Raw genomic sequence first — 57,671 nt, forward strand, 5'->3', positions numbered from 1 at the left:
CCCGCTACGACAAACGAGCCCGCCACTACAAAGCCCTGGTCACCATCGCCTGCCTGCGACTATGGCTCCCCAACTGACATTGCGGACACGCCCTAGGACGCTCCCGCCGCCCGGAGCCCGTACACGGATCGCCCTGCGAGGTGAGGGGACGCGGCGTGCGGGGTCGCCTCGCGAGGCTCTGGCTCGGTCGAACACCCCCGGTCCCACCGGCGGCGGCTCGGCCTCGGTCGAACACCCCCGGCCCCACCCGCGCAGCACACGGACCGCGACGGCCCGCCGCGCGGTGCGGGCCGGGGTCCGCTGTCGCGACCCGCACCGGGTCGGACAGCCCTCACCCACGCCGTGGCCGATCCGGCGTGAACCGTCCGCTCGGCGCGCCGGACCGGCCCCGGTGCGCCGCGCGGCGCCCCTTCCGGCAGTCAACCCATGCTCCAACGAAACGGAACCGAACCAGTGATCTCGCAGAGAGTCCGTGCCGCGCTCGCCGTCGGCGCCGGCGTCACCGCGCTCGTCGTAAGCACCGTCACCGCCCACGCCGCCCAGGCGGACACCGCGGATCCGCCGACACCGGCGCAGCGGGTCGTCCCCGACACCCCGGCCGCCAAGGCCGCGGCGGCCGCCAGGGCCGCCGCGAACGCTCAAACGGTCGCCGCGCGGTCCCTGCGTACCGCCGGAGCACCCGAGTACGTCCGCTTCGCCGCCGAGCACAGTGGCAAGTGCCTGACCGTCGCCAACGGCAGTCTGGCCAACGGTGCAAGGGCCGTGCAGTCGACGTGCGCTCCGGGCGCCGACAACCAGGTCTTCAAGCTGCTGCCGGTCGGCGACTCCACCTTCGTCCTCCAGGGCAGACAGAGCGGGCGGTGCCTCACCTCCAGCGCGGCCGCGGACTGGAAGACGGGCCAGCAGTGGTGCACCGACGACAAGTCCCAGCAGTGGAAGCTCGTGAGCACCCGGCCCGCGGAGGGCAGCCCACGCTTCGAACTGCGCCTCGTGGAGCAGCTCGAATTCTGCGCCACCGTGGCGAGCGTGAGCCCGAACGAAGGCGCCCCGACCTACATCGGTGCCTGCGGTGGTGTGGCCGCGGCCCGCTGGTCCATGGAGACGGTCACGTCCTGAGGCGCCCTCCGCGCCTCCCCCTTTTCGCGCCCCGCGCGCTCCCTGCTGCCGCGCCCCGCGCGCCCCACGCCGAGAGGAACCCGATCCCCGATGCACCGCACCACCCAAGCCGCCCCCGGCACCCCTGACGCCGGCCGGTTCGTCACACCCCCGGTCCACGCACAACGGCGGCGGACCGTCCAGGCCGGGCCGGTGACGGCGTGAGGCTTCATGGCTGGGCCGCCCACACGGTGGTCGCCGCCGCTCTGGCGGGCGGACTCCTCGCGGGCGCGGCCCCCGCCCGGGCCGACGGCGGCGCCCCGGAAGCGGCGCTCGGGACTCCCGCGGCGCCACCGGCCGACCACGCGTCCGACATTGCGTCCGACATCGCGGCCGAGGCCGCGGCCGAGGCGAGGGCGCGCGTGGAACGACTGGCGAAGTCCGCGCTGCCCGCGGAGATCCGCACATCGGCGTGGAACGCCCTGCGCAGCACACGTGGTGACGCGGCCGTCGCCGAATGGCTGGCCCCGGGCGGCGGCTACGACGCCGCCAAGCAGCGCATCCGCGATACGCGCTCACGCAACAGGGCGTTCTGTGAGCGGGTCGTACGGACCCATCCGGTGAGTTTCTCCCCCGAGGTACGAGCGGCCGCCGAGCGCGCGCTCAAGGGCAGCGACGCCGACCGTGCCGCCTTCGTGAAGACCGGCTACGCGGCGGCCGAGCTGCGCGACCGGTCCGTGCGCGAGGCCGATGCGCAGCACCGCCTCGAAATCGCCGCCAAGGACCGGGCGTTCGTCCTGGCCCTCGCCACCGAGGCCCCGGGCGAGCACGTGCGGACGGCCGCCCAGTGGGCGCTGCGCCCCGGGTCCGCGGACGCCGACGTCACGGAGTTCTTCGGGTACGGCTGGGCCAACGCCGCGATGCTCGACATGGAGGCGTACCGGCTGAACACGGCGGACGCGGAGGTGCGACGCCACCATGTGCTGTCCAGTCTCGTGGACCGGGCCGCCGCCGTCGAGCGGACCGTGGAGACCGCGGCCGACAAGGAGAAGGCGCGGGCCGATGCCTTGCTGGCGTGGCAGGCCGTGGCCGGGCACGCGGACGCGGCGCGCCTGGCCTGGCTGGCGCAGCAGGAGTCCGCCCGTGTGCAGGCGGAGAACTGGCGGGGCGTCACGGCGTTGGCCGAGGGCAGCGGTGGGGAGCTGTGGAAGCACATCGTCGCCCCGGCTCGGGCCCGCGCGGCGGAGTGGGAACAGGAGCAGGCGCAGGCCGGCGAGGCGGCCCTGTTCTGGCAGGGCATGGCCGACCGGGCCCGCGCGAGCGCGGCCCGTCTCGAGGGCTGATGTCCGGGGACCGGCTGAGGGACAGATGCCGCTGGCCGGCTGAAGGGGCCGATGTCCGGGGCTGGGCCGAAGGGCCGATGTTCGCGGCCCGGTTCAAGGGCTGACCTCCGCGGACCCCCGCAAGGAGCGATGCTCGGGGACCGCATCGATGGCCGGCCTCCTCGGCCCGCCCGATGGGCTGATGTCGGCGGGGTCGGCGTGCCGTCCCCGCCGGTCCCCGGCATGTTCCGGCCGGTTCCCCGTACGTCCCCGCAGGCGCGACGCCGGCTTCGCGTACCACCGGTTCGACCGGCCGCCGGCTTCCGCGTATCCGCGGTGCGACCGACAGTCGGCCTCCGCGTACCCCCGGTTCGACCGGCGGCCGGCTTCCGCGTACCCGCGGTTCGACCCCCTGCCCGTAAAGCGTGGGCGGGGGGCTTTTTCCGATCACCGAGAGGGAAATCCAGTGATAGGTAGGTTCCGGCCCAGGGCCGGACAGCGCAGAGCGCGGGGCCGTGTGTCCGGTGCTCTCGGCAAGGTGGTGTCGGCGACGCTCGCCGCGGCGCTGCTGGGTGGGATGACGACGCAGGCGGCCGCCGAGGAGAGGCAGCCGCAGAAAACGGACCTGGCGCGGCTGCTGTCCGCCCTGGGTGAGGCCCCGCCGTCCGAGGCCCCTCGCCGGGCGCCGACGCGTCTTGAGGCGATGAGCGCGGCTTCGGACCGGCAACTCGTCGAGGACTTCGCGGAGTTCGACGAGGAGGAAGAGGTCCGCGCGGCCGCTCGGGCCGCGCTGGAGAGCACGGACCCGAATGCGATCCGTGAATTCCTGGAGCGCGGCGAGGCCGAGGCCCGCCAGCGCGCCAAGGACAGGCAGGGCGCCACGGACGTGGCGAACCGGCAGAAGATCGAGCCGCTGCGCGGCACGGGTGGGCCGTTCTTCAACGCAGAGGTCGAACGGGTTCTGAAGGGCACCGCCCGTGACCGCGCGGACTTCCTGGCGTTCGGCGCGGAGATCGCCCGCCAGCGGGATGCCGCGACGGAGCAGAACGAGAAGGAGCGCGCGGCGGAGAACCGCAAGCGCGTGGAGATGCTCGCCGCGGTCGGCGGCCCGGCCGTGAAGGCCGCCGCGCGGCAGGCGCTCGCCGCGGGCGACGACAAGGCCGTCGCGGAGTTCCTCGCCCAGGGCTACCTCGTCGCGGCGCGGAAGGACTCCGCGGATCAGGCCGCGCACGAGAAGGCACAGCAGGAGGCACTGGCCGAGGCGGCGCGGCTGCGGAAGCTCGCCGAGAACACGGCGCGCGCCGCTGTGGCCCGCACCAAGCTGATCACCGCGCACGGGTCCGCCGTCAAGGGCTTGAAGGAGGCGTCGAACGCGATGAGCGCGGCTGCCTCGCAGTCGCGTCTCGCCGACCGGATGCTGGCCGCCGACAAGGCGGGCAAGCGGGTCTCGGACTACGGCCCGGTCAAGGCGGAGATCGCCCGGCAGGTCGACAACGCCAAGGGCGCCGCGAAAGCCGCGCAGGTCGCGGCGGGCCTCGCCAAGGTCCAGGCGGATGTCCTGGTCGAGACCGGGCTCACCCACGGCGTGCAGTGGTCGGACATCGCCACCGGCATCGCGGGCGCCGCGGACGCCGCGGTGAAGGCCGCGGAGACGGCGCAGCACGCGGTGGACGCCACGGCGGCCGACGCGGCGGGCCTCAACGCGCAGAACCAGGCGGAGCTGCATGCGCAGCAGGCCACCAAGTGGCGTGCGAACGCCCAGCAGCACGCCGCCGCGGCGGCGCGTCTCGCGGCGGCCGCCGCGCAGCAGGCCAGGATCGCGACGGACGCGGCGGCGAAGTCGCGCCAGGCGCGCGTCGAGGCCGAGCAGGCGGAGAAGCAGGCGTGGGCGCACGCCCAGAAGACCCGTGACGCGCGGATCGAAGCGCAGCGGCAGGCGAGGATCGCGGCCGAGCAGCGGGCGATCGCCGAGAAGGAACGGGAGCTGGCGGCCGCCGCACGGGTTCGGGCGGAGCAGGAGCGTGACCGGGCCGCCGCGGCGCGGGCCCGTGCGGAGGCCGAGCAGCGCGAGGCGTCCGCACGGCGTGCCGATGCGCAGGCCGCGGCGGCGATCGCCGCCGAGAAGCGTGCCACCGCGCAGACCCGGGAAGGGATCGCGTCCCGGGCCGACGAGGACGCGCGCGGTGAGGAGAGCAAGGCGCGTACCGCGCGCGACAAGGCCGCGGAGGCGGAACGGCTGCACCGTGCGGAGGACTCGCGGGCGCGTGCCACCGAGGCCCACGCGGCCAAGGTGAAGGGTACGGAGTACGCGGAGGAGGCACGGACCGCGGCCACCGAGGCACGAGGCGCCGCCAACGAGGCCAGGAGCGCGGCGGGCCAGGCCCGTAGCGCCGCCGACGCGGCGTCCGGTGCCGCGACCCGTTCGCGCCAGGCGGCCATCGAAGCCGCCGGCGCGGCCTCCCGCGCACGCGCCGCGGCGTCCGAGGCCACCGCGCACGCGGCGCGCGCCAACGCGGCCGCGAACAAGGCGGAAGCAGCCGCCTACGCGGCGAACGCGGCCGCGAACAAGGCCGAGTCCGAGGCTGCCCTGACCCGGGCCGCCGCCAACCGGGCGAACGCCCAGGCGTCCGAGGCCACCGCCCAGGAGGCGCGGGCCGGCATCGCCGCGCACGAGGCGTCACGGCTGGCCGGTCTGGCCGCGACGGAGGCCAACCAGTCCCTCCAGGCCGCCAACCGCACCCGGGAGGAAGCCGACGGCGCCGTACGCGAGGCCGCCATGGCCCGTGTGCAGTCGGGGATCGCCGTCCAGGCCGCCACCTCTGCCCGCGGCACCGCGGCCGGTATCGCCGACCCGGCGAACACCGCGCTCCTCATCACCGCGCCGTTCGTCGGTACGGAGGTGAGCGCGGACTTCGCGGCCGAGGTCGCCAAGGCCGCGGTGGAACTCGGCCAGTCCGAGGTCACCAAGGCCGAGGCACGGGCCGCGGAGGCGGTCAAGGCCGCCGAAGCCGCCGAAGCCGCGGCGAAGAAGGCCAACGCGCAGGTCGGCCCCGCCTTCACGGCCGCCGCAGCGGCGGCGCGCTCCTCCGCGGACGCGGCCCGCTCCTCGGCCTCCGCGATGAAGTCGGCGGCGGCAGCCGCCGAGGACGGCGCCAAGGCACGCGCGGCTGCCGCGCGCGCCAACCAGGCGGACGTACAGGCCCAGGCCGACGCGAAGGTCGCCGGCCAGGCCGCCAACGAGGCATTCGCCGACGCCGCCGCCGCGCGCAACGCCGCCACCCGGGCCGAAGGGGAGGCCGAACGCGCCCGCGGCGCCGCCACGGAGGCGGAGAACCACGCCGCCGCCGCCAACAGCGCCGCCGCCCTCGCCGAGAAGGAGGCGGGCATCGCCCGGGGCGCGGCCACCCAGGCGGAGAAGGACGCGTCCGACGCCGCCGAGCTCGCCAACTCCGCCGAGGACCACGCCAAGTCCGCCGAGGAGGCCGCGAAGAACGCCGGCACCTACGCCAAGGAGGCCGACGAGGCCGCCAAGCGCGCCGAGGAGTACCAGCGCGAACAGGAGCGCAAGGAACGCGCCGAGGCCGCGAAGAACAAGGAGAAGAGCGAGGGCGGTCCGCTCGACCCGGAGGACGGCGAACGTCTGGCCCTCGAAGCGGCGGGCATCACGCCCGAGCAGTACGAGGCGGCCCGTCAACTCGCCGAGATGGGCATCCTCGACTACCTGATGGAGAACGGCGCCGAGATCCTCGTGGAGCTCGCCGCCGAGGACATCATGGAGTGCATCGACGACCCGGACCTCGTCACGTGCATCTGGGCGATCGTGCAGAACTTCCCGGTGCTCAAGGCCGTGAAGATCGCGAGCAAGCTGCCCAGGATCGGCAAGGCCATCTGGGGCATCAAGGAGTTCCTCGACAAGTCGGCCAAGGCGAAGAAGGTGATCGACAAGGCCGACGAGATCATCGACTCCACGTACAAGAAGCTCCCGGCGTGCACGAAGAAGAAGCCGAAGAGCGCTCCGGTGGCACGTGGTGCGTCCTTCGCCGCGTTCTCCGGCACGGGCGCCCACCGGGCCTTCGCGGCGGCGGCGGGTGGCGGCCACGACTCGGGCGGCATCGGCCTCAAGCGGGAGGAGTTCATCGCCAAGCTGGTCGGCGGAACGGTCGCCAAGGACGACAAGGGCCAGGACATCAAGATCGTCATGCCCAACGTCGGTTCGAGCGGACTGGACGTCATCGGTCCGAACGGCGAGTACATCTACGTCGGCGGTGGCGCCAAGGCGAAGGACCCGTCCAAGTTCGGCAAGGCTCTGAAGATCAACAAATACGCCGCCGACGAAGCGGGGGTCAAGGCCATCTACTATCTGGCCGACAACACCCCGGAATCGGCGATCAAGCAGGCCAAGAAGGCCTTTGGAGACGAGAATGTGCACATCTTCACACTGCCGAGCTGTGACTGATGAGTGACGGCTACATCCGCTGGTACCGGGAGTCGGCGGCCACCTCGGTCTTCGAGGAGCAGGCACAGCTCTTCGCGGAGTACGGGATGCACCTCCCGCACCCGGCGCTGGGCGAGGCGGTCGTCGTCGACGTGGAGGGCGAGGACGTGCCGATCGGGCGGGACGAGCTGAGGATCCTCCTCGGCCGCCGCATCGCGTCGGTCACGATGAACTGGTGGTTCTCGGCCGACACCAACGTCCTGGACGCCTTCGTGTACGAGCCGCTGGGCTGCGAGATCCAGACTCTGTGGCTGGACGGTCTGTCGGCGGACGAGGCACATCGCGTCGAGTCGGCGGTCGTCGCGGCGACCACGCGCCTGCCGGTGCCGACGCGCGCGGTGATCGTGGACCGGCACGGGGTGACGGACCCGGAGGACTGGGACTCGTCGGTGCTGTACGACGGTGAGGAGGTCCCCCGCTTCCCGGACACGGTCGTGGTCCGGGGCCACCTCGCGGACATGCTCCTGGCCCGGACTCCGGACCTGGTCCGCGAGCCGGCGGGCCCGCGTCTGCACCGTGTGACGCGGGGCCCGGGCACCGGCTGAGCGGTGCCCGTTCCGCGGCGGTCACGGCCGCCGCGGCACGGGCACTCCGCTCGTGGCCGGCCGGTGTGGGCCATCGGCCGCCCCCGAGCGGGACCCGGTCGCCTCGGCGCCGGCTCCGGGCTTCGTCCCGGTCTGTTCACGGGCGGTTCGTACGACCATCGGAGCCCCGGCTTCCCACGGGCCCCTTCCGTGCGCCGGGTGCAGCGGCGGGCCCGGTTCCCCTCTTCCCCGGGGAACCGGGCGTGGCCAGAATCTGTCCCTGTGAGGGGAATGCCGGCCACGGCGTCGAGGGGGACAGAGATGGGCGCATGGGTGGTGCCGGGGTACGCCGAAGTTCGGGAGCTCGGTGCCGGCGGCAGCGGACGCGTGGTGCTCGCCACGCACCAGGAGACCGGAATGCCGGTCGCCGTGAAGTACCTGAGCGAGCGGTTCACTTCGGACGAGGCGTTCGTGCGGGGCTTCCGGTCCGAGGCCCGGCTGCTCGGGACCCTGGACAGTCCGCACGTCGTCGGGTTCTACGAGTACGTCGAGGCGCCGCGAGGCGCGGCCATCGTGATGGAACTCGTCGACGGCGTCGCGTTGCGCGCCCTCATCGCGCGGGAGGGATCGACGGGCCCCGAGGCCGCCCTCGTCGTGCTCAAGGGATCGCTCCTGGGCCTCGCCGCCGCTCATCGTGCGGGCGTCGTGCACCGCGACTACAAGCCCGAGAACGTCCTGGTCGCCGCCGACGGATCGTCCAAGCTCGTCGACTTCGGCATCGCGGCCGGCCGGGGCGCCACACCGGGTGTCGCCGGCACGCCCGCCTACATGGCGCCCGAGCAGTGGAACGGTGCTCCCGCCACACCGGCGGCCGACGTCTACGCGGCGACCGCGACCTTCTTCGAGTGTCTGACCGGCCGAAAGCCGTTCTCCGGCGACAACTTCGCGGAGCTCGCCCTGCACCACCTGGGCACACCGGTCCCCGACGATCAGGCACCGGAGCCGCTGCGACCCCTGATCCGGCGAGGTCTCGCCAAGTCACCGCAGGAACGGCCGGAGAACGCGGCCGCGTTCGTGACCGAACTCGAAGCGGTCGCCACGGCCGCCTACGGGCCGGACTGGGAGGAGCGCGGCCGGGGACGCCTGGCGGCCCTGGCCGCACTCCTGCCCCTGCTCTTCCCCTCCTCCGGCGGAGGGGTGTCGGAGGGAACGACCGCGCTCGCCACCACCACGCTGCCGCCTCCGCCGCCGCGCCCCCGGCGGCGTCTCCCGCGCGGCCTGCCGGCTGGTGCGGCCGCGCTCGTCCTGGCACTGCTGCTCGCCCTCGCCGCCCGGGCCGGGGGAGAGGAGGCGGAGGACGACAAGGCCGCGCAGGCCTTCGCGACGACGAGCACCGGCCCTGGCACGTCGCCGCCCGGGCCCACCACGGCACCGCCGTCGCCGACGGTGTCGCCGTCGTCCCCGGGCCCCTCCCCGACGGCGACGACCCCGACACCCACCTCCACCCCGAGCACCCCCTCAGACGAACCCACCACCGACGACTCGACGACGGCGCCGACCGTGACCTCCTCCCCGACGGCCACGTCCGGCTCGCCGTCGCCCACCGCGCCCACGTCCCCGCCCACCCCGACCGTCACGTCCCCGACCACGACTTCCGCTCCGCCCCCCGTCGCCGTGACCGCGGTCTCCGTCACGAGCCTGCGCCAGACGGGGCCGACCTCCGCCGCGGGCACCGTCGAGGTCACGACGGACGGAACGGGGCCGGTGACGATCACCGTCGAGTGGTTCACCGGGGACGAGAAGGGAGCGCCGGGCGCGCCCGACGGCTCCGAGACCTACCGGCGCGAGGGAGCCACCCGGTACACCCTCACGCTCGCCCACGACGTCCGGGGCGCCGGATGCTACTGGGGGCTGCGCGCGACCACCCACCCCGCCGCCTCGAACGGCGGTTCCCTGCAGCAGATCTTCATCCGGCGGTGCACGATCTCATGAACGACGACGACTACAGCGCCACCGAGCTCGGCAGCCACTGGTTCGAGCACCCGACGCCGGAGGCGACACCCGACCGGGTGGAAGGCGAAGTGCTGCGGTTCGGGCCGGGCGTGACCGCGGCGGCCCTCCGGCGGGCCGAGAACGGCCCCACGATGGTCGAGATCTGGCACGGCACGCTCCCCGGCGTCCCCGCGCCACTGCCCGCCCGCTCCCGACGTCCGTGGCGCTACGCGTTCGCCGCGATCGTCCTGGTCGCCGTCCTGATCTTCCTCGCGTGGCGGCAGTACGGGCCCGGCGTCGCGGTGCGGGACGTCACCGTCAGCGCCCCGGGGCAGAGGCTGGGCTGTGACGGCACGGCGAACGTGGTGGGCCTGGTACGCACGGACGGGCGGCCGGGCACCCTCACGTACCGCTGGGAACGCAGCGACGGAACCCGTTCCGGGGTCCTCCACGAGAAGCTGGCCCGCGGACAGAAGGAAGCGAGTCTGCGTCTCCTGTGGACCTTCCACGGACCCGGAACACACCGGGCCGTGGCGCGACTCGTGATCACCTCACCCAGCCCCCACTCGTCGGCCGCGACCTTCACGTACGACTGCGGCTGACCCGGCCGTGGCTCGCTCCGTCGTACGCGAGAGCCCGTGTGCGGTGTCCGACGAGCCCCGGTTCCGCCGGGCGGCATGATGAGGGGCGACACGTACGCGGATGTGGTCGGAGGAGCGACGGTGGTGGGGGAGAGCGAAGCCGACTTCGGAGTCGCCGAACGGGACGAGTGGTCCTATGCGCCGACGGTCGGCGTGGGACCGCTCCGGTTCGGTATGACCGTCGACGAAGTGATCGAGGCGGCCGAGCTGCTCGGCCGCACGGAGGTCGGCGACTGCGCACGGGACCACGCGCTCTTCTCTCCGACGTGGAAGGTCGAGGTCCACCGTCGCGGGGTGGCCTCCGCTCGGCCCGCTGTCACGGCCTACGCCTGCCAGGCCGTGGGCCTCTTCTGCGTCGCCGCCGACGCCGAACAGGGCCCCCAGGTCGCGTTCGACGGCATCCCGCTGGTCGGGAGAGACCTTTCGGAGCTGGAAAGCGATGTGATCGCCCACGCCGAGGCGATGGACGTCCACTTTCGCTACACGCCCGAGGGCTACGCGGGACCGGATGACCCCGGCGTCCTCGTCCGAGGCCAACTGGTCGGACGGGTACTCCGCTCGCGCCCGCTGTTCATGGTGCCGCGTGACGGCGCGCACACCGAATGGGACTCGCTGCCCTCCGAGGAGCACCGGGTCAGGAACGGATCCACGGGCGCGTCCACGGCCTGACGGGCAGTGACGTCGGGGCTTCGGGAGCCTCTTCTCCGTTGTGTGACCTCCCCTCATGGCTCCGAGCTTCCGCCTACTCCCGATAGAGAGCCGCCAAGCGGGGCAGTCGGCGCGCCATTTCCTCGTGGTCGTCGAAACCGAAGTTCCAGGTGGGGTCCAGCTCCGGGTAGCGGATGGTGGGTGGATTCGCGGGGAGTTGATCACCGGTCGCCAGGACGTGCGCGTCCCAGGTGATGACCAGCATGTCCTCACCCTCCAGGTCGACGCCTCCGGCCGCGGAGGCCTGAACGACGGGCAGCGCTGCCAGGGCATCGGGGTCGGCGACGGCGTGCTCGAAGACGTCACGGCCCTGAGCGATCAGCCAACCGCGGAAGTAGTCGAAGCCGTCGTCGGAGCAACCGCCGTTGGCGATGTAGGCAGCGGCCCAGAGAGGATTGGTGTAGGAATCAACCATCAGGTCCCACAGTGCCTGATCAGCGGCGACGATCTCCTCGACCGGCCGGGAGGACAGCAGCAAGGTCGCCTCGCGGGCGACCGCCGAGCTGTCGTCCGGGTGAGACGCCTGATTGCGGGCCGCCTCGATGAGCTGCCAGAAGTCCTGTCTGTTCATGGGGACGGAGCCTGCCACCCGGAACTGACATCGGACCGGGCGCGGGAGCGCCGGACGGCTTCCCAGGCCGGCACAGCTGCTGGACTTCAGATTCCGCCGATGCCTCGCCTCCTCCCGCGTCGAAAGGCTTCTGCCGGCCGCCCCGCATCACTCGAACGGTCCTTTCCGGCTCGCTCGGGGCGCCCGCCCCGCGCGAGGCTCGGGGGCAGGGTCGCGTCGGGTCGCCCGCCAGTGGCACCTCGGAGAGGAAGAGGTGTGGCCCACGTACGCCGGGTCACCACCGGGAGCGGCGCGCGGGTCGAGCGGTCCGTCCGGGCGATGCGTCCGGAGGGGCGCTTCGATCGGCCGCGGTCCGGACCGGTACAGGTGTCGGCAGGCTTCGACGGGTGGAGGGACGGGTGGACGGACACCCCGAAGTGCCCCGCGAACCGGGGAGCCGCGACAGTCCTGGGCACCTCGGCCGAGCGGAAACGGTCGCCCCCGACGCGGAGTACGCCCGTCGGGAAGTGTGGGACGAGGCCATCCTCGAAGCCGTCTTCGCGCAGTCCGACGTGGGACTCCACGTCCTGGACACGGAGCTGCGCGTCGTCCGTGTGAACGCCGCCACCATCGGCCTGCTCAGCCTCCACGCGGAGCGCGTCGTCGGGATGCCGGCGGCGGAGGCGTACGCCCCGGCCGGGGTCCGTGTCGACGAGAACGTACTGCGCGAGGTCCTCGCCACGGGACGCCCGGTGATCGAACGACTCGTCACGAGCCTTCCTCCTGCCGACCCCCGCAGCAGGCGGGTCTTCTCGGTCTCCGCCCACCGCCTCCAGGATCACGCGGGGCAGGTACTCGGCGTGGTCGTCACGAGTACGGACGTGACCGAACGCGAACGCGCACAGGCCCGGCTTCGGCTGCTGCACAGCGCCCGCGAACGGATCGGCTCCAGCCTCGACGTGGAGCGCACGGCCCGGGAACTCGTCGACGTGACGGTGCCGAGCTTCGCGGACTGGGCCGTCGTCGCTCTCACCGACGCCGTTCTGCGGGGCAAGGAACCCGCCCTCCAGACACAGGCCACCGTTCCGCTCCTGCGCTGCGCGGCGGCCGGGAGCGCGGGCGGCTATCTGCCCGTTCCGGAGGCAGGGGCCATCCTGCTGCCCGGCCTGTTCGGAGACGACCTGTCGGCGAAGGCCTTCCTGCTCACCTCGGCCACCGAAGGCCGATTCGCCGGTACCGGGGTCGCGGCGCCGCTGGCCATTCGCGGCCAGGTCTTCGGCGCCGTCGCCTTCCACCGCGTGGCGGGGGCCGAGCCGTACGGGGCCGAAGACCTCGATCTCGTCGACGGCATGGCCGCCCGTACGGTGACCTGCCTGGAGAACGCCCTGAGGTTCACCCGGGAGCACATCGTGATGACGGCGCTGCAGAGCTGGCCGCTGCGCCAGGAGCAGGTCACACAGAGGGCCGTCGAAGTCGCCCAGCGGCACCGGTCCGGCGGCCGCGGCGCCGGCTCCTGGTTCGACGTCATCCCGCTTCCGGGGGCACGCGTGGCGCTCGTCGTGGGCGATGTCGAGCACGCGGGGCTGAGTGCCGTCGCCACCATGAGCCGGCTGCGCACCGCCGTCAACAGTCTGACCACCCTCGATCTCGACCCGCACGAACTGCTCGCCCGGCTCCACGCCACCACCCTCCGGCTGGCCGGCGAACAGGACGATCCGTCCGATGCGGGCGTCCCGACCGCGAGCTGCACGATCGCCGTCCACGACCCGGTCGGGGGGCGGCTCGACATCGCACGTGCCGGCCGTTCACTGTTCGTCGTCGTCCACCCCGACGGGACGGTCGACACGGAGCCGGTCGACGACGGCCCCCTGCTCGGGGCCGAGGGACCGCCCTTCGCCTGCTCCACGCACTTCCTGCCCGAAGGAAGCATCCTCTGCATGGCTTCCGCGGCGGCATCCGTCGACGACGGCCCGTCGACGGCAGCCGTCGTCAACGCCCTCGTCCATCCCGAACGCACCCCGGAGACGATGGCGGACGACGTGGACCGGCTCCTGGCCCCCGACCGGGTCCTGCTGGTCGCCCGCACGCGCCATCTGCCGCCGAGCGAACTGGCCCAGTGGACCATTCCCTTCGACTTCTCGGAGGTGGCCACCGCACGGAGCCACGTCGAGACACGTCTCCGGCAGTGGGGGCACCCCGCCGATCCGTTCACGGCGTCACTGGTCGCCAGCGAACTCGTCACCAACGCGATCCGCTACGGCGCGGCCCCGATCACGCTCCGGCTCATCGCGGATTCGGCCGGGCTCATCTGCGAGGTCAGTGATGCCGGCGCGGCCGCCCCGCATCTCCGGCACGCCAGAGCGGTCGACGAAGGCGGCCGCGGACTGCTCATCTGCGCCTCCGTCGCGAAGAACTGGGGCGTGCGTTACGCCGACGACGGGAAGACGGTGTGGGCGGAGATCTGAGTCGCCCTGCGCCGACCGGTCGTCGGTACGCCTTTTCCTTCCCGTACTTCGGTGCGGCGCACCGTCGTTCACGTACCGCGAAGGACCGTCGGCGTGCGCCCGGAGGCACAGCGGAGGACGATGGGGGCAGAGCCCGCCCGGGAAGCCTCGCACGTTGCACCGGGCGGGCGCCTCGTATCCGGCGGGTCAACGCCTTCCGGCCCTCGTGCTCATGACCGTACGAGCTGCCGCCGGCCAACCGGCCCGCCTGACAGGCTCCTCGGCCCGGCCGGGGGCGGCGGCCGCCGCATCGCTGCCGGGCTCCGGCAATCCGCCCGGGTCACAGGTGCCCGTCAAGGACCTGCCGAAGCCGTGGACGGACGTCGTAGGGTCGGTCACGGAGCGCCGGGAAGCCTGATCGGCGAACGAGCGACACCTGACTTCTTCCTGCCGATCGGGGGCATCCGCCCATGGTGCACCTCGCCGTCCGCGTCGCTTTCCCGAGCACGCGATCCGGTCCTCCGTAGCCCGTGCTCCGCAGCACCGCTCTGCGGCCGGTGCTCAGCAGTCGGTGCTCCGGGGCTCGCCGACGGAATGCCCGAGCACTCGCCCGCACAGGCCGCGGTGAGCCCCGCCGCCGTCGGCACCTGCGACGGAGCTTCACCGTCGAGCCCATGGCCGACGACGTACGGCCCCTCAGGACAAGGAGTCCCCTGCGATGAACGATCACGAGCCCGTATTCAAGAAGAGCAAGTGGGGCACCAACCGCTACGTCTACAACGCCGACAACCCGATCGGTCTCGTCCTGATCATCGCCACCAGCGTCCTCACCATCGTCATGCTCCTCCTCATGCACAACCGTGCGGGCCCCTTCGCCCCGCCGGCTCCTTCTCCCACCTGGAGCCCGCCCCCGTCGCAGGATCCGTGGCCCTTCCCTTCGACCGCCCCGTGACCGCCGGCCACGTATGACGAGAAGTCCTGGGTCCGGGCATGCCCGGGTCACCCGGTGTGCGCGGTCGAGCGGCACGCGGCTCAGGCGCCGATGGGGATGATGCCCAGCGGTTCGGTGGTCGGCTGGTCGGAGCCCCCCGCCGGTTCGACGGTGATGCCGACGGCGACCGCGTCGCCCAGGGGGCCTTCGAGGACGCGTGACGCCCGGTCGCCGGTGCTGTCCAGAAGACCCGCGGGGCGCAGGCCGCCCGCCTCGGCCGCGTACCAGAGTTCGTACACCTTGTCGCCGGGCAGTGCCGGGAGGTCGCGGGCGGTGAACACGGCCCGAGCCTGTTGGCGGGAGACGACGACCGCCGCACTGGTCCCGTCGGTCAACTCTTCCGTGTGCACGGTGGCGTCGGGGGCGGTGAGGACGTCCGCGAACGCCTCGCCCGCGGTGCGGGCCTGTTCCTGGGCCTGGACCGCCCGGGCACGCGCGTCCTCGGCCTCCGAGTGCTGCCGGACGGCGACGGCGCCGAGAGCGGCCGCCGCCACGACGCTCGCGGCGAGGGCGAGACGCAGGCCGTACCGGCCGAGGAACCGGCCACGGGGCGGTGAGGTGCGCCGAGCCCGGTCCTGCGGAGTGCGGGACACCTGAGCCATGACGCTCGCACGCAGTTGCTCGGGCACCGGGGCGGTCTCGGCGGAGGCGAGAAGGGTGACGGTCCTCCGGAACCCGGCGACGTCCCCGCGGCATGCCTCGCAGCCGGCGAGATGGTTCTCGAAGGCGGCTTCCTCCGCGGGCGGGAGAGCATGCAGGACGTACGCCGCGGCATCGAGGTGCGGATCTGCCGGTGATGTCATGATCCGGCCTCCAGACAGGCGCGCAGCTGATCGAGGCCCTTGCGCATGCGGGACTTCACGGTGCCTTCGGGGGTGGACAGGGAACGCGCCACCTCGGCGCAGGTCATGCCCTGGTAGTAGGCGAGGACGAGCGGCACTCGCTGGAGGCGCGCGAGGGCTGCCAGGCAGCGGTGGACACGGCGCCGCTCGTCGAGGCCTTCGACGGTCTCGGCGACCTGGTCGAAGTCCCTGTCCGGCGACAGCATCCCGGCCCGCACCTCGCGGTCCTTGCTCGCCTGCACGGAACGCACCCGGTCCACGGCGCGCCGGTGGGCGAGGGTGAGTACCCACGCCTTCGCCGATCCGAGATCGGGCCGGAAACGGTCCGCCGTCCGCCACACCTCGATCATGACGTCCTGCGTCACCTCCTGGGCCTGGCCGGAGTCCCGCAGGATCCGGCAGGCCAGGCCCGTCACCGGCTGGGCCAGCGCGTCGTACACGCCGGCGAACGCGTCCCGGTCACCGTCCGCCGCCCGGAGCAGGAGCGTGTCGAGCTCGTCGTTCGGTTCGTGTGCGTGAGGCAATGGTTCGTCCCCCATCGTGCCTCTGGTGGCCGGTCGCCCGGGCGTGCGGCGCCGGGTCGCCCCGCCCGGGGTGACCCGACGTGTCCGACTCTGCCGTCTGTCGCGGGGTCGTGCCGGGTGGCCGCGCCAGCCGGGTGAGTCCCGCTCGGGGCCGGAGGCCGTCACGGCGGGCTCCGGCGGTCCTGCGGCGGCGTGCGGACCAGCAGTGCGACATGTACGGTCTTGCCGCCGAGGCGGGGGACCACCCTGACGGAGTCCCCGACGTGGCGCATGATCTCCAGACCGAAACCGCCTCGCTGATCCCCGCTCGCGGGCCGGTGGACGTCGGGCAGCTCCTCGCTGTGGTCGGTGACCGCGATGTCCAAGCACTCGCCGTCGTCCGTCAGAGTCAGCAGGCAGGGGCCGCGGGTGTGGCGGACGGCATTGGTGACGAGTTCGGACACGACCAGGACGGCGTCGGCCGTTCGGTCGCAGTCGACCGCTTCCAGCCAACGGGCCGCGATGCGACGGGCGACGGCCGGACTCCGCAGGCCCCAGGGCAGAGCCAGGGCAAGGGGCGTCACGCCGGACGCCGAGGGTGGTGCGGTGGCTGAGGGTGATGCGGTGATGGTCATGTCCGCTCCCTGGAGACGGGACTTCCTGTGTGAGGGATTCGTAGCCGCCCCGGGCGCGGATGACCGGTCGACGGCGGGAGGACCCCGGCCCGCGGACTCCGATGCCCGCGCCCACGTGGGAGGTGATGCCCTGCCCCGGGGCCGTGCGACTCCGGTCCACATGATTTCCGGCGCTTCTTCATCCGCCGCCGACCCGGCTCCGAATCACTGATGACCCCGCACGACGAGGCAGACGTTCGAACCCCACGGCGTCACTCGACGTGCCCACGGAAGTCGATCAATCGAGGGAGGTGCGTCCGATGACCGCGTCCATGCGCGCCCGCCGTCTGGTGGCAAGTGCCGCAGCGGCGGGACTGCTGGCCGGCGGCGCCGCGTTCGGCATGTCCGGCACGGCCACCGCGGCACCCGCGCCCACATCCGTCTCGACCGTCGTGAACGGTGACCACCGTGACCATCACGACCGGTGCGAGTGGAAGAAGGGGCACTGGGAGAAGAAGTGGGTGAAGGGCCACTGGGAGAAGAAGCGGGTCCACGTCAAGACGTGGCACCCCGGCCATCACGACAAGCACGGTGACTGGCACAAGGGCTACTGGAGCCACGACCGCCAGTACAAGTGGGTCTACGTCCCCGCCCATTGGGACCACTACTGGGTGAAGGGTCACTGGGACTGCAAGCACCGCTGACCGGCGGACGTCGAACCCCTACCACTGAGGGCCGGGCCGAGGGCCCGGCCCTCAGTCGGGCCTGCCGACGGGGCACGCGAGGGGGCCGTCCGTGGCGCGGACGGGTGCCGGAAGCTCGGTGGCACGGCACGGCACGGCACCACACGACAGGACACGACACGGCGCGGCACCGCGTACGAGCTGCTGCCGGCGGGTCGGTTCAGGAACTCGGCGAGCCCGTGTCGATGACGATCATCTTCTCCAGCGTGTACCTGTCCAGGTCCGGATGGTGTTGCTGCCGGCCGGTCCGGATGCGGTGGAAGCGGAAGGTCCCGTTGGTGGTACCCGCGCTGACGATGCATCGGATCCGGAGCGGCGGTTCGACGGAACGGCCCAGATCGCAGATGTGCAAGGCCAGCGCGAGGCCCTGGGTCAGCAGGAGTCCTTGATCGGCCTCGGCTATGACGGGCTCCCCGTCGTCCAGGACTTCGACGGTCACGGGCACGAAGTCCTCGAGGTGGAAGCTGTTGACACTGCACTCCCACGCGGTGAGGTCGACGAAGTCTCCGGGGCCGGTGTCACGCAGGTGACGGGCGGTATCGGTCAGCACCACGGCGTCGCCGTGGAGGGTGATGCCGTTGGCCGTGAGATCGCGGAGACCGGCTGTCAGCCCCTGCGGGGTCTGTGTCGGTACGAGTCCTGTCCATGCGTCGAGCAGGGCCGCCGCCGTATCGTTCATCTGCACTGTAAGCACCCGTCAAGAGTCCCTCAGGGACTCAGGAGGACGGGACGCAGGGCCTCTTCCACGCTCGAGGGCGGGCCCGGGCGCGCCTTGGCGACGGCGGCGGAGCAGTCATTCGGGGAGGGGCTTGACTCTCGGGTTACGCGAGACGGCACAGTCAATGCCGTGGACAGGAGAAACCTACTGCCGATCGGGCAGTTCTCGCAGGCCAGCGGCCTCTCGGTCACCGCGCTTCGGCACTACGACGCCAGCGGTGTGCTGGTGCCGGCTTTCGTCGATCCGGTGAGTGGCTACCGGTACTTCCGGCGTGGCCAGGTGCGTACGGCGCAGTCGATCAGGGCGCTGCGGCAATTGGACATCCCGGTGGAGGAGGTGCGCCGGCTACTCGGCAGTGGCGGCGAGGAGGGGCTGGTGGCCGCTCTGCAGGCGCATCTGCGGGCGGCCGAAAGGCGGTTGGAGGTGCAGCGTTCTCTGGTCCACAGCCTGTTGAGCCGACTGACCGAAGGAGCAGGGATGACCCACCACGTCACCGTCCGCCAAGGCGCCGCGGAAAGGATCCTCGTCCGCGGCGCGACCCTGGACAACTCCGGGCTCGATGCCTTCCTCCGCGGTGCCTACCAGGAGATGTACGAGGTCGCCGGTCGCGGCCCGCTCACCTTCACCGGGCCCGCCTTCGTCCGCTTCCACGGAGTGTGCGACGACGAGAACGAGACGCTCGTCGAGGCGTGCCTGCCGTTCTGGGAGGACGGCGCGCAGCCCACGGACCTGCCCGAGGACATGATCGTGCGCGAACTGCCCGAGAGCACCCTCGCCTGCACGGAGGTCGAGGGAGCGGCCGCCGGGTTCCCGCAGATCCTCGGCGCGTACGACGCCGTCGCCAACTGGATCACCGAGCACGGCTTCGCCTTCGCGGGCCCGGCCCGGATGGTCTACCGCCGGTGGACCGGGACACCGGACGCCCCGGGCAACCGCCTGGAGATCGCCTGGCCGATCGCGGAGCCGACCGGCGATTAGGTCGTCTCCTCCGGATCTTGCCGGGCGGCGCGGGCCGGGCAGGACCCGGAAGACGGCCTGGGCGGGGTCCGGTGGATCAGGCGGTCGTCCGATCCGAGATGGCGGCAGCCGACGGTCGGTGCCGTCGGTGCCGCTGGTGGTCGCAGTCGGGCGCCGCCACGACTCGCTCTGCTTCGAGGCCGTCGTGGCTGAGCCGGCGCCGCATCACGGCGGTGATCCCGGATCCTGCTGACCTGCCGACCAGATCGCCACCGCGAGAGGCGTGGCTCTCGCGGTGGCCGCCCACCCGGCTCCGACCGCCGGGCGTTCACGCCCGGATCGGGCCCGTCGACCGTCCCGCCCATGGCGTCGTACATGAAGTAGCTCATCGGCCCATTACCGCAAGAGGTGATCCACGAGAAACGGCCCGGACGTTCCTCTCGTACCCTGCCTGCATGACCCGTCATACACCGCCACGACCGGTGGACGTCGAGCGGCTGTTTCCCGAGGTGGCGCCCCTACGGAAGGAGACCGTGCGGCTTCACCCGTGTGTGGGTGAGCCGACGTGCCGAGACAGCTCGGTCGGGGGCCCGCTGCTGTGGCCGGCCGATGAGGCCTGGCCGTCGTGCCCTGAGCACCAAGGGTCGCCGATGGTGCCTGTCGTGCAGATCTACCGCAGCGGTGTTCCAGGCATCGTCCCGTTTCCCGAAGGGTGCGATCTGCTCCAGGTTCTCTGGTGCCCGAGGAAGCACAGCGGCCGTCGTTGGATCGTTCCGCACGTCCGATGGCGAGAGGCCGGGTCGGTCGGGAGGGTGCTGGAGACCCCGCCACGCCCGGCTGAGCGGTGGGAGAACTACGTCCCACGTCCTTGTGCGGTGCATCCGGAGCTGGTGACGGAGTACCCCTACTGGGATCTTCGTGACGACCTGTGGGGCGAGTTGGAGTTCCGATTCCTGGACCTGGACCAGGAGACGGGCTGGGACTACCAGAGCCACCTCTCCACCGCGCCCGGGACGAAGCTGGTGGGATACCCCGGCTGGTGCCAGGATCCGAAGTGGCCGCAGTGTGCCGGATGCGGGAATCGCATGGAACACCTGCTGACCGTGGAGAGCACGGAGGCGGACGCCGTGTCCCGGCGTGCCTGGACCCCCGTCGAAGAGCAGCACACTCCTTCCGAGGGTCCGGGCCTGGTTCTGGGCGACCTCGGCGGCGTGTACTTCTTCGAGTGCCACGTCGGCCCCGGGCGTCCCTTCACGCACCGCTACGACTGCCCGTAGCGCACGAGGGCCGGTCCCGTTTCCTACGCGTTCACGAGTCTGCGGAGCCCACAGAACTGACTGTTCGTCACGCGAGGACTGTCAGACCGCGCCGCCGGCGTGAGCTCTGTCAGTGAGCCGACGGAATGGCCCCTGGGAGGGGTGACGGCGGGGTGAGGGGGCGCAGGTTCCATCGAGAGTTGCTTAACCGGATCCGTTGACCTCTGGACAACGTTGTCAAAGTGGAGGCAGAGTGTGCCTTGCACATCGGCCGGTTCTGGAGAGGTTGGGCGTCAGGGTGTACGGAGCGCTGGACATCGGGGGTACGAAGATCGCGGGGGCCCTCGTCGACGCCGAGGGGCGCGTCGTGGTGCGGTCGCAGCGGCCGACGCCCGCGCGTGAGTCCGCCGGCGTGCTGATGGCTGCGGTGACCTCGGTCGTGGACGATCTGGCGGCGTACCCGGAATGGGCCTCACTGTCGTGCCTCGGCATCGGGAGCGCCGGGCCCGTGGACACCGTCGCGGGCACGGTGAGCCCGGTGAACCTACCGGCCTGGCGTGCGTTTCCGCTGGTGGAGCAGGTACGGCAGCATCCTGCGGTGCCTCGCGGCATGAAGCCGGCGCTCATCGGCGACGCGGTCGCCATGACGGCGGCGGAACATTGGACCGGCGCGGCGAAGGGCGTGGCCAACGCCCTCTGCATGGTCGTGTCGACCGGCGTGGGCGGCGGTCTCGTCCTCGGCGGCTCCGTCCACGCGGGGACGACCGGGAACGCCGGGCACATCGGGCACATCACCGTGGACCAGAACGGTCCCGTATGCCCGTGCGGAGCCCGCGGCTGCGTCGAGCGCTACGCCAGCGGTACGGCGATCGCCGCCCACGCGCTGGAATCCGGCTGGACACCCCCGGGCGGCGGCCCTGCCACCGCCCGGGAGGTCGAGATCTCGGCCCGAGGGGGCGACCCGAGGGCCCTTGCCGCGTTCGACCGGGCCGGTCGCGCCCTCGCGGCCGCCATCGCGGCGACCTCGGCGCTCGTGGAGCTCGATCTCGTCGTGGTCGGCGGCGGTGTCTCCCAGGCGGGCGAGATGTTGTTCGGGCCCCTGCGGCACCACCTGAAGTCGTACGCGGTCCTCGACTTCACGCGCGACGTCCCCGTCGTGCCCGCCGGCCTGGCGCTCGACGCCGGGCTGATCGGTGCGGCAGCGGCCGGTGCCGCGGCGACCGGGATGTCCCGCGCCGGCGCGTACGCCACGGGCCGGGCGCCCGCGTGACGTCCGCCGGTGCCGGTGCCGGTGCCGGTGCCGATGACGAATCCGGCGTCGACTTCCGTGCCGACGCCGATGTCTCCTTCTCCGCCTTCAGGTGACCCTGCCGGGCCGCCGACGGGCACCGGTCCGTCGATGAGCCCGGACCGTCGTCGTTCACCCTGCCCGCCGTACACCCGCGGCCGTGGGGAGCCGTACACCGCGTCGCGTCGGTGCGTCTCCCCGCTCCGACCCTCCATCCGCACCTCGGGAACAGAACGTGGATCTCCTTCAGAACACCGTCCAGCCCTACGACTGGGGCTCCCTCACCCTGCTGCCCGAACTCATGGGTGTGCCGCCCACCGGCGTGCCCCAGGCGGAACTCTGGATGGGTGCGCATCCGGCGGCGCCGTCCCGGCTCCGCAAGGGTGAGGCCGTGGTCTCCCTGGACCGGGTCATCTCCGAGGACCCGGAGGGCGAACTCGGGGCGGCCACGATGCGCCGCTTCGGCCCACGTCTCCCGTTCCTGGTCAAGCTGCTGGCCGCCGACGCCCCGCTCTCCGTGCAGGTGCACCCCGACCTCGCCCAGGCCCAGGCCGGGTTCCGGCGCGAGAACGCCCTCGGAGTGCCTCTGGAGGCGCCGCACCGGAACTATCGGGACGACCAGCACAAGCCCGAGATGATCGTCGCCCTCACCCCGTTCCGCGGGCTGTGCGGATTCCGGGCCCCCGAGGGCTGCGCCGACCTGCTCGACTCCCTGAGGGTTTCCTCGCTGCGGCCGTACTCCGAGGCCCTGCGCGCCGCCCCCGGGGCGCAGGCCCTCTCCGAGGTGTTCCGGGCCTTTCTCCGCCCACCGGAGGGCCTGGTCGACGCCGTCGCACGGGCGCTCGCGGCGGCCACCGGCTCCGGCGTGTCCGCCGTCGACGCCTACGCGGGCATCGCGCGTGCCTGTCCGCGCGACCCCGGCCTGCTGTCCGCGCTCATGCTCCGTTACGTCGAACTGGCCCCGGGCGAAGCGCTGTTCCTCGGAGCCGGTGTTCCCCACGCGTATCTCTCCGGGCTCGGTGTGGAGATCATGGCGAGCTCCGACAACGTTCTGCGGTGCGGGCTCACCTCCAAACACGTGGACGCGGACGAACTCGCCGGGGTCGTCCGCTTCGGTGCGCCGCCGACGCGCGTCCTGACTCCCCGTGAGATCGGCGGCGAGGAGGTGTACCCGGCGCCGGTGGACGACTTCCGCCTGTCGAGGTACGTCCTGCGAGGAGGGGAACCGCCGCGGCCGCTCGCGCTCGACGCCCCGCAGATCGTTCTCTGTACCGAGGGCGAGGTCACCGTCTCCTCCGCCGGCGAGATCCTCCGCCTCGACCCGGGGAGTTCCGTGTACCTCCGTGCCGGGGCCGAAGCCGCCCTCCGGGGCGACGGCACGGCGTTCCGTGCGACGACCGGCACCGCTCTGGGATGCCGGTGACGAACCCCCGACGACAACCCGCGACACCAAAGCCGCGGCAACGAAACCATGGCTCTACTTAACCGATTATGTCGAAGGTGTTGTGATCGGTCTTCCAGGCCTCTGGCCTCAACTCGGCCGCAAGGGGCCGGCAGGAACATCCGCCGACCAGGCGGTGGTTCGGCCGCGCCGGCGCTGACTCCCCACTGCCCGGATCGAGCCGCAGCAATGCCCGGGCACTGGGGCCCGGCGACGGCCTGCGCGACAACGCACCCGCCGTCCTCGCCCAGGGCCTGTCCGGCCGATCATGCGGCTGATCCTGAACCGTTCTGATCCTGAACCGGTCTGATCCGGGAGGTCGGAACGAGGAAGCGCCGGGCCGGAGGATTCCTGGCGCGCCGGCCCTGGTAGAACGGCGACCGGTGGGTATCCAGGAGCGCGAGCGCAAGATGTACCGGCCGCTGCGGCGGGCCGGCCTCGAGGTGATCCCGGACGACGTGCCTGACGGCACGATGCCGTTCGTCTTCGGATATCGCCCCGAGGACATCGTCGGCGGCTTCTCCCACCGCTACAAAACCCCACGGCTCGTCGAGCGTCTCAACGAGGACTGGTACGAACTGGCGGTCTCCTCCGGCCTTCTCGACCACCGGCGCGAGTTCCTCGTCCTGCTTCCCCACGGTACCCACACGCACCAAGCCGTCCTGCACAAGCAGAACCAGCACGATGGCCGCCGTGCCGCGCCGGCGGTCTGGACCCGGGTCCGGCTCCTGGACCGCTGGGACATCATGGGCCGGGGTGCGGCATCGGCGTTCCTCGGCATACGTGCGGGCCACCCGGGCTTCGGCATGATGGCGCTCGACAGCAGTGTGTACATCAGCTGCTCGACGGGCGAGATCGGTGTCGACGTGAGTGCGGTGGACCACCCGGCCCGCTCCGAGAAATTCCTGCAGTACCTGAAGTGGTACGCACAGGGGGACTATCCACGCGCCGACACGGAACTGCAGAAGCGGATCGCCGTCTGGCTCGCAGGCCGCGCACCGAGTGCCGTCAGCCGTTCCGACCGATGACCAAGAGGCCCCCGGTGGTGAGGTCGGCAGGATTGTCGCCGTCCAGCTGATCCACGGAATTCCGCACCGGGTGCGGACCGGCATTCAGTGGCGTGACCCCTTCGCCCAACTCGCGGCCGGGTTCGGCGTCGGCCTGGCCACCGCTCACCGCTACGTCACCGAGCCGTGGGCGTCCTGGCCGTCCTCGCCCCTCTCCCGCAAGCCCCGCAAGCACCGCCAGCGCGGCATGAACGTCCAAGTTCTCACCGACCCGTTCGGGAAGCTCATCTGGGCTTCGCCGGCCCTGGCGGGCGCGGTCCACGACATCCAGGCAGTTCGTACCCACGGCCTGCTCGACGTCCGCAGCGCCGACAGCATCCGGTGCTGGGTCGACAAGGCGTACCAACGCTCCGGCCCCTCCGCCCGCGTCCCCTTCCGCGACCGCTTGAACAAGCTCTCCGCCTGGAAGAGGGCCGTCAACCGCGCCCACGTCAAGATCCGCGCACCCGGCGAACAGGCCATGACCACCCTCAAGTCCACGGCCACCCTCAAGTCCTGGCGCCTGCCGCGGAAGCTCCGCTGGAGCACCATCCGCATCACCGACCTCGTCAAGGCCGCCCTCACCCTGGAGCTGAGCGCTTCAACCTGAGGAGGACGCCGCACTGCCTCCTATACTCCTGGCGTGTCCAATACGCCGAACCTCTTCCACGTTTCGTCCATGCTCAATCGGCAGTCGATCGCACGGCATGGCCTGGATTGGACCCGCATGGGCGCCGCACCGGGAATCGCCGGCAGCCGCCGCCCTGAGGTGGAGGGGATCTTCGTCTGTCGAAGCGAGGAGGAAGCAGGATTCTTCCTTCAGATCAACAACACCGGTGGTCCGGTTGATCTCTGGTCCGTGGACGGCGTCGATGAAGGACTGCTCCTCGACAACGGTAACGGATTCGCCTACCTGCCCGACCGCATACCAGCCGCGCAAGTCCGCCTCGCATGATCAGACGTTCCTCCGCGGCTTGGCTTTCTGGGGCCGGCACCGTGCCAGCCTTCCTCACCCTCGACGGCGTCCCCTGCCCCAAGGGCTGACCCCGGCCGCACCCTTCGCAACGCGCGCGTGAGGATCGGGTTCCGCGGGCAGGTCCCGGGCCCCGGAGCCCGCTCCTCCTTTCCCTTCGCCCGTTCGACGGCGATGAGGGGCCCTCCCTCCGTCGCGAGGCAGGGCCCCTCATCGCCCGTCTCGATACCGAGTGGATTCCGCCGATGCCGGCGGCTCCGCCGATGACGCCGAAACCTCTACGCGCGCCGGGGAGGCCCCGTCGATCCCCGGGGTGTCAGGGACGGTGTGGGGACCTGGAAGTCCCCCTCGTGCGTGCCCTCGATCACGCCGAACAACGTCCGGGCGACCGCCTCCCCGAACCGGTGCACGTCATGGCTCATCGCCGACATCGGCGGATGGGTGAGCCGGCACAGCTGGGAGTCGTCCCAGGCGAGCAGCGAAACGTCGTCGGGCACCCCGAGTCCCATCTCGGCGGCGACCGCCGCCCCGGCGACGGCCATGATGTCGTTGTCGTACACGATCGCCGTCGGGCGGTCCGGGGACATCAGGAGGCTGCGGGTCGCCCGTGCGCCCTCCTCTCCCACGAACCCCGTCGGCACCTGGCGGCCCCCGTCCAGGCCCAGTTCCGCCATGGTCGCCTCGAAGGCCGCCGCCCGGATGCCGCTGTGCCCGAGGCCGGAGGGGCCGCCGACCCGCGCGATTCTCCGGTGTCCGAGCGCGGCCAGGTACCGCACCGCTTCGGCTGCGGCCGAGGCGTCGTCCGTCCAGACCGAGGGGAACCCGCCGGTCAGCGACGGGTGCCCGACCGCGACGGCCGGGATGCCCAGCGCACGCAGGGGCGGGACCCGGGGGTCGTCCCGGTGGAAGTCCACCAGGATCGCCCCGCCGATGGTCCGGCTGCGCCACCAGCCCTCGAGCAGCACGGTCTCCTCCTCCAGATCCCGGACCAGCCGGAGCAGGAGCGAGCAGGACCGTTCGGCGAGGACGTCCTCGATCCCGGAGATGAACTCCATGTAGAAGGGCTCGAGTCCGAGGAGCCGGGCGGGGCGGCAGATCGCCAGGCCCACGATGCCCGTCCGCCGCCCGGAGAGGTTTCGCGCGGCCTGGTTCGGGCTCCAGCCGAGCTCTATCGCGGCTTCGAAGATGCGTTCCCGGGTGGTCGGGGACACCCCCGGCCTGTTGTTGAAGGCGATCGAGACGGCGCCTTTGGAGACCCCGGCCCGCGCGGCGACGTCGTTGATCGTCACGCGCGGACCGGGGACACGAGGAGCTGTGGAACTCACACCGCTCCCACACTGAACAGGGCGCGGCGGACGGCCGTCACATCGTCGCCGGACCAGCCGGTGACGGCGATACGGACCTCCTCGCCCGGCAACAGGGTGGTCAGACCGCGGTCGGCGGCGGCCGCGGGGGCCAGCCGGTCGGCCTGGAGGAGGAGGTCCCGCACCATCGTCCGGGCCGTGACGACCACGTCCACCGTGCCACCGTCGCCGTGCGGTTCGACCCGCACGTCGTACGCGGGTACCGGGTACGCGAACTCCTTGTCGTACACCGGGACATGAACGGCTCGCAGGCCGTCCGCGTCGGCGACGAGCAGCTCCTTCGACGAACCGGTCCCGGGCAGCAGCGAGGCCGGCACGACCAGCCGTACGACCGTCCGGGCCGCCGCCTCCAGTTCGAACGTGGCCTCCTTGAGCACCGTGCCGTCCGCGTCGGCCCGGCGCAGCGTGACGGAGGTGCGCCAGGTGGCGCCGGACTGGTTGTCGAGGGCGAGCACCGGGCCGTCCTCGGTGGGGACGAGGCTGAGGAGGCGGTCGGCGTAGACCCGGCGGAGCTCGTGGTGGAGCGGCTTGAGGCGTCCGTCGCCGTCGATCGCGGCCCAGGAGCTCACCGGCCAGCAGTCATTGAGCTGCCAGACGACCGTGCCCGCGCAGACCGGCCAGTGGGAGCGCCAGTGCTCGATGCCGGCGGAGACCGCCCGGGCCTGGACGACCTGGGCGAGGTAGTGCCAGCGGTCGAAGTCGCCCTTGGGAAGGCCGAAGTGGCGCTCGATGCCCCGGTTCAGCTTTCCGTTGCCGTCCTCGGCCTTCTGGTGGTGCAGCATGCCGGGGGAGTCGGGGGCGAGTTCCTCGCCGGGGAGTGCGCGGCGCAGCGTCGCGAATGCCGGGGGAGCCTGCCAGCCGAACTCCGCGCAGAACCGGGGCACGTCCGCCCGGTATTCGGCGTAGTCCTGACGGTTCCACACCTCCCACGAGTGGTGGGTGCCGTGGCGGGGATCGTTGGGGTGGTGGTCCCAGGACCCGGACCAGGGGCTGCCCGCCGTGTAGGGGCGGGTGGGGTCCGACTCGGCGACGATCCTGGGCAGGACACCGAGGTAGTAGCCCTCGCCCCAGGAGTCGCCGGCGAGCGGCGTCTCCCAGTCCCAGTCGCGGAAGCCCCAGAGGTTCTCGTTGTTGCCGTTCCACAGGACGAGGCTGGCGTGGGGCATGAGTCGGACAACGTTGTCACGCGCCTCTGCCTCCACTTCTCCACGGAGGGGCTGTTCCTCCGGGTAGGCCGCGCAGGCGAAGAGGAAGTCCTGCCAGACCATGAGGCCGAGTTCGTCGCAGACGTCGTAGAACGCGTCGTCCTCGTAGATGCCGCCGCCCCAGATGCGGACCAGGTCGACGTTGGCCTCGGCGGCCTGGGTGAGCCGGGCCCGGTAGCGCTCGGGGGTGACCCGGGAGGGCAGCACGTCGTCCGGGATCCAGTTGACGCCGCGGGCGAAGATCCGTACGCCGTTGACGACGAAGGTGAAGCCCGTGCCGTGCTCGTCGGCGGACCGGTCGACCGTGACGGAGCGGAAGCCGATGCGACGGGTCCAGGAGTCGAGCGGTTCGCCGCTCTCGTCCAGGAGTTCCACGTCGAGCCCGTACAGCGGCTGCGCGCCGTACCCTCGCGGCCACCACAGTTCCGGTTCGGCGACCTCGATGCGCAGCGCCGCCTCCTCGCCCTCGAGGGACGTCTCGGCGACGGCGCCCGCCACGGTGGCGCGCAGGGTCAGCCGGCGGCCGGCCCCGGAAGCGGTGCGCGCCGCGCGGACGTGGAGTTCGACCCGTCCGGTCGTGCCGTCGACCGTGACCAGGGGGCGGACCTCGGCCAGCCGCGCGGTCGACCAGTGCTCCAGCCGTACCGGTCGCCACATGCCGGCGGTGACCACGGTGGGACCCCAGTCCCAGCCGAAGGAACAGGCCATCTTGCGGATGTACTGGAAGGGCTCGGGGTAGACGTTGGGCCGCTCGCCGGTGAGGGCGCGGACCCGGTCGGCCTCGTCGTACGCGGAGGCGAAGCGCACCTCCAGGGAGCCGGTCCGCCCGGTGACGTCGAAGCGGTGGACGCGGTGCATGTTGCGTGTCGTGCCGAGGGAGGCCCCGTCCAGAAGGATCTCGGCGGCGGTGTCGAGACCGTCGAACACGAGCTCGGACCGCTCGTGTCCGCTGTCGTGGCCCAGTGTCGTGACGTACGACCACGACCGTCGGCCGACCCATGCGACCTCGGTCTCGTCGAGCCCGAGGAACGGGTCGGGTATCACCCCGGCGGCGAGCAGGTCGCTGTGGACGCAGCCGGGTACCTGGGCGGGGAGCAGCGCGTCCTCGTAACGCAGGTTCCACCCCTCGTGCAGCTGAGTGACGTCCTTCATGGTGTGCGGCTCCGATCGCCTGGTCGTGGGTGGGATGCGTATACGGGCCGACAAGCTAGCCGTACGGTGGGGCGACTGTCCATGAACCGGTCAAGTGTCTGCATCGCGCTGTGCGGTCGCTCGACCGTGAGCGAGCTTCACGGGTCCAGCCCTATGGGGCATCGCTGCCGGTAACGATTAGGCATCACGCTGGAAATCGGTACTTTACCGGTTCACAAACGGCTGACATAGTGCCGACATCCCACCGATTGCCTGAGCCGTGACTTTGAAGGAGTTGGGCCATGGGGAACAAGAAGACGACAGTGCTCTCGGGAGCGCTTCTGGCCACCGCGACACTGGTCCTGTCGGCGTGCGGCGGCGGAGGCGGCGGTGCGACCGGAGAGGTGGCCGCCCCTCCCGCCGACCCGAAGGGGGTCTCGGGAGAGATCAAGGTCCTGACGCAGCGGACCGACCTCGTCCAGAAGGGGGTCATGAAGGCGTACGCCGCCGAGTTCAACAAGATCTACCCCAAGGTCAAGGTGTCGTTCGACGGCATCACCGACTACGAGGGCGAGGTGAAGATCCGGATGAACGCCAAGGCGTACGGTGACGTGCTCCTCATCCCGGGCGCGGTCGCCAAGAACGACTACCCGAAGTTCTTCGCCCCGCTGGGGACGACGGCGGAGCTGTCGTCGAAGTACCGCTTCAGCGACAAGGCCGAGGTCGACGGCAAGGTCTACGGCATCGCCCAGTTCGGTACGGCCAACGGCTTCGTCTACAACAAGGCGTTGTGGAAGAAGGCCGGGATCACCGCCTGGCCGACGACTCCGCAGGAGTTCCTCGCCGGCCTGAAGGCGATCAAGGACAAGACGGGGGCCACTCCGTACTACACGAACTTCAAGGACGGCTGGCCGCTCGTCCAGTGGACCGCCAACAACGGCTCGGTCGGCTGTGACGCGAACGCGGGCAACAAGCTGGCCGGTCCGGTCTCGCCGTGGAAGGAGGGCGGTGAGCTCCGTGCGATCGACGGCCTGCTGTACGACATCGCGAAGCAGGGGCTCTCGGAGAAGGACCCCACCACCACCAATTGGGAGACCTCCAAGGCGCTTCTCGCCGAGGGCCGGATCGCCACGATGATGCTGGGCTCCTGGTCGATCACGCAGATGCGGGGCGCGGCGGTCGACGCGGGCCTGAGGGCGGACGACATCGGTTTCATGCCCTTCCCGGTCCAGAAGGGCGGGAAGTTCTGCGCGGCCGTGGTCTCCGACTACCAGCAGGCCGTCAGCGTCCACTCCGAGAACAAGCCCGCGGCCCGCGCCTGGGTCGACTGGTTCACCGAGAAGTCCGGGTTCTCGGAGAAGGAGGGTGTCGTGTCCGCGGTCAAGTCCGCTCCCATGCCCGCGACGCTCAAGGACTTCGTTGACAACGATGTCACCTTCTTCGACCGCTCCGAGGCCAGGACTGCCGCGGTCAATGACATCGACGACGCGGCGGAGATCGGCCTCAACAAGCCCGACTACCGCCAGAAGCTGATCGACACCGCGCGGGGCGCGGCGAAGGGCAGCGTCGAGGACTTCTTCGCCGACCTGAACAAGAGGTGGGACGAGGCGGCGAAGACCGCCGGTTCCTGACCGACCGGCGGAGCGGGCCCCGGCCGTACGACACCGGCCGGGGCCCGCCCGGATCTCCCGCAGTCGCGGACACGAAAGGCCGACATGACCGATACGACCGACACCGCTCCCGGAGGCGTCGCCGTGACACGGCGACGATCCGTCAGGGACAGGAACGACGCGGAAGGCGGGGCGCGAGGCGGGGACCGGCCGACGGGCCGGCGCCGGGCGGGACCGCCCCGCTCCTGGCGGCATTCGCCGCTCCGCCGGATCACGCCCTGGCTCTTCCTCGCCGCCCCGCTGGCGCTGCTGATCACGTTCACCTACGTCCCCGTGGCGAGCATGATCTCGTACAGCTTCACGGACTGGGACGGGGTGAGCCCGGACCGCGAGAACGTCGGCTTCGACAACTACGTCCAGATCTTCACCCGTCCCGAACTGTTCCGGGTGTTCTTCGTCAGCGGCTACTACCTGGCCGCCTCCGTGGTCCAGATCGCCGTCGCGTTGTACTTCGCCGTGATCCTGAGCTTCAACCTCAAGTTCAGGAACTTCTTCAAGGGGATCCTCTTCTTCCCCTACCTGATCAACGGCGTCGCGATCGGCTTCGTCTTCCTGTACTTCTTCCAGGACGGCGGCACGCTCGACTCGGTGCTGTCCTGGTTCGGCGTGAGCAACGACCATCCCTGGCTCGGTGATCCGACCTCCGCCAACATCTCCCTGGCGGGCGTGTCCGTCTGGCGTTTCACCGGACTGAACTTCGTCCTCTTCCTGGGAGCCATCCAGTCGATCCCCGGCGAGCTCTACGAGGCCGCCGAACTGGACGGCGCGGGCAGGTGGAAGCAGTTCCGCCACATCATCGCCCCCGGCATCAAGCCCGTCATCAGCCTCAGCGTGATCCTGGCGATCTCCGGCTCGCTCTCGGTCTTCGAGATCCCCTACATCATGACCGGCGGCGCGACCGGCACCCAGACCTTCGTCATCCAGACGATCAAGCTCGCGTTCCAGTTCAACAAGACCGGCCTGGCCTCGGCCGCGGCCGTGGTGCTGCTCCTGATCATCCTGCTGATCACCTGGATCCAGCGCCGGCTCGTGCCCGACGACAAGGTGGACCTCGTATGACCCCCGCTCCCGCTGCCCGCCACCCGCGCCGCCGGCGTGTCCCCGTCGGGCCCGTACTGACCTATCTGTCACTGATCGCCGCCTCGGCGGTGGTCCTGCTGCCGCTGGCCGTCGTCCTCCTCACGTCGCTCAAGACCTCGCAGGAGGTGGGCGACGGCGGTGCGCTCTCCTTGCCGGGCGACTGGCTGAACTTCGACAACTACGTCACCGCGTTCAACGACGGCAACATGCTGACGGCCTTCGGGAACACCGCGTTCATCCTGCTGTTCTCCATCGCCGGCACCGTGATCATCGGCTCGATGACGGCCTACGCGATCGACCGCTTCGACTTCCGCGCGAAGAAGCTCGTGATGGCCCTCTTCCTGATCGCCACCCTCGTGCCCGCCGTCACCACCCAGGTCGCCACGTTCCAGGTCATCAGCGGCTTCGGCCTGGTCGACACCCGCTGGGCGCCGATCCTGCTCTACATGGGCACGGACATCGTCTCCGTCTACATCTTCCTGCAGTTCATCCGGGGCATCCCCACCTCCCTGGACGAAGCGGCCCGCCTCGACGGGGCCAACTCGTTCACGATCTACCGGAAGATCATCTTTCCCCTGCTCAAGCCGGCGATCGCCACGGTGGTCATCATCAAGGGGATCACCACCTACAACGACTTCTACATCCCCTTCCTCTATATGCACTCCGAGGACCTCGGCACGATCTCCACCGCGCTCTTCCGGTTCAAGGGCCCCTTCGGAGCGCACTGGGAGGCGATCTCCGCGGGAGCGATCCTGGTCATCCTGCCGACGCTGGTGATCTTCCTGCTGCTCCAGCGCTGGATCTACAACGGCTTCTCGCAGGGAGCCACCAAGTAGGCCGGGAAGCCGCGGTGCGGGACCGGGCCGTACGAGGGGACGGCCCGGCCCGGAGATGTGCGCCCGGCGCTGTCAGCGGGGCGTCGGCCGGGCCGGCGGCGGGCAGGTGCTGCCCCGAGGGACGAAGCGGGCGTACCCCTCGCGGATGTCACCGACCTCTTCGCCGCTGATCAGGTCGAGCAGCGCGCTCGCGGACCGGGCGCCGTACGCGGGGATGTCGCGGGTGACGGCCGACAGCATCGGACGGACGACCTGCGTCAGCGGCGATTCGTCCCACGCCACGATCGACACGTCGGCGGGAATGGAGAGGTTCAGCTCCTGCGCGACCGACAGCGCGGCCACCGCCATGATGTCGTTGTCGAAGACGATCGCCGTCGGCCGCTCCGGCGCGATCAGCAGGGCCCGGGTGGCGCGTGCGCCCTCGTCCCCGGTGTAGTCGGTGTGGATCACCGTGGCCTCCCCGAGGCCGGCGTCCCGGCAGGCGTCGCGGAGCGCGGTGTCACGGACGGCGGTGTGGGCGAGGTCCGCGGGGCCGGCGACCCGGGCGATCCGGCGGTGGCCGATCGCCGCCAGGTAGCGCACGATCTCGTGCACGCTCTCACCGTCGTCCGACCAGACGGCCGGCAGACCGCCGGAGACGTCCGGTGGACCGATGGTCACGGTGGGCAGACCGATGTCCTTGACCGCCGGGATCCGGACGTCGTCGGCCTGGAGGTCCATCAGAAAGGCGCCGTCGACCCGCCGCTCGCCCCACCAGCGTCGGTACACCTCGATCTCGTCGGCCCGGGTGGTGACCATCTGCAGCATCAGCGCGTACGAACGCTCGGCGAGGACGCTCTCCACACCACTGATGAACTCCATGAAGAACGGTTCCACGCCGAGGGTCCGGGCCGGCCGCCGCACCACGAGCCCGACGGCCTGCGCCCGTCCGCCCGTCAGTGCCCTGGCGGCGCTGTTGGGGCGCCAGCCCAGCTCCTCCGCGATGCTCTTGATCGAGGCGCGCGTGGACTCCGACACTCCGGGCTGATCGTTGAGCGCGTAGGAGACCGCGACCTTCGACACGCCCGCCCGACGTGCGATGTCCGCCATCGTCGGCCGCTTCACTGCCACCCCAGCTCCATCCTGAACCCTTGACATCCAGACCCTACCGTCACGGGCTCCGTCGCACGGATGGGTCCGGGCCGCACCCGGAGACGGCGGTTCGGCGCCGGTCGGTGAGGCGACGGCTCGGAAGCGCGGACCGCCGGAATCCCGCGCGTCCGGGTTTACCCGGGGCCTCCCGGCGCATCTCTCCTCGAGAGCCCAGCGCCGTCCTCGCCCCGGGGAAGATCCCGGTCGATCCCCGACCGGTGAACCGGTGCCCCCCGCACGGCGAGCCATCGCCCTGCCCCCCCATGCCGCCACCGGAAGCCGGCCGCGGCGAGAGCCGCGGCCGGCCCCGACGAACCAAGCCCGCAGGAGCCATGAACCACAGCCCCCTCGACCATCGCTACCGCGGCGAACACCCGATCCGCACCGTCCACTACCTCTTCCGGCCCGACCGCGTACGACTCATGGGAGCGGTCGCGGTGTTCTTCGCCAAACACGCCCCCGTCTGGCTGCTCCCGCCGGTGACGGCGAACGTGATCGACGTCGTCGTCGAGCACCGGCCGATCTCCGAACTGTGGTGGAACTGCGCGCTGATGCTCGCGGTCCTCCTCCTGAACCCGCCGCTGCACCTGCTCTACGTCCGCTGGACGCACGGCGCGGTCCGCCGCATGGGCCGCGATCTGCGGTCGGCGCTCGTCACACGCATGCAGCAGCTGTCCATCGGCTTCCACAGCCGTACCAGCTCGTCCGTCCTGCACGCCAAAGTCGTCCGTGACGTCGAGACGCTGGAGACGGGACTCCAGCAGACCGCGGACAACGGACTCACCGCCGTCGCGACGCTCGCCGGCGGCCTCGCCGTCATCGCCGTGGTCACCCCGGTCTTCCTGCCGGTCTTCCTCGTCCTCATCCCGGTCGCCGTCCTGCTGATCGGCGCACTGCGCGCGAGACTGGGCGAGGGGAACACCTCCTACCGGCGCTCGGTGGAGCGCATGTCCGCCTCAGTCAGTGACATGACCACCCTCATCCCCATCACCCGGGCCCACGCTCTGGAGCGCACCGCGCTGGGGCGGGTCGGGCGCGAACTCGACCGGGTGCAGCGGGAGGGGACACGACTGGACCTGCTCAACGCCCGCTTCGGTTCGCTGTCCTGGGTCGTCTTCAACGGCCTCGGCACGGCCTGCCTCGCCGGTGCGGCGCTCGTCGCCTACTACGGCTGGACGTCGGTGACAGCGGGCGAGGTCGTGATGCTCAGCGCCTACTTCTCCACTCTCACCGGCGCCGTCACCAGCCTGCTCGCGCTGGCGCCCGTGGTGGGCAGGGCCGTGGAATCCCTCAAGTCCGTCGGCGAGGTCCTCCAGGACCCCGACCTGGAGATCAACGACGCCAAGCAACGCGTGGAGACGGTCCGGGGCGAGTTCCGGTTCGAGGCCGTGGGCCTCCTGCACGGCGACAGCGCCGAGCCCGCCCTCAGCGACGTGGACCTCCACGTGCCGGTGGGCACGACCCTGGCCGTCGTCGGTGGGTCCGGCGCCGGCAAATCCACCCTGCTCAATCTCGTACTCGGATTCCACCGTCCCACGTCCGGCCGCCTTCTCTTCGACGGAAAGGACATGACCGAGCTCGACCTGAGGAGCTTTCGGAGATTCGTCTCCGTCGTTCCCCAGGAATCCGTTCTCTTCGAGGGGAGCATTCGGGAGAACGTCACCTACGGAATGGAATGGGTCGACGACGAGACACTGCGGCGCGCGCTGTGCGACGCCAATGCCGCGGAATTCGTCGACGCGCTTCCGGACGGAATCGACACCGTCGTGGGGGAGCGGGGTGCCCGGCTCTCGGGCGGTCAGCGCCAACGGCTCGCCATCGCCCGGGCCCTCATCCGTGATCCGCGGGTCCTGGTGCTCGACGAAGCCACGTCGGCGCTGGACGCCCACGCGGAGGCGCAGGTCCAGGAGGCGCTGGCGCGTCTGGTCGCCGGCCGGACGGTCTTCGTGGTCGCGCACAGGCTCTCCACGGTCAGGCAGGCGGACCGCATCGTCGTGCTGGAACGCGGTCGGCTGGTGGAGTCCGGAAGCCACGAGGAACTGCTCGAACGAGGATCGGCCTACGCCCGGCTGCAGGCCACCCAGTTGGCCTGAGCCCCCTGGCGGGCCGTCGGCCAAGGGTGCCCTCCCTCCCGTAGGGCCGGGAGGGAGGGCACCCTTCACTCAGTGGTCGGCGCCGCTTCCGCGGACGACGCAGGAGCGCTGGTTCTCCCAGCCCCAGCCGTCTCCGTCGGGGTCGGACGAGCTGCCGTTCGTGCAGTACGGGTAGCCGTTCGGGGCGGTACCGCCGGCGTTGCCGCCCGTGTCGGCGCCGCTTCCGCGGACGACGCAGGAGCGCTGGTTCTCCCAGCCCCAGCCGTCTCCGTCGGGGTCGGACGAGCTGCCGTTGGCGCAGTACGGGTAGCCGTTGGGAGCGGTACCGCCACCGCCGCCGCCCCCGCCCCCGTAGACCGAGGCCCGCGTGGAGGTCGCGGCGATTCCGTCGGCTCCGTGGAAGAACCGGCTTCCCCAGGCCGTGAGCGAGTTCGCGTCGAAGCCCTCGACCATGTCGAGGTACTCGACACCGCTGCCGTTGCCGCTCCACGACCAGCCCAGATAGCCGACGCGCAGTGAGCGGGCGGTGGCCATGATGGCGTTCTCGTCGGGGTTGCCGTCGCTGTGGTTGTCACCGAACTCACCGACGACGATGGGGAGTCGGTTGTTCACGAAGTGGCCGAGGTAGCTCTGCACCTCGGCGGCCGTGTCGTACACGCCGTACATGTGGATGGAGAAGATGGTGTTGCGGTGAGGGTCGGAGGCGAAGACGGAGGCGGCGTTGTTCCGCATGGTGTTCGACCAGTCCTGACCCCAGTTGGGGGCGTCCACCATGAGCGCGTTCGAGATGCCGGCGCCGCGCAGCTTCCCGATGGCGTTCTTGGTGGCGTCGGTCCAGGCGGTGTAGCCGCTGTTGCCGAAGGGCTCGTTGCCGATGTTGACGACGACGTAGTCCTCCTGCCCGAGGAGGGCGCTCTTGACGCCGATCCAGTAGTCGGCGGCCCTGTCGAGGGAGGCGGCGGCGCCGTCCTCGCCGTATCCGGTGGTGTCGTGCACTTCCAGTACGCAGATGACCTTGCTGGCCTTGCAGTCGCCGATGATCGACGCGACCTTGGGCGTGTCGGTCCTGGCCCACCGGTCACCGCTGCCGAGGACGACGCGGACGGTGTTGGCGCCCTTGGCCGATATGTCGGCGATGGCTCCGGTCTTTTCGGGGTACCAGGCGTGGGCGTGATTGACCCCGCGCATGACGAATTCGTTGCCGTCGGCCTCGTAGACGCGGCCGTTGCTGACGTGGATGCCGGTGTCGGCGGCTTGAGCGGCTCCGCTCGGACCGAAGACGGGCAGCAGCAGACCCGCGATGCCCGCGAGGACGCTGCCGATGGCGGTGCCCCGCCTGGTTCTCGGCTTGTTCATGCCTCTCCTTCGAAAGGGGGGAAGGTTTTCTCCCTTTGCGCCGAGGTTTCCGGTCAACGTGACAGACAACGTTGTCAGAATTCGGAGACCGAGCCGCTGGTCTGCGCATCGGGATTGCCCACCATGAGGCCCTGTCGGCCGGTTCCGTGTCAAGGTTCCGAACGCCGTGGATTCCGAAGGAAAGGAGGGACGGCTTTGGTTCAGTGAAAGGTGCCGAATGATCCGGTTCCATGGGTGTTCCGTTCGCGTGGAACGCCCGGTGGGTTCAGTGAACGCGAGCACCGTTCAGCTGAACCCGCCGGGGCGGCCGGCCCCGGCGAGCGGCTCGCACGGCAGCACTCCGTGGACCTACGGAGGGCTGTCGCCCCGGGCGCGTTCCTGACGCAGAAGCTCCGGCAGGTCGGAAAGCCGGTCGAGTCCGCGCACCGCGTTGGAGACGCGCGCGTTGTGCGCGAGGAGACGTCGATGGCGGTGCAGGAAGGCCCAGTAGCCCGCCGTGAACGGACAGGCGTCCGGCCCGACGCGACGGTCGGGGCGGTAGCGACAGGGGCCGCACAGGTCGCTCATGCGGTCGATGTAGGCGCCGCCCGATGTGTAGGGCTTCGTCGTCATCCGGCCGCCGTCGGCGTACTGGGACATCCCCACCACGTTGGGCAGCATGACCCAGTCGTAGCCGTCGACGAAGCAGCGATGGAACCAGTCGGTCACGGCGGCGGGATCCCAGCCCCGCTGGAGGGCGTGGCTGCCGAGCAGCATCAGCCGGGGGATGTGATGCGTCCAACCGGTGTCCCTGACCTGGCGGATGACGGTGGACAGGCAACGCGCTGTCACGGCGTCGGGGTCGAGGTCCGTCCACCAGGAGGGCAGTGGAGCGTGGTGCCGCAGCGCGTTCGAAGTGCGGTAGTCCTCGCCGAAGTGCCAGTAGAGGTGCCAGACGTACTCCCGCCACCCCGCGATCTGCCGGACGAAACCCTCGACCGAGTTGAGCGGCGCCTCGCCCGCCCGCCAGGCGGCTTCGGCCCGTTCGACGCATTCGGCCGGATCCAGCAGACCCAGGTTCAGGGAGGACGACAGCAGACTGTGACTCATGCTCGGGTCGGCGGCCAGTACCGCGTCCTCGTGGGCGCCGAAGGTCGACAGGCGGTGCCCGACGAAACGCCGGAGGGCGGCGAGCGCTTCGCGACGGTCGGCCGGGAACAGCCGGGGCCCGTCCCGGCCGACGAACGACACGTCGCCGTCGCGTTCCCAGCGGTCCAGGTCGTGACGGACCTCGGCGTCGATGTCGTCCTCGCGCGGACGGTACGGAGCCGGCGCCCCGAGGGTCGGGGCTCCGCGCGGGGGAGGCTCACGGTTGTCGTGGTCGAGATTCCAGGTGCCCCCGGCCGGCCGGTCACCGTCCATCAGGATGTCGTGGTCCTGGCGTACCTGCCGGTAGAAGGCCTCGAGCCGCAGTGTCCGCCCCTCCCTGGCCCGCGCCCAGGAGGCGAACTCGTCCCGGCCGACGAGGAATCCACGGGGAGGAAGAACGGTGACGCCGTCCAGCGAGGACACGAGGGAGAGCGCGGCCCGCGACGTCGGGTGGTGGACGGTGACGGGGCCGCCGCTCGGCAAGCCCTCTCTGAGGCCGTCCCGGTAGGTTTCCGCCCTGACGTACGTGACGCGGTCACCGAGTTCGGCGGCGCGGTGGCGCATCGCCGACAGGATCAGGTGAGCTTTGGCCCGGTGGAATCGGCGCCGGCGGAACACGGCACGTGACTCGATCATCACCAGGGGCGAGTCGTGGCGGGGTCCGCCGTCGGACGGTGCCGTGAACGAAGGCCCCAGCTGATCACCGAAGAGCCAGTGCGGAGTACTCATCCGTACCTCCCTCGAGGCCGGAGGCGACGACCGGGCTGCCGGGGGCGCGGAAGGAGAGCGGCAGCAGGGCGTCGTACGGGGTGGGACCGTGCTGATCGGACATGGTGCGAGGGCTCCAGTGCGCTGGGCGGCAGGCTGTGCATGGTGTTCCTCGCGCGCCGCGCTCCCGGATGCGCCGCCGGGTGACCCGATCGGGTGCTCCTGCCACGTGCCCCTGTGCGACACGGAGGCCGCCGCGCCGCGGGGTCCGTTGTGCGACGAGAAGAGCCGCCGCGTCGCCGGGGCCGTATCCCTGCCGGGCGGGTCTCCCGCCCGACGGGGCAGCTGCGGCGGCGTGCGCACGACGGACCGGTACGGCGCGGCAACCCGCACTGCACCGCACCTCACCTCACCGCACTGCACCGCTCGGTCGGGGCACCCGAGGCCATCCGGTGCTCAGGTGCCCCTCCGCCTCGCGGTGCGTCCCCTCGGTCCCGGCGGGCCTGGGGAGACCCCAGGCACCGGACGACGCGGCCCCGACGGGCAGGGGCGGGAAGCGACGGCCTAGCTCAGCGTCTGCACCGCGGCCGCGTCGTACGGCTTCAGCTCGTCGGTCCGCCCCGCGAGGACCTTCGCGGCCCACTCCGGGTCCTGGAGCAGTGCGCGCCCGATGGCGACCATGTCGAACTCGTCGCGCTCCAGGCGGTCGAGGAGGTCGTCGATGCCCTGCACCGGGGCGCCCTGGCCCGCGAAGGCGTGGATGAAGTCGCCGTCGAGGCCGACCGAGCCGACGGTGATGGTCGGCCTGCCGGTGAGCTTCTTGGTCCAGCCCGCCAGGTTCAGGTCCGAGTCCTCGAACTCGGGGATCCAGTGGCGGCGGGTGGAGGCGTGGAAGGCGTCGACGCCGGCCGCGGCGAGCGGGGCCAGGATCGCCTCCAGCTCCTGCGGGGTCTCGGCGAGCCGCGCGTCGTAGGCGTCCTGCTTCCACTGGGAGAAGCGGAAGATCACCGGGAAGCCGGGCGAGACGGTCTCACGGACCGCGGCCACGATCTCGGCCGCGAACTTCGTACGGGCCACGGGGTCGCCGCCGTAGGCGTCCGTACGACGGTTCGTGCCCGCCCACAGGAACTGGTCGAGGAGGTAGCCGTGCGCGCCGTGCAGCTCGACGCCGTCGAAGCCGATGCGCTCGGCGGCCGCGGCGGCCTCGGCGAAGGCGCCGATGACGTCGTCGACGTCGCTCTGGGTCATCGCCTCGCCCGTGCCCTCGGTGCCGTCGGGGCGGATGCCGGAGGGGCCCATCGCCGGGGCGTCGGCGTAGGGCGCCTGGCCCTGCTTGCGCACCATGCCGATGTGCCACAGCTGCGGCACGATGGTGCCGCCCGCCGCGTGCACGTCCTCGGCGACCTTGGCCCAGCCCGCCAGCTGCTCCTCGCCGTGGAACCGCGGCACACGGTCGCTCTGTCCGGCCGACTGGTGCCCGACGTAGGTGCCCTCCGTGACGATCAGGCCCACACCGGCCGCGGCGCGGCGCGCGTAGTACGACCGCACGTCCTCGCCCGGGACTCCGCCGGGGGAGAACATGCGCGTCATCGGCGCCATCGCGATGCGGTTCGGGACGGTCAGGCCGTTCAGCGTGACGGGCCGGGAGAGGATCTCGGCCGCGCGGGAGGCGGGGGACTCGGTGACGGTCACAGGGGCGCTCCTCATGGCAATGACTGCGATTACTTGACAATGTTGATGCTTGAGAACTTCATGCAATGGGGAAACGGTAGAGGTCATTGCTTGAGGTAGTCAAGTATCTCCGGGTAGAGTGACGGTCATGACAGAAGCTCCCCGCGTCGACACCGCCCAGCTCATGGAGCTTTTCTCCGTGTCGCTCGGCGTCTACTACGGCGATTTCACCGTCGCGGCGGCGAGCGAGAACCTCACGGCGAGCCAGGGCAAGGCCCTGACCGTGCTGCGCCGGGGACCCGCCGCGATGCGCAGCCTGGCCGAGACCATGACCTGCGACGCCTCCAACATGACCGGGATCATCGACCGGCTGGAGAAGCGCGGCCTGGTGCGCCGTGAGGCCGACGCCTCCGACCGCCGCGTCAAGAACGTCATCCTCACAGCCGAGGGCGAGCGCGTCACCGACGCCATCCGCGCGAAGATGCGCATCACGCGGGAGGGCCTGGACAGACTGAGCGATCAGGACCGGGACTCCCTGTACACCCTGCTGGAACGGGTCTTCGCCTCCTCGCCCGCCGTCTGACCCCCGTGCCCCCGGCCCCGTGGGCGCCCGGCCCCTCGACCACCTGGTCCCCCGACCGCCGCCGTGCCTCGGGCAGGGCTGCGTCTGATGGGCGGCATGTCCGTCACCCGGACGGATTCACGTCGTGGGTCCTCGCGGACGCCAGGTGCCCTCGCCCCTAGATTTCGGGCGAGGTGCACCCCTCCCGCGTGCACTGCACCCGCACTGTGCGGTGCCGTCGCACGGCACACGGAAGGCGAAGGTGGCCATGGCGCGTCGCCCCAACATTCTGCTGATCGTCACGGACGAGGAGCGGGCGGCGATCCCGCGCCCCGACGCTCGCTGCCCGCCAGGGAACGCCTCGCCGCGCGGGGCACGGTCTTCGACCGGTTCTACTCGGCGTCCGCGATGTGCAGCTCCGCCCGGTCCGTGCTCTACACCGGCCGGCACCTGCCCGTCACCGAGATCTACGACAACGACAACATGCCGTACATCCGCCCGCTCGATCCGGGCCTCGGCACACTGGGCACCATGCTTCGCTCGGCCGGCTACCACTGCACCTATCAGGGGAAGTGGCACCTCTCGAACGCCTACGTCACCCCGGAGCGGCCCGGGCCGACCACGGACGCGCTGGAGCCCTACGGGTTCAGCGAGTTCAACGACTGGGGCGACATCGACGGGGGAGCATGGGCGGGGCTGAAGATCGACCCCGTGATCGCGGGTCAGGCGGTCGGCTGGCTGCGCAACAGGGCGCCCGTCGTCGCTGAGGACCAGCCCTGGTTCATGGCTGTCAACTTCGTCAACCCGCACGACATCATGAGCTTCGACTACGGCGGCTCCCCTCAGGTGCAGCTGCCGTTCGGTCTCGCTCACGCGGTGGTGGCCAAGGCGGCGGCCGACATTCCGGTATACTGGAAGCACTGGGACTTCTCGCTGCCCGGGAGCCTGAACGACGATCTGTCCGGCGCCGCTCCCGCCGTGGCCGAGTACGCGCGGATGCTCGACACCGTCTTCGGGCCCGTGGCCGACGACACCCACTGGTACGGCGGCCTGAACTTCTACCTCAACGCTCTGCGGGACGTGGACCGCAACGTCGAGCTGGTGCTCGACGCGCTGGAAGCCTCCGGGCAGGCGGACCGCACTCTCGTCGTCTTCACGGCGGACCACGGGGAGATGGCCGGATCGCACGGGCTGCGGCAGAAGGGCAATCTCGTCTACGACGAGAACTTCCACGTCCCGTTCATCCTCTGCCATCCCGACACCGACGGCGGCACGCGCACCGACGCCCTCGCGTCGGCGGTCGACCTGGCGCCCACACTGCTGGAATGCGCGGGCATCGCACCCGCGGACATCGCCGTCCGGTTCCCCGACCTCAAGGGCCGCTCCCTCGTGCCGGCCCTGAACGGCTCGGCGGTACGCGAGGGAGTCCTGTCCGCCGTCGAGTCGCTCGTCACCCTGGACGCCTCGTTCTGGTTCGAGTTCGCCGACCCCGAAGCGCCGGCACGTGTCCAGAGCGGCACCTTGCGCCCCGACTGGGCCAAGCGCGGATTCCTCCGTTGCTACACCGACGACCGCTACACCTTCGGCCGGTACTTCTCCCCGCTGAACCCCAACCGCCCGTCGGACCTGAAGGCTCTGCGCGCCGACAACGACGTCGTGCTCTACGACCGGCGCGAAGACCCGGACGAAGTCCGCAACCTCGCATCCGATCCCGCCCACGACGACCTCGTCCTGCACTACTCCGGCCGGCTGGAGGCCTTGATCGACGCCGAGATCGGCACGGACACCCGCGCCTGGGTGACCGAACGGCCCCGGCTCCTCGGCTGGCCCACCTGGCACGGCGACACCGATCAGCCGGCCGCGGCGGCGAGCACGTCCGGGGGATAGGAGCGGGAACCGTACGCGCCCGCCGCGGTCGACGGTGCCGGTCCGGGCTCAGGCCCTCACTGGTCCTCCTCCATGCCGATGGCGCGCCGCAGCTTGTCGGCCGCCGTGTGGCCCGTTCCCTCGCGCTGCTCCAGCAGCGCCTCGGCGATCGCGTCCAGTTTTCGCTGAACGGCGTGCGTGCCGCGCCGTTCGGTGTTCTTCAGCAGGGCGAGCAGAAGGAGGTTGACGGCCGTCATGACATCCCCGGCGAAGATCAGCCAGGACAGCGGCGGGTGCATGAAGTGCAGGACGACCGTGCCGAGGACCAGAAGAACGCACAGCACGTAGAACAGCGGGGAGCCGGTGACGTTGGAAGCCCGATCGGAGAACGCGGCGAACCGGTCGCGCCCGGCGCCGCCCCGCTCGGCGGGATGCTCAGTGGTCATGCCCGCCATGCTCCCCGCCTTCGGTCCGTCGACGGGGGAACCCGCGACGACGGGCGTGCCTCCGGGCCCGGGTGCGCCGGGTTCCCGAAGCCGAGGGCGTGTCGCGTTCGGGACCCGTGACGCATCCGGAAGGCGTCGAACCGCCGAAGGAGAGGCACCGGCCCCCGAGCGAAGGAGTACGGTCATGGGCGTCGACGGAGCCAGGGTCCTCGTGGTCGGCGCGACCGGTGAGATCGGCGGGCAGGCCGCCGGACAGCTGGCCCGGCGCGGTACCGCGCTCGCGCTGGCCGGCCGGAACCGTGACCGTCTCGAGGAGCGGGCTTCCGCGCTCGGCGAGCGTCCCTGGCGCTCCTTCGACGCGTACGACCTGGACGGCTGCGCGCAGCTCGCCCCCTGGGCCAAGGCTGCGCTCGGAGGCCTCGACGCGCTGGTGGTGGCCGTCGGCGTGGCGGGCTTCGGATCCGCCGCGAAGATGCCGGACGCCTCGGCCGAGCACCTGTTCGCCGTGAACGCCCTGGCCCCGATGGCCGTCGTCAGGGGCGCCCTGGCCGTGATGTCCCCGGGTGGCGTCGTGTCCGTGGTGACGGGCGAGATCGTGGACCGCCCCGCACTGGCCATGGCCGACTACGCGGCGGCGAAGACGGCCCTCGCCACCTGGCTCGGGGTGGCGGGGCGCGAGGTCCGTCGGGATCGCATCACGGTCATGGACGTGCGGATGCCGCACCTGGACACCGGGTTCGCCGCCCGCGCGGCCGTGGGTACCGCCCCGGCACTGGGCCCCGGCGCGGCTCCCGCGGAGGCCGTGCGCGAGCACGTGGTCCTCCCGGTCCTCGACGCGCTGCGCCGCTGAATCGACGCGCCCCCGTCAGATCGGTCCGTGCTCCCCGGACCGCCCGCCCGACGGCGGGGCGTCCAGCAGTCCGACGACGAGTTCCGTGGTGCGGCGCTGCCAATCGGCCGCACCGCGGAGCATCGCGTGCCCCCCGCGCCGCATCGGAACGCCCTCCGCGTGGGCGCCGGCCGCCCGTGCACGTCGGACGAACTCCCAGGTCTCCCGCGCGGAGGTGACCCGGTCGGCCTCGTCGTGCAGCAGGTGGATCCACCTCCCGGCGAGATGCTCCACGGGCTCCCCGGGCGGGCACCAGGGGGCCAGGCCGACCACACCCGGGACCAGCGGGTGGCCGGCCGCGCGCAGCGCGGCCCGCGCGCCCATCGAGTGCCCGACGAGAGCGACCGGGACGGCGCCCACGGTCCGGACCACCTCCGCGAGGGCGGCCTCGGCGTCCCGGGCCGCGTCCGCGCGCACCCCGTTCCATCCCCGGTGGCGGTAGCGGACCGTGGCGACGAGCACGCTCCGGTCGGCGAGCGCCCGGGAGAGGGCGGCCGCGAACGGGCGCATCCGCAGCGCGGGAAGGCTGACCCGGGGCGGCGGCTCCAGGCCTTCGGAACGCCCACCGTGCAGGAGGAGTACGGCCGCGGTGGGGACGGCGGGGGCGCTCAGGACGTTCAGGAGGCCGACCCGACCACGGCGGATGCCCGGGGCCGGGGCGGTCATCCGGAGTCCGTACGGCTCGTCGCGCGACGCGGCGGGCGGGGGAAGAAACCGCTCGTCCGGGCCGCGTAGGCCGACCAGCCGGGGCGGTCGGCCATATGGGCGTCCAGCAGCCGCTTGCCGCTTCCCCAGATGAGGAGCCCGCTCATCACCAGGGGCGACACGAGGGTGAGGGCCGCGGTCGTCCAACTCGCGCAGGCGGTCAGGTAGAGGCCCCACCAGACCAGGAAGTCGCCGAAGTAGTTGGGGTGCCGGGTCCAGCTCCAGAGCCCCTGGTCCATGATCCGCCCGCGATGGGCGGGATCCGCCTTGAAACGGGCCAGCTGGTGGTCGCCCACGGCCTCGAAGGACAGGCCCACGGCCCACAGGGCCAGCCCGGTGACCAGGAGGACGTCCACCCCCTCGGGGAGGTACGCCGCGGCCTGGACGGGGAGCGAGACGAGCCAGACGAGGGCGCCCTGGAGCAGGTAGACCTTGCGCAGCGCGTAGAGGGCCGGGCTGCCCGGGGCGCGGGCGAGCATCCGGGCGTAGCGGGGGTCCTCGCCGTGGCCGCGTCCTCTGCGGGCGATGTGGACCGCGAGCCGCAGGCCCCAGAGGCAGGTCGCCACGGTGACGGCGAGGCGCCGGGTGTCGTCCCCGTAGCCGGCGGAGAGCACCCAGGTGACCAGGGCGACGGCGGCGAAGGCGAGGCCCCAGGCCACGTCGACGATCCGGTGCACCCCCTTCACCAGGGCCACGGCGAACGTGACCAGCATGACCGCGAGCGCCGCGCCGGCCGCGGCGGCCAGATTGACGGCGAAGGCGGATCCGTTCACCGGGCAGCCTCCCCGTCCGGGCCTGAGGCGACCATCCGGAACTGCCGGACGTCGAGGTAGCGCGAGCGGAATCCCGCCTCCGAGTACGCGAGATACAGCTCCCACATGCGGCGGAACGTGCCGTCGAAGCCGAGCGCGTCGACCGCGTCGGGCTGCGCGACGAAGCGCTCCCGCCAGAGACGGAGCGTCTCGGCGTAGTGGTCGCCGAATCCGAGGTCGTGGGTGATGTCCAGGCCGGCGGCGGCACTCTCCCGGGCGATGGCGTGCCGTGAGGGAATGAGGCCGCCGGGGAAGACGTACTTGCTGATCCAGGTGTGGGTCCGGGCGGTCGCGAGCATCCGGTCGTGCGGCATCGTGATGGCCTGGAGGGCCACGATGCCGCCGGGGGCGAGAAGCCGGCGCAGGGCGGTGAAGTACGAGGGCCAGAAATCGGCACCGACCGCCTCGATCATCTCGACGCTGACGACGGCGTCGTACCGGCCCTCGACCTCGCGGTAGTCACGCAGCTCGACGGTCACCCGCCCGGTCACGCCCGCGTCGGCGATCCGGCGCAGCGCCAGGTCGCGCTGCTCCTCGGAGAGCGTGACGGTCAGGACGTCGGCGCCGCGTGCGGCGGCCCGGATCGCGAGTTCGCCCCAGCCGGTGCCGATCTCCAGGAGCCGGGTTCCCCGGCGGACGCCCGCGGCGTCGAGGAGCCGGTCGATCTTGCGGTGCTGGGCCGCCGTCAGGGCGTCCGGTGTGGCGGGGAGGGTGTCGAACAGGGCCGAGGAGTACGTCAGGCTCGGGTCGAGGAAGAGCGCGAACAGTTCGTTCGACAGGTCGTAGTGCCGGTGGATGTTGTCGCGCGCGCCTTCGAGGGTGCCGCGGTCGCTCAGCGGCCGCCGGTGCGCCCAGACTCCTCGGAGGAGGCGCAGCGGAGCCGGTATGAGGGCGTCGATGTGCGTGGCGAGCACGGTGAGCAGGCCGACGAGGTCGTCGCTGTCCCATTCGCCGGCCATGTAGGACTCGCCGAAGCCGATGAGGCCGTCGGCGCCGATCCGCCGGTGGAAGGCCGCCGGGTCGTGCAGCGTCAGCGTGGGTGTGCCGTCCCGGGGCGTGTCGTCCCGGGGGACGCCCGGCCGGGGAACACGCAGGGGCCCGGCACCGTGGCGCACCCGCAACGGCATGCGGGCCAGGCCGCGTTCGACGAGACCCCGGGCGACGGCCGTGCGCGGGGCCGAGGCACGGGGAAGGCGGACGACGTCGGGCCAGCGTCCGGGATCGACGGCCGGGCGACGACCGGTCGTGCCGCCGGGTGCGTCCGACGAGGTGGAAAGTGTCACAGCATGCCTTCTCGGGTGGGCGGAACGGGTCGCGGACGTACGGGAAGTCCCTTGAGGTACAGACGGATTCCGTGCCAGCGGATGCCGATACTGACGGCCGCCGTGGACCACGGGTGGCGCAGCGCGGCGGTCAGCAGACCGCGTGCGTCGGCGGGGCGGTGCCGGCCGCGGACGGTGGCGGTGAGCGGCCGGCTCCCGTCCCCGAGCCGCAGTTGGACGGTGAGGTCGAGGGACTCCCCGGGGAGCGGCAGCCGCATCCGGTAGGAGCCCTCGACGTCGAAGAACGGTGAGACGTAGAAGTCCTTGGCCACCTGGGCGCGCCCTTCGGCGTCGGGCCGCAGCAGATAGCAGTGCCGGCCGCCGTACGTGTTGTGGACCTCGGCCACGACGCAGACGGGCCGGCCGGCCCGGTCGTGACACCAGTACACCGTGAGCGGGTTGAACACATGCCCGAAAACCCGGGCATGGGCCAGCATCAGGACCCGGCCGTCCGCGTCTCCCACACCGTGCGACGCCAGATAGGCGTCGAGGCCGGCCCGGATGGTGGGGGCCCGGCCGCCGAAGTGGTCGCGTGCGTCGAAGCGGCCGAGGGGCCGGAGCGCGCGGGGCAGCGAGGGCAGGGCGTCGAGGTCGACGAGCCAGAGGTAGGTGCGCCGGCGCAGCGAGTGGTGGACCGGCTGCACACGCGTGTGGGCGACCTCGCAGGTGTACAGCGCGGGTACCGGTGGTGAGGTGCCGGCGGACGTCACCAGTTCACCCCCAGGGCCCGGGCCGCCTCGACCCCGGAGCGGCAGCCGTCCTCGTGGAAGCCCCAGCCGTGGTAGGCGCCGGCGAAGGCGGTGACCGAGGTGGCGAGGCCGGGGAGTTCACGCTGGGCGGCGACCGAACGCGGTGTGTAGACGGGGTGCTCGTACACCATCCGGGCGATCACCCTGCTCTCTTCGACACGGTCGTCGGGGTTGAGGGTCACGATGTGCGGCTCGGGCACCGTGAGGCGCTGGAGCCGGTTCATGTCGTAGCTCACCTGAACGGACCCGGGGCGTGCCGAGCAGGACGGGAGCCAGTAGTTCCAGGAGGCGCGCGCGTGGGGCGAGCGCGGCAGGACGGAGGCGTCCCGGTGCAGCACGGTGGGGTTCCGGGAGTAGGTGAACGAGCCGAGGACGCGCCGCTCGTCGGGCGTAGCGTCCGCGAGGATCCGCAGGGCCTGATCGGGATGGACGGCCACCACGACGGCCGCGTGGACCTCGGATTCGCCGTCCTCGGTGGTCACGCGCACATGGTCGGGGCCCCGCTCGACCGCCCGTACGGGCGTGGCGGTGCGGACGGAGGAGAGTCGCTTGGCCACCTTGTCGACATAGGCCGACGAGCCCCCGGTCACGGTCTTCCACCGGGGCGAACCGGTGACGGAGAGCAGCCCGTGGTGGTCGAGGAAGCGGAAGAGATAGGCCGCCGGGTACTCCAGGGCGGTGTCCGGGGCGCAGGACCAGACGGAGGAGACGAGCGGGACGGCGAAGTGACCGACGAAGTACGGGGAGAACCCGCCTTGCCGCAGGAACGCCCCGAGGGTCCGGGTGTCGTCCCCCGAGGCGAGCAGCCGACGGGCGGCCCGATGGAAGCGGGGTACGTCGGCGAGCATCCGCAGATGGCGGCCGCGGCGCAGGTTCCCGCCGCTCAGCAGCCCGCGGGGGCCGCGCGCGCCCGCGTATTCGAGGCCGCAGCCGTCGCATCGTACGGACATGCTCATCTCGGAGTCCTGGGTGTCGACACCGAGTTCGCGGAAGAGTCTCAGGAGGTACGGGTAGGTGCGCTCGTTGTGGACGATGAAGCCGGTGTCCACCTTCAGTATGCCGCCCGCTCCGGTCGCGAGTTCATGCGTGTGCGCATGGCCGCCGAGCCGGGAGTCGGCCTCGTACAGGACCACGTCGTACGCCTTCGAGAGCACGTGCCCGGCGGTCAGGCCCGCCACTCCCGACCCGATCACCGCGACGCTGCGCCGGTTCATTCCCTGCCCCCTCATGTACGTCGGCTTCCGCACGCCGGTTGCGCGGAATGCCTGTGCTGCTGTTCGGAGCCGTCGGGCCTGCGGATGGGTGCGTGGCCCGAGGGCGTGCCGACGGTGCCCGGCGAGGTCGCCGCGGACTGCCGGGCGGAGGGCCGGCCGGCCGAAGCGCGGCCCGCCGGGTCCGGAGCGAGGTTGCCGCGCAGTCGCGCGAGCCCCCGCCGGGTGTGGCTCTTCACCGTGCCGAGCGGCATGCCGGTCCGTAGCGCGATCGACGTCTGCGTCAGGTCCCCGAAGAACGCGAGGGTGAGGACGTCGCGCTGCACACGCGGCAGACGGGCGAGCTCACCCATGATCACGACCCGGTCCAGTACGTGCTCGGTGCCGTCCGCGGACACCACGTGCGGGGGGAGCGCGGCGCCGGCGGCGGCGACGAGCTCGGTCCGGCGGGTGCGCGCGGAGAGAGCGTCGGCGACCTTGCGGCGGGCGATGCCGACCAGCCAGGCGGGAACGGGTCCGCGCTCCGGGCGGTACCCCTCGCGGCCCCGCCAGGCGGCGAGGAAGACCTGCTGGGTCACGTCCTCGGCCTCACGCGCGTCCCCGATCGCACGGGTCGCGAGGGTCTGTACGAGGCCGCCCCAGCGTCGGTAGGCCAGTGCGAGGCAGTTCTCGTCCCCCTGGACGAGTCCCTTGCCGATCTCCTCGTCGGTCGGCTCGTGCGACGCGGGCGACATCTGCGCCGCCGGCGACGCGGTAGCGGTGCGGTCCCCGCGTGCCGGGCGGTCGGGTGGTGACTGCGCACGACCGCCCGGGCGGGAACGGCCACCGTCGGAGGCCGGCGGGCCGGGGCGGGTTGGTACGCCGAGCGTTGTGATCATGACGACTCCTCTCGCCCGTCCTGCGGGCCGGAAGGCGAGGGCCGCCGCTCCTGCGAGGGGCGGTCCACCGACCGGGCGAGCACCTCCCGGCGCTCTCAGGTTCCGGCGAAGGGGAGTCGGGACTCAAGACGCATCGTTTGCGCAGCGTTTATCCGGTGCGGCAGAAACCGGTGCGACCGGTCCGATCCCGGGCGACCGCTCCGGTCCCGGTACGACCGCTGCGAACCCGAGGCCGCGCAGGATTCCCCGCATGGGCCCACCCGCCCCGCATCCGCACGTGGCTCTCCGGGGGAAAGGACGAGTGAGGATCACAAGGATCTTCGGGACCTGACCAGGAGGTCGCACAGTGATCACGGTGGAACGGAACATCCTCCTCGCCGCCCCGCTCGACAGCGCGGTCGCCTATCTGGAGGACTTCGGGCGGACCGTGGAATGGGATCCCGGCACGGTGCACTGCGTCCGGGTCGACGAGGGGGCCGTGCGACCCGGTGCCACCTGGCACAACACCTCACGCTTCCGCGGGCGCACCACCGAGCTCTCCTACCGGCTCGAGGTCAGGGAGCCCGCCCGTCTGGTGTTCGTGGGAACGAACTCCACCGTGGTGGCGAAGGACGAGATGCTCTTCGAGGCACGCCCGGCCGGAGGGACCTCACTGACGTACCGGGCGTCGCTCCGGTTCAAAGGCCTGGCCAGACTGGCGACACCTTTCCTGAGGGGCGAGTTCGAACGGCTCGCGGACGCCGTGGCCCAGCGCCTGCCGTCCGCCGTCGCCGAGTACGAGCGCTGACCCGGGATCGGCGGACCGGTCGCGCCGGCGCTGGAATCGACGTCCCGGATGATTCGCATCGTTGATGCGTCGTAAAGAGGGTTCCATGGCAGAAGCAGCGCACGCCATCAGCACCGGTGCGGTGGCCCGGCGCCTCGGAGTGTCGCCGACGACCGTGCGTTCCTGGGACCAGCGGTACGGGATCGGCCCCGCGGTCCGGGCGGACGGCAAGCATCGGCGCTGGGCTCCCGGGGACATCGCGATGCTCGAGGAGATGTGCCGCCTCACGGCGGCCGGGGTTCCCCCGGGCGAGGCCGCCCGGGCCGCCCGGGCCACGCGCGGCGGTCCCGGGGCGGCGGCGGCGAAGGGACCGGGGAGCCGACCCGAGACCCCCGTCGCTTCGCAGACACCGCAGACACCACAGACACCGCAGACACCACAGACACCACAGACGGCGCAGACACGGCAGACGCCGCTCGTGCAAGAGACACCGCAGGCGCCACAGGAGCCACAGACACCACAGGCATCACAGGCATCACAGGCACCGCAGCTGCGGGAGGCGCCACCGACACCGACACCGACACCGCCGTCGCCGCTGCCGTCGCCTTCATCCCGGGGGCGTCAGCCGGGCTCGGGCAACGGTCTCCCCCTCGGCAGCGTGACACCGGAGTGCCGCGGGCTGGCGCGCGCGGCCGTCCGCCTGGACGGTCCCGCGATGGAGTCCCTGCTGGAGCGGGTCGTCCGCGACTACGGTCTCGTCGCCGCGTGGGAGCAGGTGATGGCTCCCGCGCTGCACGCCGTGGGACGCAAATGGGCGTCCTCGGGCGACCGTTACGTCGAGGTGGAACACCTGCTGTCGTGGCACGTCTCGACCGCGCTGAGACGCAGGGCCGTCGCTTCCCCGGGCCCCTTCGACGCGACGAACCCGGTGGTGCTGGCCTGTGTGCCGGCGGAGGCCCACACGCTGCCCCTGGAGGCCCTTGCCGCCGGACTCGCCGAACGGGGGCTGCCGTACCGGATGTTCGGCGGAGCGGTCCCCGCCGAAGCCCTGATCGCGGTGGTGCGCAGATCCGGTCCGGCGGCGGTCGTCCTCTGGTCGCAGGCGCGGTCGACCGCGGCGCACGCGCTCGCGACGTCGGTGGCGGACACCGCGTCCGGGGTCAGGGGGGCCCGCACGACTCCGCTCGTGGTCCTCGCGGGACCGGGATGGGCGGGGCGCGGGCCGGGCGTCGGCTTTCTGCGCCCCACCGGCCTGCGCGAGGCGCTCGACGCGATCCTCCACCTGTACGAGGGGCTCGGTGGGAGCACGGGGCGGCGGGGGCGGGGCGAGGATCCGATCAGATTCTGACGGATCGTCAATTGACGCTGTATCAGTCATTGACGGTTCATCCCTCCGGTCACAGAATGCGGTCACCCGACGGAGGGATCGCCCGTGCCTCGACCGTTGCGCCTCATCGCCGCCACCTTCGCCCTGTTCCTCGTCACTGCCTGCAACTCCGCCTCCAGCGGCGGAAGCGGTCCCTCCTCCGTACGCGGAGTCACCGCCGACACCATCAGGGTCGGCGGCATCGTCTCCATGACGACCGCCAGCGGCTACTCCAAGAAGGACACCGACCTCGGTGCCCGGGCCCGCTACGACCGGGCCAACGCCGAGGGCGGCGTCAACGGGCGGAAGATCGAGTACCTGGGGGCCGAGGACGACGGCCAGGACCCCGCCAGGAACCTCGCCGCGGCCCGTAAACTCGTCCAGCAGGAGAAGGTCTTCGCCGTCTCTCCCATGAGCTCGGTCACCTTCGCGGGGGCCGACTTCCTCGACGCGCAGCAGGTCCCGACGGTGGGCTGGGGCACGCTCCCCTCGTTCTGCGGGCCCGCGCACCTCTACGGCTTCAACGGCTGCCTCGTCCCGACGCCCGGCGGCACGCTCAACCAGACCTGGCCCGAGGGACTCGCGGCCGTCCTCGGCGGCGCGCGCGGCAAGTCCGTCGCGCTGATCGCCGGTGACAACGACGCCGGCAAGTTCGGCATCCGCACCTTCACCCAGGGCTTCAAGGCGGCCGGCTTCCAGGTCCCGTACGCCAAGGCCGTGGTGCCGGCGACCTCGATGCCCAGCGACTGGTCGGCGTACACCAAGGAGATCCTCCGCTCGGGCCCCGGCGGCGGCGCGCCGCACGCCGTGGTCTCCGTGATGCAGACGCCGTACAACATCGGCCTGTTCACCGCGCTGAAGCGGTCCGGCTACAAGGGGCTCATCTCCGACCCGACGGACTACGACCCCGGGCTGCTCGCCAAGGACGCGACCAAGCAGGCCCTCGACGGGGTCCATGTGCTGTTGCAGTTCCAGCCCTTCGAGTCGGACACCCCCGCGATGCGGCAGTTCAAGGCCGACATCAGGAAGGCCGCCGGGGGCAAGGACGTACCCCTCAACATGCACATGCTCACCGGGTACATGAGCGCCGACCTCTTCCTCTCCGTCGCCGCGAAGGCGGGGAAGGACCTCACCACCGAGTCCTTCCAGAAGGCCGCGTCCGGGTTCTCCGACACCGGCACGCTCGTCGGCGACCGTGCGCTGCCCAAGGGACAGAAGGAGAGCTTCGGCTGCGGCGCGCTCGTGCGGCTCGAGAACGGGCGCTACGAGGTGGCCGTGCCGTTCAGGTGCTATCCGCCGATCCCCTTCGGCTGAGGGGCGCTTCACGTGGGTGACCTGCTGGGATTCATCCTGAGCGGGCTGGTCTCGGGCGCGCTGTACGCGCTGCTCGCGACCGGCCTCGTGCTCTCCTACTCCGCCTCCGGGCTCTTCAACTTCGCGCACGGCGCCACCGCCTATCTGTGTGCGCTGGCGTTCTACGAGCTCCACTCCGGCTTCGGCTGGCCGGCCGTCCCCACCGCACTGCTCCTGGTGTTCCTGGTGGCGCCCGGCCTCGGCTGGGGACTTGACCGACTGATGTTCAGACGGCTGGCCAAGGTCGGCGAGACGGCGCAGATCGTGGCCACCATCGGTCTCCTGGTCGCGCTGCCCGCGGCCGGACTGTGGGTGGTCGAACTCCTGGAGCGGGCGGGCGCCCCGGTCCTGCCCGCCGAGAACCAGTTCGGGCTGCCGGGCGTCGGGCCGAGCCCCGCGGTGTCCTGGCAGCCGCTCGACGGAGTGGGCATCGACTCCGACCAGCTGATCACCTGGATCGCCACCGCCCTCGCGGCGGCCGCCCTGTGGGTCCTGATGCGGCACACCCGGCTCGGCCTGCGACTGCGGGGCGCGGTCGACAACCGGGCGCTCACCGAACTGCGCGGCATCAGCGCGGACCGGCTGTCCTCGACGGCGTGGATGCTGTCGTCGGGTCTCGCGGGCCTCGCCGGTGTCCTCGCGACCCCGCTCCTCGGGCTCTCCGCGCACGACTACACGCTGTTCCTGTTCGTCTCGGCCACCGCGGCGGTCCTCGGGCGCTTCGCGTCCGTGCCGCTCGCCTTCATCGGCGGGCTCGGCCTCGGGGTGCTGCAGAACCTGGTGGCGGGGTACGCGTCGTTCGCCGAGGGCATCACCGGCTTCCGTACGGCCGTACCGTTCCTCATCCTCTTCGCCGGTCTCGTCGTCCTGGTGCGCCGAAGGCGCCGCGCCGCGGGCACGGCCGCCGCGGACCCACCCCCGGTGGAGTATCTGGCCGGGAAGGGGTGGGGGCGCCGCTGGGGAGCGTGGGTGGTGGCCGGCGCGCTCCTCGGCACGGCGTTCTACACCGTCACGACCCCCTTCTGGAGCGGGATCCTCGCCCAAGGGCTCGCGATCGGGCTCGTGTTCATGTCGTTCACCGTGGTCACCGGCCTCGGCGCGATGGTGTCGCTGGCCCAGGCGACGTTCGTGACCGGAGCGGCCCTGGTCGCGGGACTGCTGATGAGCCACGGCTGGCCCTTTCTCGCCGCGGCGGCGGTCGGTACCGCGGCGGCGGCCCTGCTCGGCGCGGTGGTCGCCCTGCCCGCCCTGCGGCTCGGGGGCAGATCGCTGGCCCTGGCCACCCTGGCGCTCGCCTTCCTGGCGGACCAGGTGCTCTTCCAGCTCGGATGGCTCCGCAACGGCGACACCGGGTGGGAGATCCCACGGCCGGTGGCCGGACCCGTGGACCTGGGCGACGACCGGGCCATGGGGCTCGCGCTCGTGCTGCTCAGCGGTGTGCTCGTCGCACTTCTCACCCGGCTGCGGGGCTCCCGCTGGGGCCGGGCCATGCTGGCGGTCCGCTCGGCCCCGGAGGCCGCCGCGGCGTCGGGGGTGTCGGTGGTACGGACGAAACTGCTGCTGTTCGCGGTGTCCGCGGGCCTCGCGGGCTTCGGAGGGGTGCTGTACGCCTCGTACAACACCCGGATCACGGCCACGGACTTCACGGCGATGACGGGCCTGGTGTGGCTGGCCGTCGTGGTCGCGGCGGGGGTGCGCAGGCCGCAGTTCGCGGTGGTGGCGGGGCTGGTCTTCGCGGTGGCCCCGCATCTGTTGACCACGTACGTGACGGAGTCCCCGCATCTGCCGGTGATCCTGTTCGGTCTGGCCGGGCTCGCGCTGGCGAACGACCCGGACGGATACTGCGCCGCGCTGCCGTCGAGACGCGCGGCCCGGCACGCCGTGAAACGGGGGACGGTGGCGCGGAGCGGGACCGCCGCCACCGCGCGGGCGGGCGGGGGCCGGTCCGCGCCGCTGCTCGCGCGGACGGTCGAGCCGTACGCCGTCGGCGCCGCCGGCACCGCACCGGGAACGGCCGAAGGCCCTGGCGCGGCGCCGAGCGTGCGCGACTCGAGCGACGGCCACGGCGGGGCGCCGACCGCACTTGGGTCGCGAGGCGGCCAGGGCGAGGCGCCGGGCGCGCTCGAACTGAACGGTGTGCACGCCGGGTACGGCGGCGCGCCCGTGCTGCGCGGGGTGGATCTCGTGGTGCGCGGCGGTGAGGTGCTGGTGCTGCTCGGCCCCAACGGGGCCGGGAAGTCCACCCTCTGCCGGGTGGCGGCGGGGCTGCTGCGGCCGGCCGGCGGCCTCGTACGGGTGCGGGCCGAGGACGCCACGCGCGATGGGGCGGTCGCCCGGGCGCGCCGGGGGGTACGGCTGGCTCCCGAGGGGAGGGGGATCTTCGCCGGGCTGTCGATCGAGGAGAACCTGGCCCTGCAGCTGACGGCGGCGGAGGACCGGGACGCCGTGTACGCGCGGTTCCCCGCGCTCGCCGCCCGCCGCGCCGTCGCCGCGGGGTCCCTGTCGGGCGGGGAACAGCAGCTCCTGGCCCTCGCCCCGCTCCTCCAGCGGCCGCCGGCGGTCCTCGTCGCCGACGAACCCTCCCTCGGCCTCGCCCCGCGCGTCGTGGACGAGGTCTTCCGTCTCCTGACCGAACTCCGCGGCCACGGCACCGCGCTGGTCCTCGTCGAGGAGAAGGCGGCCGAGGTCCTCGGCATCGCCGACACCGTCGCGTACCTCGCGCAGGGTGAGATCGCCTGGTCCGGGCCGCGGTCCGAAGTGGACCGGGACCGGCTCGCCGAGGCCTACCTGGGGACGGGAGTCCGCCGATGAACCGGCCTCTGCTCCGCGCGAGCGGGATCGACGTACGCTTCGGCGGTGTCCACGCCCTGCGTGACGTGACGGTCTCCGTCGGCCCCGGTGAGATCTGCGGCCTCATCGGGCCCAACGGCGCCGGCAAGACGACGCTGTTCGACGTGGTGTCCGGGATACGGCGGCCGGACGCCGGAACGGTCGAGTACGACGGTACGGACATGACCCGCCGATCCCCGTCGTGGCGGGCCCGGCACGGTGTCCGCCGCACCTTCCAACGCCAGCAGCTCTTCGGTCAGTTGACCGTCGCGGACAATCTCGTCGTGGCCCAGGACTGGCGGGGCGGAGCGAGGTCCGAAACGCGCCGCCGGCGGGAGCGGGCCGCCGCCGTGCTCCACGACTGCGGCCTCGACGCACTCGCCGACTCGTACGCCGGAGCCCTGCCCGTCGGCCAGGCCCGGATGGTCGAGCTGGCCCGCGCGCTCGCCGATCCGCCCCGGGTCCTGCTCCTGGACGAGCCCGCGTCCGGGACGACCGCCGGGGAACGCCGCGAACTCGCCGCCGTCATCCGCCGTACGGCCGAGGAGGAGAACTGCGCTGTGCTGCTCGTCGAGCACGACGTGGCCTTCGTGATGGAGCTGTGTTCACGTGTCGTGGTGCTCGATCTCGGACGGGTTCTCGCCGAAGGGTCGGCGGCCGAGGTCCGGGCGGACCCGGTGGTACGGGAGGCGTATCTGGGCGCGGGGCCCGGCAGCGCGGAGGGCGATCCCCCCGACCGCTGACGCGGGGCCACCGCTCGCCACCCGGTCACCGCGCCACGTGCGGGGCGCCGTGCCGGACCCGGCCGGCGGGGGCCGCTCGGAGCACGCGCCCTTTCGGGTCGCCCGGGCGAGGCGCCGTCGACAGGGCCGACTCCGGCCGTCAGACTGATCGCGGAGGTGACGCGGGTGGTGGAGCCGGTGGAAATGCGGGCCGCTGTTCGGGAGACGTACGGTCCGGCCGACCTCAGTGCGGTCCCGGTGTTCGCCGGAGGGTTCATCAACTTCGGCTACTGGCGCTCGATCGACCTCGCGGGGCCGCTCACGGTCGACGACCGGGTCCGCAGCCAGGAGGACATGTACCGGCAGGTGCTCGACGCCGCCGGTCCGCTCGCCGGCCGACGGATCGTCGAGGTCGGCTGCGGGCTCGGCGTCGGCTGCGCGCTCGCCCTGCGCGAGTACGGTCCGGAGCGGGTGACCGGTATGGACATCCATCCGCAACAGCTGGACCGGGCCCGCCGGGCCAACGCGGATCTGCTGGACACCTCGCCGTCGGGGCTTCGCTTCGTCCGCGGCGCGGCGGAGCGGATGCCCTTCGACGACGGCGAGTTCGACGTGGTCCACAGCGTCGAGGCCGCCCAGCACTTCGACGACATGACCGCCTTCACCCGGGAGGCGGCCC

The 57,671-nt window shown here is 71.8% G+C and carries 49 protein-coding genes (1 of these 49 running past the window's edge); 30 read left to right on the plus strand and 19 right to left on the minus strand.

Going from position 1 to position 57,671, the window contains the following annotated elements:
* The first annotated feature begins 453 nt into the window (after positions 1-453).
* The 7 genes from IE311_RS31020 (at position 454) to IE311_RS31050 (ending at position 10,738) form a co-directional block, all read left to right on the plus strand.
* Positions 454-1,116, plus strand: coding sequence for an RICIN domain-containing protein (locus IE311_RS31020; RefSeq protein ID WP_189835179.1), 663 nt, complete (start codon positions 454-456; stop codon positions 1,114-1,116).
* Positions 1,117-1,316: 200 nt separating this feature from the next.
* Complete coding sequence (locus IE311_RS31025) at positions 1,317-2,438, plus strand: ALF repeat-containing protein (protein ID WP_189835180.1); 1,122 nt, start codon at positions 1,317-1,319, stop codon at positions 2,436-2,438.
* Positions 2,439-2,934: 496 nt separating this feature from the next.
* Positions 2,935-6,873, plus strand: coding sequence for a hypothetical protein (locus IE311_RS31030; protein ID WP_229902271.1), 3,939 nt, complete (start codon positions 2,935-2,937; stop codon positions 6,871-6,873).
* A complete protein-coding gene (locus IE311_RS31035) occupies positions 6,873-7,457 on the plus strand; it encodes a hypothetical protein (RefSeq protein ID WP_189835182.1) in 585 nt (194 codons plus the stop codon). Before IE311_RS31030 ends, IE311_RS31035 begins: the two co-directional genes overlap by 1 nt.
* Positions 7,458-7,757: 300 nt before the next feature.
* The gene (locus IE311_RS31040; RefSeq protein WP_189835183.1) at positions 7,758-9,428 is read left to right on the plus strand and encodes a serine/threonine-protein kinase; all 1,671 of its coding nucleotides are present in this window, start codon (positions 7,758-7,760) and stop codon (positions 9,426-9,428) included.
* Positions 9,425-10,030 carry a hypothetical protein gene (locus IE311_RS31045; RefSeq protein ID WP_189835184.1) on the plus strand — a complete coding sequence of 202 codons (606 nt, stop codon included), beginning with the start codon at positions 9,425-9,427 and terminating at the stop codon, positions 10,028-10,030. The genes IE311_RS31040 and IE311_RS31045 overlap by 4 nt, the downstream gene beginning before the upstream one ends.
* Before the next feature lie 123 nt (positions 10,031-10,153).
* Positions 10,154-10,738, plus strand: a complete 585-nt coding sequence (locus IE311_RS31050; RefSeq protein WP_189835185.1) for a hypothetical protein — start codon at positions 10,154-10,156, stop codon at positions 10,736-10,738.
* A gap of 73 nt (positions 10,739-10,811) precedes the next feature.
* Here IE311_RS31050 and IE311_RS31055 read toward each other — a convergent pair whose 3' ends face one another.
* A complete protein-coding gene (locus IE311_RS31055) occupies positions 10,812-11,348 on the minus strand; it encodes a DUF4240 domain-containing protein (protein WP_189835186.1) in 537 nt (178 codons plus the stop codon).
* Between the two features lie 398 nt (positions 11,349-11,746).
* Between IE311_RS31055 and IE311_RS31060 the strand changes: the two genes are divergently transcribed.
* Positions 11,747-13,792, plus strand: coding sequence for a SpoIIE family protein phosphatase (locus IE311_RS31060; RefSeq protein WP_189835187.1), 2,046 nt, complete (start codon positions 11,747-11,749; stop codon positions 13,790-13,792).
* Between the two features lie 697 nt (positions 13,793-14,489).
* Positions 14,490-14,723: a hypothetical protein gene (locus IE311_RS31065; RefSeq protein WP_189835188.1), complete on the plus strand. Its 234-nt coding sequence runs from the start codon at positions 14,490-14,492 to the stop codon at positions 14,721-14,723.
* Positions 14,724-14,803: 80 nt separating this feature from the next.
* Here the strand turns inward: IE311_RS31065 and IE311_RS31070 are convergent, their stop codons facing one another.
* The 3 genes from IE311_RS31070 to IE311_RS31080 form a co-directional block, all read right to left on the minus strand.
* Positions 14,804-15,565 carry an anti-sigma factor gene (locus IE311_RS31070; protein WP_189835189.1) on the minus strand — a complete coding sequence of 254 codons (762 nt, stop codon included), beginning with the start codon at positions 15,563-15,565 and terminating at the stop codon, positions 14,804-14,806.
* Positions 15,562-16,143, minus strand: a complete 582-nt coding sequence (sigK, locus tag IE311_RS31075) for an ECF RNA polymerase sigma factor SigK (protein ID WP_189835190.1) — start codon at positions 16,141-16,143, stop codon at positions 15,562-15,564. Before sigK ends, IE311_RS31070 begins: the two co-directional genes overlap by 4 nt.
* A 146-nt stretch (positions 16,144-16,289) precedes the next feature.
* Positions 16,290-16,742: an ATP-binding protein gene (locus IE311_RS31080; RefSeq protein WP_189835191.1), complete on the minus strand. Its 453-nt coding sequence runs from the start codon at positions 16,740-16,742 to the stop codon at positions 16,290-16,292.
* A gap of 299 nt (positions 16,743-17,041) precedes the next feature.
* Between IE311_RS31080 and IE311_RS31085 the strand changes: the two genes are divergently transcribed.
* A complete protein-coding gene (locus IE311_RS31085) occupies positions 17,042-17,425 on the plus strand; it encodes a hypothetical protein (protein WP_189835192.1) in 384 nt (127 codons plus the stop codon).
* 199 nt (positions 17,426-17,624) lie between these two features.
* Here the strand turns inward: IE311_RS31085 and IE311_RS31090 are convergent, their stop codons facing one another.
* Complete coding sequence (locus IE311_RS31090; protein WP_189835193.1) at positions 17,625-18,143, minus strand: hypothetical protein; 519 nt, start codon at positions 18,141-18,143, stop codon at positions 17,625-17,627.
* Positions 18,144-18,311: 168 nt separating this feature from the next.
* Between IE311_RS31090 and IE311_RS31095 the strand changes: the two genes are divergently transcribed.
* The 7 genes from IE311_RS31095 (at position 18,312) to IE311_RS31125 (ending at position 25,125) form a co-directional block, all read left to right on the plus strand.
* Entirely contained in the window at positions 18,312-19,160 is an 849-nt protein-coding gene (locus IE311_RS31095) for a MerR family transcriptional regulator (protein ID WP_189835194.1), read from the plus strand.
* Positions 19,161-20,029: 869 nt separating this feature from the next.
* A complete protein-coding gene (locus IE311_RS36950; protein ID WP_229902273.1) occupies positions 20,030-20,416 on the plus strand; it encodes a hypothetical protein in 387 nt (128 codons plus the stop codon).
* Positions 20,417-20,693: 277 nt separating this feature from the next.
* Positions 20,694-21,665 (plus strand): ROK family protein, encoded by a 972-nt coding sequence (locus tag IE311_RS31105; protein ID WP_229902274.1) that lies wholly within the window; start codon positions 20,694-20,696, stop codon positions 21,663-21,665.
* A 253-nt stretch (positions 21,666-21,918) separates the two neighbouring features.
* Positions 21,919-23,106 carry a mannose-6-phosphate isomerase, class I gene (manA, locus tag IE311_RS31110; RefSeq protein WP_189835197.1) on the plus strand — a complete coding sequence of 396 codons (1,188 nt, stop codon included), beginning with the start codon at positions 21,919-21,921 and terminating at the stop codon, positions 23,104-23,106.
* Between the two features lie 401 nt (positions 23,107-23,507).
* Positions 23,508-24,152, plus strand: coding sequence for a hypothetical protein (locus IE311_RS31115; protein WP_229902275.1), 645 nt, complete (start codon positions 23,508-23,510; stop codon positions 24,150-24,152).
* Positions 24,153-24,222: 70 nt separating this feature from the next.
* Positions 24,223-24,780, plus strand: a complete 558-nt coding sequence (locus tag IE311_RS31120; protein WP_189835198.1) for a transposase family protein — start codon at positions 24,223-24,225, stop codon at positions 24,778-24,780.
* 33 nt (positions 24,781-24,813) lie between these two features.
* Positions 24,814-25,125, plus strand: a complete 312-nt coding sequence (locus IE311_RS31125; RefSeq protein ID WP_229902276.1) for a hypothetical protein — start codon at positions 24,814-24,816, stop codon at positions 25,123-25,125.
* Positions 25,126-25,421: 296 nt separating this feature from the next.
* On the opposite strand, the gene IE311_RS31130 is transcribed toward IE311_RS31125, so the two are convergent.
* Together IE311_RS31130 and IE311_RS31135 are read right to left on the minus strand one after the other, a co-directional pair.
* Positions 25,422-26,468 (minus strand): LacI family DNA-binding transcriptional regulator, encoded by a 1,047-nt coding sequence (locus IE311_RS31130; protein ID WP_189835199.1) that lies wholly within the window; start codon positions 26,466-26,468, stop codon positions 25,422-25,424.
* Positions 26,465-28,864 (minus strand): glycoside hydrolase family 2 protein, encoded by a 2,400-nt coding sequence (locus IE311_RS31135; protein WP_189835200.1) that lies wholly within the window; start codon positions 28,862-28,864, stop codon positions 26,465-26,467. Before IE311_RS31135 ends, IE311_RS31130 begins: the two co-directional genes overlap by 4 nt.
* Positions 28,865-29,145: 281 nt before the next feature.
* On the opposite strand from IE311_RS31135, the gene IE311_RS31140 reads away from it, so the two are divergent.
* The 3 genes from IE311_RS31140 (at position 29,146) to IE311_RS31150 (ending at position 32,429) form a co-directional block, all read left to right on the plus strand.
* Positions 29,146-30,474 (plus strand): ABC transporter substrate-binding protein, encoded by a 1,329-nt coding sequence (locus IE311_RS31140; RefSeq protein ID WP_189835201.1) that lies wholly within the window; start codon positions 29,146-29,148, stop codon positions 30,472-30,474.
* A gap of 84 nt (positions 30,475-30,558) precedes the next feature.
* Complete coding sequence (locus IE311_RS31145; RefSeq protein WP_229902277.1) at positions 30,559-31,572, plus strand: carbohydrate ABC transporter permease; 1,014 nt, start codon at positions 30,559-30,561, stop codon at positions 31,570-31,572.
* Complete coding sequence (locus IE311_RS31150; RefSeq protein ID WP_189835202.1) at positions 31,569-32,429, plus strand: carbohydrate ABC transporter permease; 861 nt, start codon at positions 31,569-31,571, stop codon at positions 32,427-32,429. Before IE311_RS31145 ends, IE311_RS31150 begins: the two co-directional genes overlap by 4 nt.
* Positions 32,430-32,501: 72 nt before the next feature.
* Here IE311_RS31150 and IE311_RS31155 read toward each other — a convergent pair whose 3' ends face one another.
* Complete coding sequence (locus IE311_RS31155; protein ID WP_189835236.1) at positions 32,502-33,533, minus strand: LacI family DNA-binding transcriptional regulator; 1,032 nt, start codon at positions 33,531-33,533, stop codon at positions 32,502-32,504.
* A 359-nt stretch (positions 33,534-33,892) separates the two neighbouring features.
* Here IE311_RS31155 and IE311_RS31160 point away from each other — a divergent pair, with 359 nt between their 5' ends.
* Positions 33,893-35,653 (plus strand): ABC transporter ATP-binding protein, encoded by a 1,761-nt coding sequence (locus IE311_RS31160; protein ID WP_189835203.1) that lies wholly within the window; start codon positions 33,893-33,895, stop codon positions 35,651-35,653.
* A gap of 69 nt (positions 35,654-35,722) precedes the next feature.
* Here the strand turns inward: IE311_RS31160 and IE311_RS31165 are convergent, their stop codons facing one another.
* The 4 genes from IE311_RS31165 to IE311_RS31175 form a co-directional block, all read right to left on the minus strand.
* A complete protein-coding gene (locus IE311_RS31165; protein WP_189835204.1) occupies positions 35,723-37,009 on the minus strand; it encodes a cellulase family glycosylhydrolase in 1,287 nt (428 codons plus the stop codon).
* 348 nt (positions 37,010-37,357) lie between these two features.
* Positions 37,358-38,866: a cryptochrome/photolyase family protein gene (locus tag IE311_RS31170; RefSeq protein WP_189835205.1), complete on the minus strand. Its 1,509-nt coding sequence runs from the start codon at positions 38,864-38,866 to the stop codon at positions 37,358-37,360.
* Positions 38,838-38,969 carry a hypothetical protein gene (locus IE311_RS37140; RefSeq protein WP_268257216.1) on the minus strand — a complete coding sequence of 44 codons (132 nt, stop codon included), beginning with the start codon at positions 38,967-38,969 and terminating at the stop codon, positions 38,838-38,840. The genes IE311_RS31170 and IE311_RS37140 overlap by 29 nt, the downstream gene beginning before the upstream one ends.
* Positions 38,970-39,409: 440 nt before the next feature.
* Complete coding sequence (locus IE311_RS31175; protein WP_189835206.1) at positions 39,410-40,537, minus strand: NADH:flavin oxidoreductase; 1,128 nt, start codon at positions 40,535-40,537, stop codon at positions 39,410-39,412.
* A 127-nt stretch (positions 40,538-40,664) separates the two neighbouring features.
* Here IE311_RS31175 and IE311_RS31180 point away from each other — a divergent pair, with 127 nt between their 5' ends.
* Complete coding sequence (locus IE311_RS31180; RefSeq protein ID WP_229902278.1) at positions 40,665-41,099, plus strand: MarR family winged helix-turn-helix transcriptional regulator; 435 nt, start codon at positions 40,665-40,667, stop codon at positions 41,097-41,099.
* A 96-nt stretch (positions 41,100-41,195) separates the two neighbouring features.
* Positions 41,196-42,965, plus strand: a complete 1,770-nt coding sequence (locus IE311_RS31185; RefSeq protein WP_189835207.1) for a sulfatase-like hydrolase/transferase — start codon at positions 41,196-41,198, stop codon at positions 42,963-42,965.
* Positions 42,966-43,021: 56 nt separating this feature from the next.
* Here IE311_RS31185 and IE311_RS31190 read toward each other — a convergent pair whose 3' ends face one another.
* A complete protein-coding gene (locus IE311_RS31190) occupies positions 43,022-43,390 on the minus strand; it encodes a hypothetical protein (protein ID WP_189835208.1) in 369 nt (122 codons plus the stop codon).
* 184 nt (positions 43,391-43,574) lie between these two features.
* Here IE311_RS31190 and IE311_RS31195 point away from each other — a divergent pair, with 184 nt between their 5' ends.
* Entirely contained in the window at positions 43,575-44,240 is a 666-nt protein-coding gene (locus IE311_RS31195; protein WP_189835209.1) for an SDR family NAD(P)-dependent oxidoreductase, read from the plus strand.
* A gap of 15 nt (positions 44,241-44,255) precedes the next feature.
* Here IE311_RS31195 and IE311_RS31200 read toward each other — a convergent pair whose 3' ends face one another.
* From IE311_RS31200 to IE311_RS31225, 6 genes are read right to left on the minus strand one after another with little or no spacing between them, the layout of a single operon-like run.
* Positions 44,256-44,945: an alpha/beta fold hydrolase gene (locus IE311_RS31200; RefSeq protein ID WP_189835210.1), complete on the minus strand. Its 690-nt coding sequence runs from the start codon at positions 44,943-44,945 to the stop codon at positions 44,256-44,258.
* Positions 44,942-45,697, minus strand: coding sequence for a DUF1295 domain-containing protein (locus IE311_RS31205; protein ID WP_189835238.1), 756 nt, complete (start codon positions 45,695-45,697; stop codon positions 44,942-44,944). Before IE311_RS31205 ends, IE311_RS31200 begins: the two co-directional genes overlap by 4 nt.
* 56 nt (positions 45,698-45,753) lie before the next feature.
* On the minus strand, positions 45,754-47,079 hold the full coding sequence (locus IE311_RS31210; RefSeq protein ID WP_229902280.1) for an SAM-dependent methyltransferase: 1,326 nt from the start codon (positions 47,077-47,079) through the stop codon (positions 45,754-45,756).
* Positions 47,076-47,828: a DUF1365 domain-containing protein gene (locus IE311_RS31215; RefSeq protein ID WP_229902281.1), complete on the minus strand. Its 753-nt coding sequence runs from the start codon at positions 47,826-47,828 to the stop codon at positions 47,076-47,078. Before IE311_RS31215 ends, IE311_RS31210 begins: the two co-directional genes overlap by 4 nt.
* The gene (locus tag IE311_RS31220) at positions 47,825-49,081 is read right to left on the minus strand and encodes an NAD(P)/FAD-dependent oxidoreductase (protein ID WP_229902282.1); all 1,257 of its coding nucleotides are present in this window, start codon (positions 49,079-49,081) and stop codon (positions 47,825-47,827) included. Before IE311_RS31220 ends, IE311_RS31215 begins: the two co-directional genes overlap by 4 nt.
* An 11-nt stretch (positions 49,082-49,092) precedes the next feature.
* Positions 49,093-49,812 carry an RNA polymerase sigma factor gene (locus tag IE311_RS31225; RefSeq protein ID WP_189835213.1) on the minus strand — a complete coding sequence of 240 codons (720 nt, stop codon included), beginning with the start codon at positions 49,810-49,812 and terminating at the stop codon, positions 49,093-49,095.
* A gap of 499 nt (positions 49,813-50,311) precedes the next feature.
* Here IE311_RS31225 and IE311_RS31230 point away from each other — a divergent pair, with 499 nt between their 5' ends.
* The 6 genes from IE311_RS31230 to IE311_RS31255 all read left to right on the plus strand — a co-directional run.
* Entirely contained in the window at positions 50,312-50,743 is a 432-nt protein-coding gene (locus tag IE311_RS31230; protein ID WP_308439842.1) for an SRPBCC family protein, read from the plus strand.
* Between the two features lie 85 nt (positions 50,744-50,828).
* On the plus strand, positions 50,829-52,070 hold the full coding sequence (locus IE311_RS37400) for a MerR family transcriptional regulator (protein ID WP_189835215.1): 1,242 nt from the start codon (positions 50,829-50,831) through the stop codon (positions 52,068-52,070).
* An 84-nt stretch (positions 52,071-52,154) separates the two neighbouring features.
* Entirely contained in the window at positions 52,155-53,402 is a 1,248-nt protein-coding gene (locus tag IE311_RS31240) for an ABC transporter substrate-binding protein (protein WP_189835216.1), read from the plus strand.
* Between the two features lie 12 nt (positions 53,403-53,414).
* On the plus strand, positions 53,415-56,252 hold the full coding sequence (locus IE311_RS31245) for an ABC transporter permease subunit (RefSeq protein ID WP_189835217.1): 2,838 nt from the start codon (positions 53,415-53,417) through the stop codon (positions 56,250-56,252).
* Entirely contained in the window at positions 56,249-57,013 is a 765-nt protein-coding gene (locus IE311_RS31250) for an ABC transporter ATP-binding protein (RefSeq protein ID WP_189835218.1), read from the plus strand. Before IE311_RS31245 ends, IE311_RS31250 begins: the two co-directional genes overlap by 4 nt.
* A 183-nt stretch (positions 57,014-57,196) precedes the next feature.
* Positions 57,197-57,671: the 5' portion of a class I SAM-dependent methyltransferase gene (locus IE311_RS31255; RefSeq protein WP_189835219.1), read on the plus strand. The gene runs 332 nt beyond the window's last position; only the first 475 of its 807 coding nucleotides appear in the window; its start codon is at positions 57,197-57,199; the stop codon falls past the right edge of the window.

Source organism: Streptomyces zaomyceticus (assembly GCF_014656215.1).
In the GTDB taxonomy this organism is placed as follows: Bacteria; Actinomycetota; Actinomycetes; order Streptomycetales; family Streptomycetaceae; genus Streptomyces; species Streptomyces zaomyceticus.

Coding starts and splice junctions, on each gene's coding strand:
- IE311_RS31035 (WP_189835182.1), top strand. CDS start 6,873: ATGAGTGACGGCTACATCCGCTGGTACCGGGAGTCGGCGGCCACCTCG.
- IE311_RS31040 (WP_189835183.1), top strand. CDS start 7,758: ATGGGCGCATGGGTGGTGCCGGGGTACGCCGAAGTTCGGGAGCTCGGT.
- IE311_RS31045 (WP_189835184.1), top strand. CDS start 9,425: ATGAACGACGACGACTACAGCGCCACCGAGCTCGGCAGCCACTGGTTC.
- IE311_RS31055 (WP_189835186.1), bottom strand. CDS start 11,348: ATGAACAGACAGGACTTCTGGCAGCTCATCGAGGCGGCCCGCAATCAG.
- IE311_RS31065 (WP_189835188.1), top strand. CDS start 14,490: ATGAACGATCACGAGCCCGTATTCAAGAAGAGCAAGTGGGGCACCAAC.
- IE311_RS31070 (WP_189835189.1), bottom strand. CDS start 15,565: ATGACATCACCGGCAGATCCGCACCTCGATGCCGCGGCGTACGTCCTG.
- sigK (WP_189835190.1), bottom strand. CDS start 16,143: ATGGGGGACGAACCATTGCCTCACGCACACGAACCGAACGACGAGCTC.
- IE311_RS31080 (WP_189835191.1), bottom strand. CDS start 16,742: ATGACCATCACCGCATCACCCTCAGCCACCGCACCACCCTCGGCGTCC.
- IE311_RS31085 (WP_189835192.1), top strand. CDS start 17,042: ATGACCGCGTCCATGCGCGCCCGCCGTCTGGTGGCAAGTGCCGCAGCG.
- IE311_RS31090 (WP_189835193.1), bottom strand. CDS start 18,143: ATGAACGATACGGCGGCGGCCCTGCTCGACGCATGGACAGGACTCGTA.
- IE311_RS31135 (WP_189835200.1), bottom strand. CDS start 28,864: ATGAAGGACGTCACTCAGCTGCACGAGGGGTGGAACCTGCGTTACGAG.
- IE311_RS31140 (WP_189835201.1), top strand. CDS start 29,146: ATGGGGAACAAGAAGACGACAGTGCTCTCGGGAGCGCTTCTGGCCACC.
- IE311_RS31145 (WP_229902277.1), top strand. CDS start 30,559: ATGACCGATACGACCGACACCGCTCCCGGAGGCGTCGCCGTGACACGG.
- IE311_RS31150 (WP_189835202.1), top strand. CDS start 31,569: ATGACCCCCGCTCCCGCTGCCCGCCACCCGCGCCGCCGGCGTGTCCCC.
- IE311_RS31160 (WP_189835203.1), top strand. CDS start 33,893: ATGAACCACAGCCCCCTCGACCATCGCTACCGCGGCGAACACCCGATC.
- IE311_RS31165 (WP_189835204.1), bottom strand. CDS start 37,009: ATGAACAAGCCGAGAACCAGGCGGGGCACCGCCATCGGCAGCGTCCTC.
- IE311_RS31170 (WP_189835205.1), bottom strand. CDS start 38,866: ATGAGTACTCCGCACTGGCTCTTCGGTGATCAGCTGGGGCCTTCGTTC.
- IE311_RS37140 (WP_268257216.1), bottom strand. CDS start 38,969: ATGTCCGATCAGCACGGTCCCACCCCGTACGACGCCCTGCTGCCGCTC.
- IE311_RS31180 (WP_229902278.1), top strand. CDS start 40,665: ATGACAGAAGCTCCCCGCGTCGACACCGCCCAGCTCATGGAGCTTTTC.
- IE311_RS31185 (WP_189835207.1), top strand. CDS start 41,196: ATGTCCGTCACCCGGACGGATTCACGTCGTGGGTCCTCGCGGACGCCA.
- IE311_RS31190 (WP_189835208.1), bottom strand. CDS start 43,390: ATGACCACTGAGCATCCCGCCGAGCGGGGCGGCGCCGGGCGCGACCGG.
- IE311_RS31195 (WP_189835209.1), top strand. CDS start 43,575: ATGGGCGTCGACGGAGCCAGGGTCCTCGTGGTCGGCGCGACCGGTGAG.
- IE311_RS31200 (WP_189835210.1), bottom strand. CDS start 44,945: ATGACCGCCCCGGCCCCGGGCATCCGCCGTGGTCGGGTCGGCCTCCTG.
- IE311_RS31205 (WP_189835238.1), bottom strand. CDS start 45,697: ATGCTGGTCACGTTCGCCGTGGCCCTGGTGAAGGGGGTGCACCGGATC.
- IE311_RS31220 (WP_229902282.1), bottom strand. CDS start 49,081: ATGAACCGGCGCAGCGTCGCGGTGATCGGGTCGGGAGTGGCGGGCCTG.
- IE311_RS31225 (WP_189835213.1), bottom strand. CDS start 49,812: ATGTCGCCCGCGTCGCACGAGCCGACCGACGAGGAGATCGGCAAGGGA.
- IE311_RS37400 (WP_189835215.1), top strand. CDS start 50,829: ATGGCAGAAGCAGCGCACGCCATCAGCACCGGTGCGGTGGCCCGGCGC.
- IE311_RS31250 (WP_189835218.1), top strand. CDS start 56,249: ATGAACCGGCCTCTGCTCCGCGCGAGCGGGATCGACGTACGCTTCGGC.